Annotated in this window: 58 protein-coding genes and 1 tRNA gene (2 of these 59 running past the window's edge); 19 read left to right on the top strand and 40 right to left on the bottom strand. The window is 71.2% G+C overall.

All coding sequences use genetic code 11. The annotated features are described in order from the left end of the window. From ACH34R_RS04240 to ACH34R_RS04215, 6 genes are all read right to left on the bottom strand, one after another. Nucleotides 1–9, bottom strand: partial view of a MurT ligase domain-containing protein gene (locus ACH34R_RS04240; RefSeq protein WP_397559962.1) — the beginning only. Its footprint begins 1,221 nt before the window's first position; only the first 9 of its 1,230 coding nucleotides appear in the window; the start codon lies at nt 7–9; its stop codon lies off the left edge, out of view. A 50-nt stretch (nt 10–59) separates the two neighbouring features. Then, nucleotides 60–197, bottom strand: a complete 138-nt coding sequence (locus ACH34R_RS04235) for a hypothetical protein (protein ID WP_397559961.1) — start codon at nt 195–197, stop codon at nt 60–62. A gap of 30 nt (nt 198–227) precedes the next feature. Then, a complete protein-coding gene (locus ACH34R_RS04230) occupies nt 228–3,260 on the bottom strand; it encodes an ATP-binding protein (RefSeq protein WP_397559960.1) in 3,033 nt (1,010 codons plus the stop codon). 166 nt (nt 3,261–3,426) lie between these two features. After that, a complete protein-coding gene (locus ACH34R_RS04225) occupies nt 3,427–5,460 on the bottom strand; it encodes a hypothetical protein (RefSeq protein ID WP_397559959.1) in 2,034 nt (677 codons plus the stop codon). Between the two features lie 103 nt (nt 5,461–5,563). After that, nucleotides 5,564–5,848 carry a DUF397 domain-containing protein gene (locus ACH34R_RS04220; protein ID WP_397559958.1) on the bottom strand — a complete coding sequence of 95 codons (285 nt, stop codon included), beginning with the start codon at nt 5,846–5,848 and terminating at the stop codon, nt 5,564–5,566. Then, complete coding sequence (locus ACH34R_RS04215) at nt 5,839–6,666, bottom strand: helix-turn-helix domain-containing protein (protein ID WP_397559957.1); 828 nt, start codon at nt 6,664–6,666, stop codon at nt 5,839–5,841. The genes ACH34R_RS04220 and ACH34R_RS04215 overlap by 10 nt, the downstream gene beginning before the upstream one ends. 464 nt (nt 6,667–7,130) lie before the next feature. On the opposite strand from ACH34R_RS04215, the gene ACH34R_RS04210 reads away from it, so the two are divergent. The 3 genes from ACH34R_RS04210 (at nt 7,131) to ACH34R_RS04200 (ending at nt 9,577) form a co-directional block, all read left to right on the top strand. Next, nucleotides 7,131–7,796: a hypothetical protein gene (locus ACH34R_RS04210; protein WP_397559956.1), complete on the top strand. Its 666-nt coding sequence runs from the start codon at nt 7,131–7,133 to the stop codon at nt 7,794–7,796. A gap of 86 nt (nt 7,797–7,882) precedes the next feature. Continuing rightward, nucleotides 7,883–8,458 carry a hypothetical protein gene (locus tag ACH34R_RS04205; protein WP_397559955.1) on the top strand — a complete coding sequence of 192 codons (576 nt, stop codon included), beginning with the start codon at nt 7,883–7,885 and terminating at the stop codon, nt 8,456–8,458. Between the two features lie 582 nt (nt 8,459–9,040). Next, nucleotides 9,041–9,577, top strand: a complete 537-nt coding sequence (locus tag ACH34R_RS04200; RefSeq protein ID WP_397559954.1) for a hypothetical protein — start codon at nt 9,041–9,043, stop codon at nt 9,575–9,577. Here the strand turns inward: ACH34R_RS04200 and ACH34R_RS04195 are convergent. The 9 genes from ACH34R_RS04195 to ACH34R_RS04155 all read right to left on the bottom strand — a co-directional run bounded on the left by ACH34R_RS04195 (nt 9,550) and on the right by ACH34R_RS04155 (nt 15,672). Further along, on the bottom strand, nt 9,550–10,890 hold the full coding sequence (locus ACH34R_RS04195) for a hypothetical protein (RefSeq protein ID WP_397559953.1): 1,341 nt from the start codon (nt 10,888–10,890) through the stop codon (nt 9,550–9,552). The genes ACH34R_RS04200 and ACH34R_RS04195 overlap by 28 nt on opposite strands. Before the next feature lie 172 nt (nt 10,891–11,062). Then, nucleotides 11,063–11,365, bottom strand: a complete 303-nt coding sequence (locus tag ACH34R_RS04190; RefSeq protein ID WP_111169713.1) for a DUF1416 domain-containing protein — start codon at nt 11,363–11,365, stop codon at nt 11,063–11,065. Beyond that, nucleotides 11,362–12,201, bottom strand: coding sequence for a sulfurtransferase (locus ACH34R_RS04185; RefSeq protein ID WP_397559952.1), 840 nt, complete (start codon nt 12,199–12,201; stop codon nt 11,362–11,364). Before ACH34R_RS04185 ends, ACH34R_RS04190 begins: the two co-directional genes overlap by 4 nt. Nucleotides 12,202–12,214: 13 nt before the next feature. Continuing rightward, a complete protein-coding gene (locus tag ACH34R_RS04180; RefSeq protein ID WP_397559951.1) occupies nt 12,215–12,616 on the bottom strand; it encodes a DUF4395 domain-containing protein in 402 nt (133 codons plus the stop codon). Nucleotides 12,617–12,849: 233 nt separating this feature from the next. Continuing rightward, nucleotides 12,850–13,188 carry a TlpA family protein disulfide reductase gene (locus ACH34R_RS04175; RefSeq protein ID WP_397560452.1) on the bottom strand — a complete coding sequence of 113 codons (339 nt, stop codon included), beginning with the start codon at nt 13,186–13,188 and terminating at the stop codon, nt 12,850–12,852. 142 nt (nt 13,189–13,330) lie between these two features. Next, entirely contained in the window at nt 13,331–14,101 is a 771-nt protein-coding gene (locus ACH34R_RS04170) for an anti-sigma factor family protein (protein WP_397559950.1), read from the bottom strand. Beyond that, nucleotides 14,098–14,697 carry a sigma-70 family RNA polymerase sigma factor gene (locus ACH34R_RS04165; RefSeq protein WP_111169718.1) on the bottom strand — a complete coding sequence of 200 codons (600 nt, stop codon included), beginning with the start codon at nt 14,695–14,697 and terminating at the stop codon, nt 14,098–14,100. The genes ACH34R_RS04170 and ACH34R_RS04165 overlap by 4 nt, the downstream gene beginning before the upstream one ends. Beyond that, nucleotides 14,678–15,361: a DUF2993 domain-containing protein gene (locus tag ACH34R_RS04160; RefSeq protein WP_111169719.1), complete on the bottom strand. Its 684-nt coding sequence runs from the start codon at nt 15,359–15,361 to the stop codon at nt 14,678–14,680. Before ACH34R_RS04160 ends, ACH34R_RS04165 begins: the two co-directional genes overlap by 20 nt. Before the next feature lie 59 nt (nt 15,362–15,420). After that, nucleotides 15,421–15,672 (bottom strand): MoaD/ThiS family protein, encoded by a 252-nt coding sequence (locus ACH34R_RS04155; RefSeq protein WP_397559949.1) that lies wholly within the window; start codon nt 15,670–15,672, stop codon nt 15,421–15,423. A 140-nt stretch (nt 15,673–15,812) separates the two neighbouring features. On the opposite strand from ACH34R_RS04155, the gene ACH34R_RS04150 reads away from it, so the two are divergent. Further along, nucleotides 15,813–16,529, top strand: a complete 717-nt coding sequence (locus tag ACH34R_RS04150) for a winged-helix domain-containing protein (RefSeq protein ID WP_397559948.1) — start codon at nt 15,813–15,815, stop codon at nt 16,527–16,529. A gap of 9 nt (nt 16,530–16,538) precedes the next feature. Here the strand turns inward: ACH34R_RS04150 and ACH34R_RS04145 are convergent, their stop codons facing one another. Beyond that, entirely contained in the window at nt 16,539–18,257 is a 1,719-nt protein-coding gene (locus tag ACH34R_RS04145) for a bifunctional metallophosphatase/5'-nucleotidase (RefSeq protein WP_397559947.1), read from the bottom strand. Between the two features lie 104 nt (nt 18,258–18,361). Here ACH34R_RS04145 and mshD point away from each other — a divergent pair, with 104 nt between their 5' ends. Further along, nucleotides 18,362–19,264, top strand: coding sequence for a mycothiol synthase (gene mshD, locus ACH34R_RS04140; RefSeq protein ID WP_397559946.1), 903 nt, complete (start codon nt 18,362–18,364; stop codon nt 19,262–19,264). Nucleotides 19,265–19,275: 11 nt separating this feature from the next. On the opposite strand, the gene ACH34R_RS04135 is transcribed toward mshD, so the two are convergent. From ACH34R_RS04135 to dcd, 3 genes are all read right to left on the bottom strand, one after another. Continuing rightward, nucleotides 19,276–20,274, bottom strand: coding sequence for an anion permease (locus tag ACH34R_RS04135; protein WP_397559945.1), 999 nt, complete (start codon nt 20,272–20,274; stop codon nt 19,276–19,278). A 9-nt stretch (nt 20,275–20,283) separates the two neighbouring features. Continuing rightward, nucleotides 20,284–20,901: a DUF47 domain-containing protein gene (locus tag ACH34R_RS04130; RefSeq protein WP_113979052.1), complete on the bottom strand. Its 618-nt coding sequence runs from the start codon at nt 20,899–20,901 to the stop codon at nt 20,284–20,286. A gap of 241 nt (nt 20,902–21,142) precedes the next feature. Next, nucleotides 21,143–21,718, bottom strand: coding sequence for a dCTP deaminase (dcd, locus tag ACH34R_RS04125; protein WP_111169726.1), 576 nt, complete (start codon nt 21,716–21,718; stop codon nt 21,143–21,145). Between the two features lie 90 nt (nt 21,719–21,808). On the opposite strand from dcd, the gene ACH34R_RS04120 reads away from it, so the two are divergent. Beyond that, nucleotides 21,809–21,882, top strand: a tRNA-Gly gene (locus ACH34R_RS04120). 535 nt (nt 21,883–22,417) lie between these two features. On the opposite strand, the gene ACH34R_RS04115 is transcribed toward ACH34R_RS04120, so the two are convergent. Both ACH34R_RS04115 and ACH34R_RS04110 read right to left on the bottom strand, forming a co-directional pair. Beyond that, complete coding sequence (locus ACH34R_RS04115) at nt 22,418–22,627, bottom strand: hypothetical protein (RefSeq protein WP_397559944.1); 210 nt, start codon at nt 22,625–22,627, stop codon at nt 22,418–22,420. A 535-nt stretch (nt 22,628–23,162) separates the two neighbouring features. Then, complete coding sequence (locus ACH34R_RS04110) at nt 23,163–23,459, bottom strand: hypothetical protein (RefSeq protein WP_397559943.1); 297 nt, start codon at nt 23,457–23,459, stop codon at nt 23,163–23,165. A gap of 166 nt (nt 23,460–23,625) precedes the next feature. On the opposite strand from ACH34R_RS04110, the gene ACH34R_RS04105 reads away from it, so the two are divergent. Next, a complete protein-coding gene (locus tag ACH34R_RS04105) occupies nt 23,626–24,999 on the top strand; it encodes an XRE family transcriptional regulator (protein WP_397559942.1) in 1,374 nt (457 codons plus the stop codon). Next, a complete protein-coding gene (locus tag ACH34R_RS04100; protein ID WP_397559941.1) occupies nt 24,990–25,523 on the top strand; it encodes a flavoprotein in 534 nt (177 codons plus the stop codon). The genes ACH34R_RS04105 and ACH34R_RS04100 overlap by 10 nt, the downstream gene beginning before the upstream one ends. Here the strand turns inward: ACH34R_RS04100 and ACH34R_RS04095 are convergent. From ACH34R_RS04095 to ACH34R_RS04085, 3 genes are all read right to left on the bottom strand, one after another. Next, the gene (locus tag ACH34R_RS04095; protein ID WP_397559940.1) at nt 25,504–25,929 is read right to left on the bottom strand and encodes a DUF4259 domain-containing protein; all 426 of its coding nucleotides are present in this window, start codon (nt 25,927–25,929) and stop codon (nt 25,504–25,506) included. The two genes, ACH34R_RS04100 and ACH34R_RS04095, sit on opposite strands and share 20 nt — an antisense overlap. Then, a complete protein-coding gene (locus ACH34R_RS04090; RefSeq protein ID WP_397559939.1) occupies nt 25,866–26,180 on the bottom strand; it encodes an SAV_915 family protein in 315 nt (104 codons plus the stop codon). Before ACH34R_RS04090 ends, ACH34R_RS04095 begins: the two co-directional genes overlap by 64 nt. 297 nt (nt 26,181–26,477) lie before the next feature. Continuing rightward, nucleotides 26,478–27,182, bottom strand: a complete 705-nt coding sequence (locus ACH34R_RS04085) for a class I SAM-dependent methyltransferase (protein ID WP_397559938.1) — start codon at nt 27,180–27,182, stop codon at nt 26,478–26,480. A 97-nt stretch (nt 27,183–27,279) separates the two neighbouring features. On the opposite strand from ACH34R_RS04085, the gene ACH34R_RS04080 reads away from it, so the two are divergent. Beyond that, the gene (locus tag ACH34R_RS04080; RefSeq protein WP_397559937.1) at nt 27,280–28,404 is read left to right on the top strand and encodes a sensor histidine kinase; all 1,125 of its coding nucleotides are present in this window, start codon (nt 27,280–27,282) and stop codon (nt 28,402–28,404) included. Further along, nucleotides 28,401–29,066: a response regulator gene (locus ACH34R_RS04075; RefSeq protein ID WP_397559936.1), complete on the top strand. Its 666-nt coding sequence runs from the start codon at nt 28,401–28,403 to the stop codon at nt 29,064–29,066. The genes ACH34R_RS04080 and ACH34R_RS04075 overlap by 4 nt, the downstream gene beginning before the upstream one ends. Here ACH34R_RS04075 and ACH34R_RS04070 read toward each other — a convergent pair whose 3' ends face one another. Both ACH34R_RS04070 and ACH34R_RS04065 read right to left on the bottom strand, forming a co-directional pair. Further along, nucleotides 29,067–29,636, bottom strand: coding sequence for a hypothetical protein (locus ACH34R_RS04070; protein ID WP_397559935.1), 570 nt, complete (start codon nt 29,634–29,636; stop codon nt 29,067–29,069). It abuts the gene before it with no gap. Continuing rightward, nucleotides 29,615–30,208, bottom strand: a complete 594-nt coding sequence (locus tag ACH34R_RS04065; protein ID WP_397559934.1) for a TetR/AcrR family transcriptional regulator — start codon at nt 30,206–30,208, stop codon at nt 29,615–29,617. The genes ACH34R_RS04070 and ACH34R_RS04065 overlap by 22 nt, the downstream gene beginning before the upstream one ends. Before the next feature lie 76 nt (nt 30,209–30,284). Here ACH34R_RS04065 and ACH34R_RS04060 point away from each other — a divergent pair, with 76 nt between their 5' ends. The 3 genes from ACH34R_RS04060 (at nt 30,285) to ACH34R_RS04050 (ending at nt 31,521) form a co-directional block, all read left to right on the top strand. After that, nucleotides 30,285–30,719: a MarR family winged helix-turn-helix transcriptional regulator gene (locus ACH34R_RS04060; protein WP_397559933.1), complete on the top strand. Its 435-nt coding sequence runs from the start codon at nt 30,285–30,287 to the stop codon at nt 30,717–30,719. Nucleotides 30,720–30,811: 92 nt separating this feature from the next. After that, complete coding sequence (locus tag ACH34R_RS04055; protein ID WP_397559932.1) at nt 30,812–31,255, top strand: hypothetical protein; 444 nt, start codon at nt 30,812–30,814, stop codon at nt 31,253–31,255. Then, nucleotides 31,252–31,521: a DUF3817 domain-containing protein gene (locus tag ACH34R_RS04050; RefSeq protein WP_397559931.1), complete on the top strand. Its 270-nt coding sequence runs from the start codon at nt 31,252–31,254 to the stop codon at nt 31,519–31,521. Before ACH34R_RS04055 ends, ACH34R_RS04050 begins: the two co-directional genes overlap by 4 nt. On the opposite strand, the gene ACH34R_RS04045 is transcribed toward ACH34R_RS04050, so the two are convergent. The 3 genes from ACH34R_RS04045 to ACH34R_RS04035 all read right to left on the bottom strand — a co-directional run bounded on the left by ACH34R_RS04045 (nt 31,522) and on the right by ACH34R_RS04035 (nt 34,352). Beyond that, nucleotides 31,522–32,232 (bottom strand): YqjF family protein, encoded by a 711-nt coding sequence (locus ACH34R_RS04045; RefSeq protein WP_397559930.1) that lies wholly within the window; start codon nt 32,230–32,232, stop codon nt 31,522–31,524. A 91-nt stretch (nt 32,233–32,323) separates the two neighbouring features. Continuing rightward, the gene (locus ACH34R_RS04040) at nt 32,324–33,436 is read right to left on the bottom strand and encodes a Kelch repeat-containing protein (protein WP_397559929.1); all 1,113 of its coding nucleotides are present in this window, start codon (nt 33,434–33,436) and stop codon (nt 32,324–32,326) included. Between the two features lie 52 nt (nt 33,437–33,488). Beyond that, a complete protein-coding gene (locus ACH34R_RS04035; protein ID WP_397559928.1) occupies nt 33,489–34,352 on the bottom strand; it encodes an SDR family oxidoreductase in 864 nt (287 codons plus the stop codon). Nucleotides 34,353–34,485: 133 nt separating this feature from the next. Here ACH34R_RS04035 and ACH34R_RS04030 point away from each other — a divergent pair, with 133 nt between their 5' ends. Both ACH34R_RS04030 and ACH34R_RS04025 read left to right on the top strand, forming a co-directional pair. Further along, on the top strand, nt 34,486–38,361 hold the full coding sequence (locus tag ACH34R_RS04030) for a helix-turn-helix domain-containing protein (protein ID WP_397559927.1): 3,876 nt from the start codon (nt 34,486–34,488) through the stop codon (nt 38,359–38,361). Next, nucleotides 38,358–39,308, top strand: a complete 951-nt coding sequence (locus ACH34R_RS04025) for a DNA polymerase domain-containing protein (protein WP_397559926.1) — start codon at nt 38,358–38,360, stop codon at nt 39,306–39,308. Before ACH34R_RS04030 ends, ACH34R_RS04025 begins: the two co-directional genes overlap by 4 nt. A 199-nt stretch (nt 39,309–39,507) precedes the next feature. On the opposite strand, the gene ACH34R_RS04020 is transcribed toward ACH34R_RS04025, so the two are convergent. The 4 genes from ACH34R_RS04020 to ACH34R_RS04005 are packed head-to-tail and all read right to left on the bottom strand — an operon-like array spanning nt 39,508 to nt 43,524. Continuing rightward, entirely contained in the window at nt 39,508–40,092 is a 585-nt protein-coding gene (locus tag ACH34R_RS04020; protein WP_397559925.1) for a hypothetical protein, read from the bottom strand. Then, the gene (locus ACH34R_RS04015; protein ID WP_397559924.1) at nt 40,089–42,248 is read right to left on the bottom strand and encodes a hypothetical protein; all 2,160 of its coding nucleotides are present in this window, start codon (nt 42,246–42,248) and stop codon (nt 40,089–40,091) included. The genes ACH34R_RS04020 and ACH34R_RS04015 overlap by 4 nt, the downstream gene beginning before the upstream one ends. Continuing rightward, nucleotides 42,245–42,478, bottom strand: coding sequence for a hypothetical protein (locus ACH34R_RS04010; RefSeq protein WP_397559923.1), 234 nt, complete (start codon nt 42,476–42,478; stop codon nt 42,245–42,247). Before ACH34R_RS04010 ends, ACH34R_RS04015 begins: the two co-directional genes overlap by 4 nt. 23 nt (nt 42,479–42,501) lie before the next feature. Further along, a complete protein-coding gene (locus tag ACH34R_RS04005; protein ID WP_397559922.1) occupies nt 42,502–43,524 on the bottom strand; it encodes a PHP domain-containing protein in 1,023 nt (340 codons plus the stop codon). A 195-nt stretch (nt 43,525–43,719) separates the two neighbouring features. On the opposite strand from ACH34R_RS04005, the gene ACH34R_RS04000 reads away from it, so the two are divergent. After that, nucleotides 43,720–47,031: a chitinase C-terminal domain-containing protein gene (locus ACH34R_RS04000; RefSeq protein ID WP_397559921.1), complete on the top strand. Its 3,312-nt coding sequence runs from the start codon at nt 43,720–43,722 to the stop codon at nt 47,029–47,031. Nucleotides 47,032–47,091: 60 nt separating this feature from the next. On the opposite strand, the gene ACH34R_RS03995 is transcribed toward ACH34R_RS04000, so the two are convergent. Together ACH34R_RS03995 and ACH34R_RS03990 are read right to left on the bottom strand one after the other, a co-directional pair. Continuing rightward, nucleotides 47,092–47,286, bottom strand: a complete 195-nt coding sequence (locus ACH34R_RS03995; RefSeq protein WP_397559920.1) for a hypothetical protein — start codon at nt 47,284–47,286, stop codon at nt 47,092–47,094. A 37-nt stretch (nt 47,287–47,323) separates the two neighbouring features. Then, entirely contained in the window at nt 47,324–48,037 is a 714-nt protein-coding gene (locus ACH34R_RS03990; protein ID WP_397559919.1) for a MerR family transcriptional regulator, read from the bottom strand. Nucleotides 48,038–48,117: 80 nt separating this feature from the next. Here ACH34R_RS03990 and ACH34R_RS03985 point away from each other — a divergent pair, with 80 nt between their 5' ends. Both ACH34R_RS03985 and ACH34R_RS03980 read left to right on the top strand, forming a co-directional pair. Beyond that, nucleotides 48,118–49,065, top strand: a complete 948-nt coding sequence (locus ACH34R_RS03985; RefSeq protein WP_397559918.1) for an ABC transporter ATP-binding protein — start codon at nt 48,118–48,120, stop codon at nt 49,063–49,065. After that, a complete protein-coding gene (locus tag ACH34R_RS03980; protein ID WP_397559917.1) occupies nt 49,062–49,913 on the top strand; it encodes an ABC transporter permease in 852 nt (283 codons plus the stop codon). The genes ACH34R_RS03985 and ACH34R_RS03980 overlap by 4 nt, the downstream gene beginning before the upstream one ends. A 50-nt stretch (nt 49,914–49,963) precedes the next feature. Here ACH34R_RS03980 and ACH34R_RS03975 read toward each other — a convergent pair whose 3' ends face one another. The 5 genes from ACH34R_RS03975 to ACH34R_RS03955 all read right to left on the bottom strand — a co-directional run bounded on the left by ACH34R_RS03975 (nt 49,964) and on the right by ACH34R_RS03955 (nt 53,719). After that, on the bottom strand, nt 49,964–50,692 hold the full coding sequence (locus tag ACH34R_RS03975) for an SIS domain-containing protein (protein ID WP_397559916.1): 729 nt from the start codon (nt 50,690–50,692) through the stop codon (nt 49,964–49,966). Then, nucleotides 50,693–51,142: a PTS sugar transporter subunit IIA gene (locus tag ACH34R_RS03970; protein WP_397559915.1), complete on the bottom strand. Its 450-nt coding sequence runs from the start codon at nt 51,140–51,142 to the stop codon at nt 50,693–50,695. Further along, complete coding sequence (locus tag ACH34R_RS03965) at nt 51,139–51,441, bottom strand: PTS sugar transporter subunit IIB (RefSeq protein ID WP_397559914.1); 303 nt, start codon at nt 51,439–51,441, stop codon at nt 51,139–51,141. Before ACH34R_RS03965 ends, ACH34R_RS03970 begins: the two co-directional genes overlap by 4 nt. Before the next feature lie 22 nt (nt 51,442–51,463). Beyond that, a complete protein-coding gene (locus ACH34R_RS03960) occupies nt 51,464–52,879 on the bottom strand; it encodes a PTS ascorbate transporter subunit IIC (RefSeq protein WP_397559913.1) in 1,416 nt (471 codons plus the stop codon). A 96-nt stretch (nt 52,880–52,975) separates the two neighbouring features. After that, a complete protein-coding gene (locus ACH34R_RS03955) occupies nt 52,976–53,719 on the bottom strand; it encodes a GntR family transcriptional regulator (protein WP_397560451.1) in 744 nt (247 codons plus the stop codon). 129 nt (nt 53,720–53,848) lie between these two features. Between ACH34R_RS03955 and ACH34R_RS03950 the strand changes: the two genes are divergently transcribed. Beyond that, nucleotides 53,849–55,023, top strand: the 5' portion of a protein-coding gene (locus tag ACH34R_RS03950) for an ABC transporter substrate-binding protein (RefSeq protein WP_397559912.1). The gene runs 85 nt beyond the window's last position; only the first 1,175 of its 1,260 coding nucleotides appear in the window; its start codon is at nt 53,849–53,851; its stop codon lies beyond the right edge, outside the window.

The following is a 55,023-nucleotide window of genomic DNA, read 5'->3' as shown; positions in this document are numbered from 1 at the left end:
CTGACTCATGACGTCCGATCCTAGCCCTGGATCGGGCTCGTCGCCCCTCGCCGTGTAGATCATGGCGACACCCGCACGATCGGCGTGTACGGCGGAACGGACCTCGGCATGCACGCGGCCAGCACGACCGTCAGTGTGATGGCGCCCATCACGAACAGCGCTCCGGCGACCAGCACGACCCCGAGAAAGAATGTCACTTTTCGTGGCATATCAACCACTCTACGCTACTAGCCGGTAAACGAAATCTCCGCCTCCGCGTCGGAGTCGCCGTCGAACGGCATGACGAACCGGCGCGGCCACGACAGCACCGTCTCCAGCCAGCTCGCCGCCATCGTCTGGGCCACGTGGCCGACCCGCTGCGCGGGGTCCACGCCGATGGCGACCGTCATGATGTCGCGTCCCACCACCGCGTGCTCGTCGTCGCCCAGGATCGCCCGCCAGGCCAGCGCCCGGTTGCGGTCCACCTCCATGGACATCGGGTGGTGCCGCAGCGCCTTGGCCCGGTGGCCGAGCAGTTCGCCGCCCGCGGGCGTCTCGGGAGCGTGGATGTACGGCCTGCCGTGCGGGCCCGCGCCGAACAGCGCGTACTCCATCGGCGGCGCGGGGCTGCGCAGATCGGGCGCGGGATGCCCGTGGGGGAACAGCCGGTCCACCTCGTGCAGCCAGCGGACCTGCGGGATCACCCACTCCGGCCCCTGGCGCTCGGTGAGCCGCCGCGGACCGCTCCCGGCGGCGGGCCGCGGAGCGAGCAGTTCGAGCGCGACCTCCGCGGCCTTCTGGGTCAGCAGGTCGGGGTCGTACAGTGTGCGCAGCGACCAGGCCCGCCGGGCCACGCCGCGCTCCACCAGCGTGGCCAGCAGGCACTCGCGGCGGCGTTCGGGCAGCTCGGACCAGATGTCGGCGAGCACCCGCGGCACTCCGGGCAGCGGCCGGTTGGTGCAGAACGCCAGCACCAGCGTGTCGGTCCAGATCCGCAGCCAGGCCCACTCCGGCGCGTCGGCCAGCAGGTCGGCCTCGCGCAGCTCGAACAGCGTGCACGCCTTCCCGCTGCGGCAGGCCGCCCCGCAGGCGACCGAGCGCCGCCCGTCGATCGGCGGCGTCGGTCCGGGCATGGCCCGCTCCCGCCCCTCCCCCAGCGGCACCTGCACCCGCAGCGGCCGGTCCATCCCGTCGGCGAACACCGCCGCCACGCCCGGCGACAGCGACACGACCTGCCTGGACTGCTCCTCGCTGAGGTTCATCGCCGCGCCGACCAGCAGCCGGTCGTCCTCGGCGGGCAGCCGGTGGACCACCTTCAGCGCGGTGTTCTTCACCACGTCGGCGACCAGCTTGGTGGGGATCTGCTCGGCCACCACGATGCCCTCGCCGTACGCGCGGATCTCGGCCAGCATCCCGGCCAGCAGTTCCACCGCGTGCGTGCTGGCCCGGCCCTCGCCGCGGTGCCGCAGCAGCCGGTGGGCCTCCTCGATCACGATCACGTGCCGCAGCCCGGTCGAGCGCTCCTGGCGGGCCCGCATCCGCAGGTGCTCCACGATGCGGATGATCAGCGTGCCCATCAGGAACGCCTTGTCCTCGTCGTTGGCGACGTCCTCGATGGCCAGCACCACGTTGCGGCGCAGCAGCCCGCCGATGTCGGCGGGGTGCCCGCCCTCGAAGAACCGGCCCGCCGACCCGACCCGCAGGCTGCGCAGCCGCAGCCGGATGAACCCCTCCACGTCGGCCTGCACCTCGCGGCCGTAGCCGATCTCGTGGATCACGTCCATGGCGTGCGCCTGGAGCTGTTCGAGGGTCGGTACGGCCGGCCGTACCGCCGCCCCGGGGATGCCGCCGCCGGTCACCACGTCCCACCCGTTGGCCTCATAGACCCGCTGCAACGCCAGCGACATGATCTGCGGGAACGGCTCCTCGGCGTCGAACGCCGCCATGAACAGCGCCCTGACCATGTCGATGTGCGCCTGCACCGGATAGCCGGGCTCGGGCGCGAGCGGGTTGACGCTCAGCGGCACCGTGTCGGGGGCGGACGGGTTGATCACGGTCACCTGCCCCAGGTGCTCGACCCGCCCGGCCATCGCCGCGTACTCCGACTTGGCCGGCTCGATCGCCAGCCACGGGATGCCCGCCGAGGTGAGCTGTTCGAGCAGGTGCCGTACGGTCTGCGACTTGCCCGAGCCGGTCGCCCCGGTGACGAACGCGTGCCGGTTGAGCGTGGCCAGCGGCACCCGGAACGCGCCGACCGCGCGGTCCTGGCCGTCCACGATCGCGCCCAGGTCGATCAGGTCGCCGGCCGGGGCGCGGGCGTCGGCCTCGCTGGTCACGTCGAAGTATCCGGCGTCCAGCACCCGCACGCCGGGCACCTCGCGCCGGGGCAGCCCGGCCAGCGCCGCGAGCGCGCCCGCCGTCGCGGCGAACGGCGCCGCCGCCTCGTCGGCCGGGTCCTCCACCCCGATGGTCAGCGCCTCGGCCAGCCCGTACACCGACTCCCCGCCGCCGGAGGGCGCGCTGCGCAGCCGGTACGGGTGCTGGCTCATCTCCACCGAGCCGACCAGCACGGGCGCGATCTGGCGCAGCTCCTCGGGGCTCGCCGCCCCAGCGAGCACGCGAACGTTCCACAATCCGGCCTCGCGGAAGGCGTCCAGCTCCTGCATCCGCCGCTCGGCCCGCTCGGCGTCGTAGCGGCTGCGCTCGGAGGCGTCGCCGTACTGCCGCAGCACGTTGAGCTGGGTGCGCAGGTGGGCCACCTCGGAGTCGAGCAGGTCGGTCGGCTCGGCCACCACCAGCCAGCCGAACGGCCGGGACATCAGCGTGACCAGCGTGGACTCGAACAGCGTGGGCAGCTTGATCTCGTCGGGCGCGGGCTCGCGGCGTCCGCCCAGCGGCGGGGCCTGCCGTCCCGGGCACGGCGTCCAGACCAGGTCGGCGAAGTCGTCGAGCCATTCCGGCCCGATCGGCACCCCGCGCGCCCCACCGGGGAAGAGCAGCGGCTGCGGCCCCGCGGGCGTCGGATCGGCGGGCGTGTCCGAGGCCCGGCGCGGCGGTCGCGGCGGGGTGAGCGGACCGGCGTTGGTGATCAGTTCGAGCGGGCTGCCCGACCCGCGCGACAGCCATCCGATGACGAACGGCCGGCCGCGCTGCGCGGCCGAGAGCACGGCGGGCAGCACGGTGACGAAATCCCACTCCGCCGACGAGCTGCGCGTCGGCGCGGCGATGGCCTGGACCTGGTACCACGGCCCGCAGAGCGGATGGCCCACGTTTGAAGGCACGCTCGGCTGCATGTGACTCCCGCGCTCGGCGACTTTGCCTGTCCCGCCGCCGCCGATCCCCCGGTGAGCGGCGGCGAGGCGTCTTACCATGACATCGATTCAGGTCCGTAGTCCATCGACCACCTTGCCACCTGCGGCACCGGTGGCGGGAGCGGACCGGCGCGGTTCAGCGGCGGCGACGCCAGTCCAGCCGGGCGGGGGGCGGCCCGAGGTTGGGCGGCACCAGGTGTGGCGGTACGGGCGTCTCGACCCGCACCTCGCCGTTGCCCGCGCCGTCGGGGCCCGGCCACGGCGGGTCGTCATCGCCCTCCGGCGGCAGGGGCGGCTGCTGCTGTTGCTCGGGCACCCGCTGGAGGGCGTCCTTGACGTCTTCCAGCTCGCCCAGGGTGGTGCGGGGGAAGGTCAGGATCGCCGGGTTGGCGTCGGCCAGGCGCACCCGCCTGCCGGTGGCGGTGGCATCGGTGACGATCACCGACGTGGTCGGGAGCTGCTGGAGCTGGTGCGGCTCGACCAGGAACTCCCGGGAACGCTGGAGCACCCGCTCGGTCTCGCCGCCGATGGCCTTGCTCGCCGCCCTGCCCCACTCGGTGGACTCGGTGATGTCCTCGCGCAGGTCGGGCTCGGCGGGGTCGCGGCCGGCCTCGCCGTCGTCGTCGAGGGCGACCACGGTGGAGGTGTAGCCGCCGTCCAGGCCGTCCACGGGGGCGCTGATCGTCTCGGTGAGGGTGGCCAGCTCCAGCCGGTGCTCGGTACCGACGTGCTCGCTGGCCACCCGGGCGTCCTCGGCGTTGCCGAGCCGCATGAACGCCACGGCGGCGTGGCCCCGGCCCAGGCGCTCCTTCACGGTGGGGGTCAGGCTGCGGTAGGTCAGCACCAGGCCGGTGCGGGAGGTCTCGCAGGCGTCCATCAGCCGGTCGAGGACGTCGCCGCGCAGCTTGTCCGCGCCCGCGACGATGATGGTGTGGTACCACGGCCGGTCGGAGGCGGGCGACTGGCGCAGGATGTGGGTCAGCGCGGTGGCCACGTAGGTGCCGAGCACCCGGTTGCCGAGCACGCCCGCCTGGCGGTCCATGCTGATCACCCGCAGCCGCGCGGGCGGCAGCCGTACGGCCTCGCTGCCCAGCGTCTCCAGCTTGCGAAGCTGCGACTCCAGCGCCCAGGCCCGCTCGATGACCACCCGGTCGCTGACCCCGCGCCCGAACAGCGTGCCGATCTTCTCCAGTTGGGCCGCGGTGATCAGGCCGAGCCGAAGGTCCTCGCGGGGGTCGCCGACCTGGGCCAGCGCCCGCAGGGCCGCGGTGACCTGGTTGATCGTGGCGTTCTCGCCCAGCACCTCAAGGACCCGCTCCAAGATCGCGTTGTCGAAGGACAGGTCACGGGTGGTGTGGTGCTCCTCGCTGACGCTCACCACGTGCGCGAGCACGTCGGCGAACGCCTCGGGCGGCAGCGTCGCGCCGAGGTCCAGCCGGGGGAGGTCGACCGGCAGCACCCAGACCAGCGGGTCGTCACCGCCGCGGGTGGCCAGCTCGATGAGGTCCTTGGCGATGGCCCCCTCGGACAGGTCGAGCACGGTCAGGTGGCCGCCGCTGTAGAGCCGGGTCGCGCCGATCAGCGTGATCAGCGCGGACCACCCCGGCAGCGTGCCGCCCGCCACGTCGATGCGGTCGATCTCGTCGGGGACCGCCACCGCGTACCAGGACACCTGCTGCTCGAAGCGGCGTTTCTTCTCCTCCCAGTCCCGGTAGCGCCGGGCGTGCTCCTCCTGGGCCTGGAACAGCTCGTGCTCACGCTCGCGCCGCAGGCGGTCCTGTTCGGCCTGCTTCTCGGCCACGCGGTGCCGTACCGCGCGGTTGCCCTGGTAGATCGCGTAACTGGTGAAGATCGCGACGCCGCCGGTGGCCGCCAGGCCGATCAGCGCGAACGACCAGCTCAGCATCTCGGTGACGCCCAGCGCGAAGATCATCAACGCGACGATCACCATGAAGGCGCGGAAGATCCGCACCGGGCGGTTCAGCAGGTCTTCCTGAAGCTTCTCCCTGCGGACCCACTCGGGATCGACGGCCGGGAGCGGACCGGGGACATCGCCCGGCGAGGGACGCTTCGGCGGCGGCCCCGGGTCGGGGTACAGCAGCACGTACTGCCAGCCCAGGTAGATTCGGTCCGCCTGGAGCTGTGCGTGCTCGGGATGCACGTCCGCCACGGGGACCTCCGGCCGCCAATCGTCGCCTTCGAGACAGCGTATAAAGGCCCCGTCGGCTTTGGGGCCGGGTTCTGCCCAATCAGCCGGATTTCCCCGCGATCTTCTAGCCCAGCGGTCCCATGCGTCTCACCGGCACGCCGGGTGCCGCCGCGCCCCAGCGCCGTACCGGCCGGGCCCCGTTGGCCATGCTCCGCCTGGGGAGGGCCCTGGACGATGGGGCGCCCTTCACCCCGGCGAGGAAGGAGTGCCACTCGCCGGGGGTGAAGACCAGGTGCTCGCCGTCCCGGACGGCGACGACGCCGTGGAGGTTGCGCGCGACCTCCACGCACTGCCCGCCGTTGCCCGCGGAATGGGAGGATTTCCGCCACTCCGCGACACTCAGGTCCATTCCTCCCTGACCTCCCGGATCATGCGCAGGGACACGTGCTCAGGGTAAGCCCAGCGCCTGATCGCCTCGTATCGGTTGGAGAGAGAGGCAAGGATGTCGCGATTGGTGGAGATCCTGCCCTCTGCGGCGGAATCGGTGTAGGACGCGTCCGGCTCGCCCTCCGGCATCTCCGCGATCATGAACGTGCCCGGCATGCCGGCCAGGCAGCCCGGATCGACGACCTGGATGCAGACGTTGGGCAGCTTCGCCGCGGCCAGCAGCCGGTCGAGCTGGTCGCGCATGACCTCGGGACCGCCCACCCGGCGGCGCAGCACCCCTTCGTCTATGAGCACCAGCAGATAAGGCGGATCGCTCCGGTCGAAGATGCGCTGCCGCCGCAATCGCGCCCGGACCCGGGCCTCCACCTCCTCTTCGGTGATCCGCGGACTCTGCGCGAAGACGCATCGGGCATACTCCTCGGTCTGGAGCAGCCCGGGGATCAGCAGCGGATCCCAGGAACGAATTACCTTGGCGGCCGGCTCGATCTCGTCGACCCAGCCCAGAAACCAGCTAGGGCCCCCGGTATGGGAGAAGATGCGCTTATACAGCAGCGTAAAGTGCTGTTTCTTGGTTAAGCCGAACATTTGGTCTAACCGCTCGGCGTCGGACTGCGACGGTGTGCGCGAGGCCAGTTCGAGACGGCTCACCTGGGTCTGCGTACAACCCAGGCGTGCGCCGACCGCGGCCTGCGACCACCGCGCTTCCCGCCGCAAGCGTCGCATTTCCGCACCGAAGCGGACACGTGGAGACTCCGGGTCGGGGGTTGACTCGGCACCCACTTACAGCCTCCCAACAGTATTGGCAATCTGCTGTGGACCGCAGGGTCAAACCAATTCTAGGCCATGGGAATCGGTGTGCAGTCATCTTGGCGGCACGGCGGGCATGAGAAATGAGAAAGCCCACACCCGGACGCCATAGGCAATCTGGGAAGCGCTGTACCCATTCAACAGCGGAGACACCGCTCGACCAGTCCCTAAACACCATAAAAGCATGAGTCGCTCCCATAGCCCGGCAACCCGCCCACACTGGCCACATGGACCGACGCCCATCGGCCCCTCGCGCCGGAACCGGCCACGCGGGATGCGGTGACCCAGGTCACCGCGTGGACGGTCAGAATCCCCGTCAACGGCCAGGCCATACCGGGCGGTGTCCGGGGACGTCCAGGCGTACGCCAAGGCCGCCGGTGGAGCACAACGGGCGTTCGCCGCAAATCTGGACACTAGCCCCACTAACATGCTCTGTTATGACGTCACCTCCCGGCGGCGGCAGCCGTAAGAAGCGACCGGTGCTCGTGCCGGTGATCGCGGTCCTCCTGGCCACGGGCATGGGGGCCACGGCGGTGCTGGGAGGGCTCGACCAGGTGCCCGACCCGCCGCCGGCCGCGCTCGGCCCGGGCGACACGCTCGACCAGGGCCAGTTCGCCACGCAGTTCGTGGAGTCGAAGTTCGTCGCGGTGCCGCCCCCGAACCGGTTCACCAAGGAGAAGCGGTTGATCGACCTGGTGTTCAAGGTCACCAACCTGGGTGAGAAGACCGTGCAGGTGGGCAGCCCGCCCGCCCCGGGCCGCCGTCCTTCCTTCTTCACCTTCTTCGGCGGTTCCGTCCTCAGGACCGAGCCGGAGATCGAGTCCAGGTCGGGCGGCACCGCCATGGTGCTGACCCGGGGCGGTACCGAGTCCAGGCAGCTCCATCCGGGGGTCCCGGCCACCGTCGTACTCCGCTACGAGCTGGACCAGAAGGCGCGGGTCCCGGACAAGCTGGTGCTGCACATGGGCTCCTTCGAGATGCAGGAACGGTTCCCGTCCAAGGTCGCGGAGTGGACCTCCCTGATGGAGGAGGCGGACCAGAAGAGCTACGCCCCGGTGGTGGTCGCGAAGGTCACCCTGCCGGTCGAGCGCGGGGAGGCGTGATGACGGAGGCGCCCTCCTCTGAAGGGCCCCGGTCGCGGCGGCACGCGGGCGGGCGGCGGCGGGCCGTGACCCGAGGGAACGGCAGGGTGACGAGTACGGTCGCGGGGGTCGCGCTGGCCGCCGTCGCGGTGACCCTCCAGTTCCTCACGCTGACGCCCGAGGAGAAGGCGGCCCCGCTGGCCTCGACCGGTGCGCTCCGGGAGGAGATCGCGACCGGGCGGTACTCCGCCAAGGTCGAGTCGGTGACGGCGGCCACGTCCATCGAGGTCCCGGACCGGGGCAAGGGCAGGCTCGTGGAGGGCGACGGGGTGTTCCTGATCGTCCAGGCGTCCGCCACGGTCCCGGCCGAACCCATGCACCTCGACGCCGAGTTCGCCGCCGCCGACGGCCGCCGCTTCCTGACCACGGACAAGGTGGAGATCGATGACACCCTTGCCCAGCCCTGGATCCAGCCCGGGTGGTGGGCCAAGGGCGTCTTCGTCTTCGAGGTGCCACGGGAGGCGATCGCGGGCGGCAGCGTCGTGGTGACCCCGGATCGGGAGAACGTGCTGATCGAGCCCTATCCTCCGGCGGCGGTGATCGATCTGGGGCTGGACGAGGCGGCGGCCGGCGAACTGGTCGCCAAGGCGCAGAACCCCTACAAGCTCACGCGCGGGAACTGACTCATGGACGGCAACCGGCAACATCCGCAAGACCCCCGGCGCCCGCAGCGGCCGTCCGGCCCCGACGACTGGTTCGGCACCCGGCCCCCCACCCCACCAGGCCCCAATCCCCCCACCGGCCAGGCCCCGGGGCACCCCCGGCCGCCCACGGACCACACCCGACCGCCCGGCGGTCACCCCCGGCCGCCCACCGGCCAGGCCGCGGGACACCCCCAAGCGCCTGCGGGGCCCCGGCGACCGCCCACGGACCACGTCCGGCCACCTGGGGGACACCAGCGCCCGGCCACGGATCATGCCTGGCCGCCCGCCGGGCGTCCGCAGGGCCCCCCTGGCCCGCCGTCCGGCGGTCCCCCGCAGGCCGCGCGGCCTGAGCCCGAGCCTGAGCCTGAGCCGCCTGCCGAGCAGGGCGGGCGGCGGGGGCGGCGACGGCGGACGGGGCCACCGCCGGAGCCGGCGCAGGCGCGGCGGCATGAGCAGGTGTGGCCGCCCGCCGTACCGCCGGGGCCCGAGCAGGACGACCCTTTCCAAGCCTCCCGCGATGACACGACCCCGCCGCGAACCCCCCGCTCGAAGCGGGCCGGGTTGCGCGTAGCCGCGCTGGGCGCGCTCGCCGTGCTCGCGTTCGGGGCGCCGACCGTGGACCGCTACCTGGTCCATGTGGAGAACTTCGACCGGGACGTCGTCCACACCGTGCCCGCGGGCAAGCCGCTGACCTTCCTGAACGTCTCCTGGCAGGTCGCCGTGCAACGGACTCCCCCGCCGAAGGGCACCAAACCCCTCCCGCCCGAGCGGACCTGGATGAAGGTCAGCGCCACGAGGGTCGCGCTGAACCAGGACGGGGCGCTGCGCGACACCAAGCCCGAGGTGGAGCTGACCGACGACGACGGCAGAAGCTGGCAGGTCGTGGACCTTGAGAACAACGTCCCGACCGACGTGGCCGAGCACAAGCTGCGCACGCCGTACGGCTACACCTGGCTCGGCATCGTGCCGACGGCGGTGGCCGACCGGGTGCGCGTACGGCTGAAGCCCAACGCCTACCGCCACACTTCCGAGACCGACATCAGGAAGGCCGCCCAGGGGCAGCAGGAGACCTACGACGTGTTCGAGTTCGGCCGCTGATCGTCGGCCGCCTCGCCGCGGTCCAGGCCGAGGGCCCGCGCCCGGGTCGAGGCGATGTCGAAGGTCGCGGCGAGCAGGCACATGGTGAGCACGGTGATGAGCAGCTCGGCGAGCAGGAACACCGGCCAGGCGAGGACCTGCCAGAAGTACGGCTCGGTGGAGCCGATCAGGTGCTGCACGCCGCGTACGCCGTGGTCCACCAGGAACCGAAGCCCGACGTAGCACAGGCAGAACAGGCCGAACAGCGGCGCGCCGCCGCGGACGGTGAGCCGCAGGGCGTGCGCGATCGGGATCCAGCGGTCCTGGAGCCCACCGGTGATCTTGGTGATGGCCTGCCTGGTGAGGTTGTGCGTCTGGTCGTAGCGGCCCGCGACGCCTTCCACGCGGGTGCCCCTGATCGCCGCCCTGGTGTCGTTGATGTCCGCGCCGAAGACGAGGATGCCGACGGCCAGCCAGGTGAGCGGGAGGACCATGGCGTCCACGATGTACGGCCAGACCTCGCCCACGAACCCCCAGAACGCCTGCCAGCCGGGGATCTTCTCCTCCGCCTGCGTGATCATGTCCCGGGTGCCCGCCACCGCCGAACGGTGGTACATCCAGTCCGAGCGTTCGTTGGCGATGGTCAGCGTCGCGTTCAGCCCGAAGAAGGCGAAGGCCAGCTCGGCGAACGCGGCCACGGACCCGGAGAAGGACCCTTCCCCGTTGTCGTAGCGGCGGCTGAAGATCAGCCGGACCACCCAGGCGACGATCATGACGCCCAGCGAGACCCGTACGTCCAGGTCCAGCAGGCCCCGGCCGGCCGTACTCTCCCGGCCCTCGAAGTAGGCGTTGAACGGCTCGCCGATGCGGTGCATCTCGTCCAGCGCCACGAAGTCGCGCGCGTCGTCGGAGAAGAAGCCCCAGGTCAGGTAGATGACCGCGAACGCGGGTGCGACACGGTCCAAGGCCACCAGGAAGCGCTCGTCACCGCCGCCCTCGGCGCGCCTGGCGCGGATCTCGGCCAGCGCGCCGCGCAGCGTGTGCAGCATGCCCACCGTGACCACCATCTGCAACGCCACGATGATGGTGAAGATCAGCATGGTGAGCACCAGGCGGACCTCGCGGTGGTCGCCGTGCGAGATCTCGGTGCCGATGTAGAGCAGGGCGTATCTGGCCACCTGGCCGCCGAGGTACCACAGCAGCAGCCCCACCCCGCAGGTCGCGGCGAGGCGCGCGGTGTGGGCGGGGAGGGAGTAGGGCGAGGGGACGGCCCGCGTTCTCGCTCGTTGCGGGGCGGGGCGCGGCGGAGCAGCCAATCCAGACGTACCAGACATCCAGGGCATCGTATCGATCCCGTCACGGCCATGCGGGCAGGTCCATGAAGACCGGACCGCAAACCCACACAAACCGCCACAAAGCCAGAGCACCGGCCCCCCTGCCCGGAGGACCGGCGCTCGCACCCCGATGAACGGTCGTGCTCAGATGGCGTGCTTCAGATGGCCGGGCTCAGACGGCGACCTGGAGCTTGGCCACCTCGCCGCGCCTGGCCTGCACGGCGACGTCCTTGGTGACCCCGCCGCCCGCGATGATGCGGACGGTCCAGTCACCCGGCGCGGCGAAGAAGCGGAACACTCCCTCGTCGGACACCACGACCTCGCCGGTGAACTCACCGGAGGAGTCGAGGAGGCGGGCGTAGGCGGTCGAGGCGCCGGACACCACGCCCTGGATCACGGCCTGGGTCGACAGGTCGACCCCGGCGGGCAGTTCTGCGGTCTGTTCGGGTGCGGCGCACCCGTCGGCGAAGGTCATCGCGCTTCTCCAAGCTCGATCGGCACGCCCACGAGCGAGCCGTATTCGGTCCAGGATCCGTCGTAGTTCTTGACGTTGGGCTGCTCCAGCAGCTCGTGCAGCACGAACCAGGTGTGCGCCGAGCGCTCCCCGATGCGGCAGTAGGCGATGGTGTCCTTGGCGAAGTCGACCCCCGCCTCGCCGTACAGCTTGCGCAGCTCGTCGTCGGAGCGGAAGGTGCCGTCGTCGTTGGCGGCCTTCGACCACGGGATGTTCCGGGCGGTCGGCACGTGCCCGCCCCGCTGCGCCTGCTCCTGCGGCAGGTGGGCGGGGGCCAGCAGCTTGCCGGAGAACTCGTCGGGCGAGCGGACGTCCACCAGGTTGAGCTTGCCGATCGCGTTGACGGTGTCGTCGCGGAAGGCACGGATGGCGGTGTCCTGCTCATGGGCGGTGTAGCTGGTCGCCGGCCGCTCGACCACGTCGGTGACCAGCTCGCGGGAGTCGAGCTCCCACTTCTTGCGCCCGCCGTCGAGCAGCTTCACGTCGCCGTGGCCGTACAGCTTGAAGTACCAGTAGGCGTAGGCGGCGAACCAGTTGTTGTTACCGCCGTACAGGACGACGGTGTCGTCGTTGGCGATGCCGCGCGCCGAAAGCAGGGCCTCGAACCCGGCCTTGTCGACGAAGTCGCGGCGGACCGGGTCCTGGAGGTCGTTCCTCCAGTCGATCTTGACAGCGCCACGGATGTGGCCCTTGTCATAGGCGCTGGTGTCCTCGTCGACCTCGACGAGTACGACACCAGGGGTGTCGAGGTTGGCCTCGACCCACTCGGCATCCACCAGGGACGCGGCGCGGCTCATGAATTCCTCCGGTTCATCGGGTTGCGGCAGGGGTCAGACGGCGAATGATCAGATACATCTCGCAGCCGAGGCAGAAGCCGAAAGCGGCATTGAGAAATGCGGCGAAAAGGGCGACGGCGGTCGCGCCGACGGCCAGCGGCGTGACCTGCACGACATACCCGACGATTCCCACGACGGCGAAGACCAACCCCACGGCTTGCGCGAATCTCGGCGGCGCGGCGTCCTCCAGCTCCTTCGGCGGGCTCTTGACGAGCCGTTGGAAGACCGGCCGGAAGGGTGATACCCCGGCCACGCCCAGCGCGAACAACAGCGCCTGCGCGCCGAGCAGCCAGACGTTGCCCGTCACGAGGACGAGCGCGAGAACCGAAGTAGTGATCGCCGCTGAGAATCGAAGGGCTCGGGGATCAACCTGCATCGCGGGGTGCTCCTGATGGTGTCGAACAAGTGCGGCATAGGCCGCCAGATCGCCCGTTCAGGAAGCGGGACAGAGCTCAGTAGTGACGCGGCAGAAATCGACCGCCCGTCGCTTGGTAAGCAGCTCTGTCCTCGGAAGCACGGTGACGACACTACCCGCCGTGACGCCGTCTGTCACATCCCCCGTCCGGTTTTTGAGACGCCGATGTAGGAAAGCCGCTAAGGTACGGCATTTCACGATCTTCCGTTGTCCACCGCGAGACCCAGCGCCGCGATCACGTCGGCCTTTCTGGGCAGGCCGGCGGCCCGCCGTACGATCGTCCCCGCGGCGTCCAGGACGAGCACGGTCGGCGTGCGCAGCACGCCCAGCTCCCGCACCAGCTCCAGCCGCGACTCCGCGTCGATCTCGACATGCCGCACGCCCGGCACCATGGCCGTCACCTCGGCGAGGACGCGCCTGGTGGCCCGGCACGGCTGGCAGAACGCGGTGGAGAACTGCACGAGCGTCGCACGCTCGCCCAGCTCGGCACCGATGTCATCGGCGGTCAGCACGGGCCCTCCCCGATCGGCCATCCGGCCCTGGCGCAGCCTCCAGGCGAAGCCGAAGACGGTCGCCGCGGCGAGGGTCGCCAATGCCACGAGCAACCCTTCCATCGCACGAGTGCAACCCGGCGATGCCCGGAAATCTTCCCCTATACCGGGTCGAAAAACCGGGTCACGGCCCTTCCAGGGTCAGCAGCAGCCGCCCGGCCGCGTCCACGACCTCGAACCGCTCGATCTCGCTGGGAGTGAGGCTGGTGTTGCCGGTGAAGGAGTAGTCGGCCTCGCTGGTGTACCGTGCCTCGGCCGCGATGGCGCCGCCGGCGACCTTCTTGGTGTCGTCCGCGCCGACCGCGATCAGGTCGCAGCGCGCGCCCGGCGGCATACCGTCCAGGCTGACCTCGACCCGGCTGCCGTTCTCCTCGGCGAAGACCCGCACCTGGCCGCTGATCTTGCCGTCCTTGCCGCGCATCGTCAGGGCGGGCACCTGCTGTGCCAGCGCGGCCGAGTCGTCGGGCGCGGCCTTCGGCACGACGGCATCGCTGGCGGCCTCCCCTGGCACCTCCTCGGCCCCGCTGTCCCGTGCGCTCAGGGAGGTGGCCTCCTGTGTGGTCGCCGTGTTGGTGATGGTGGTCACCACGACCCCGCCGCCGGCCACCACCACGGCCGCTGCCGCCGCCGCGAGCAGCACGCGCGACCTGCGCCGCCGCCGGACCCCCGCGTCGAGCATGCGGTCCAGCACGGCCCGCGGCGGACGCACCGCCTGGGCGACGTCGCCTGCGGAGACCCGCCCCAGGAAGGCGGTGACCCCCACCAGCTCGTCGTACTCGGCGCGGCACTCGCCGCATTCGGCAAGGTGCGCCTCGACGACCACCGCCTCGTCGGCGTCCAGTGCCCGCAGCGCGTGCGCGCCGAGCGACAGGCGTACCTCCTCACACCGCATCATGGCGCGAGCCCCCGCTCTTCGAGCGCCAGCTTCAGCGCCCGCAGGGCGTAGTAGGAGCGCGACTTCACGGTGCCGGCCGGAATGCCCAGCTCCTGCGCCGCCTCCTTCACCGAACGCCCCCGGTAGTAGACCTCCATCAGTACCTCGCGATGCTCCGGCCGCAGCGCCCCCAGCGCCTCGGCCACGGCCCACGACTCCACCGCGCGCTCCAGCTCGTCCTCGGCGGGGAGCACGGCCAGCGCCTCGTCCCCCGTCTCCTGCGGGCGCGACTTGCGCGCCCGGTGCTGGTCGACGACGAGGTTGCGGGCCACCGTGAACAGCCACGCGCGCACCGGCCGGCCGGAAAGCGCGTCGGGATGCCGCCACGCCCGCAGCAGCGTCTCCTGCACGACATCCTCCGCACGTCCTGGATCACCGGTCAGCCGCAGGGCGTAGCCGTACAACGGCCCGCCATGCTCGTCGAAGAGGGCCCTGATCAGCTCCTCGTCGGCGGTACCCGCGACTGGACTCACACCCTCATCACGTACGGCGCGCAGGCGCGGTTCACCGGACGGCCGCCGCTCCCGCCCCCGGCGGTCATGCCCGAAGCGGAACATCGTTCGCCTCACCGGTCACTCGCAGTCCTTCCGGGACTATTTCCACGGCCGTCACCTTCAGGCCGAGCGGAAGGCCCTGTACCGGGATCGTGTACGTCATCGATCGCGTCGCCTCCGGCGGAACCGGAATGCCGCCCGCCACGACCACCTTGACCGGCGCCAGCCGTACGCCGCCCTTGACCACGTCCACCTTCAGGTCGGCCGAGACCGGAACCGGCACCCCGCGCAGGTTGATCTCGCCCGCGATCTTGAGGGTACCGCCGTCGCCGGACAGCTTGACGCCCTTGGGGGCGCGCTGCTCGATCACCGCCAGCGGCACGGTCACCGTCCCGGTGACCCGCTCCGCGGTGATCTCCGCGCCGGACGGGCTCTGGATGAGGTCGAGCAGCGGGGCGGACACGCCGTAAAGAGTGGCGGTCACGCCGGAAAGCCGTACGCCCTTGCGGGTCAGCGAGCCGATCTGGAGGTTGATCTCGTCGTAGCGCCCGGCGACCGCCTGGGTCAGGAACGGGATGCCGTTGATCGTCACGGTGGGCTGGGTGCTCAACTTGTACTGTGCGGCCACCTGCTTGGCGATCTCGCGCTCCACCCCCGCCACGGACACGCGGTCCACCACACCCAGCACGACGGCCAGCACGATCAAGAAGACGACCAGCTTGCGCATCGCTCTCCTTCGATGGGCGCGACTCCTGCGGCTGACCCGAACACTACGGAAGCCAAGGATCAACCGCCAGCAAAGGGCGGAAGTACCTCTACCGTCGATCCTCGCCGCAATTCCACCGTGGCGTGGTCGCGCCTGCCGACCGGGTCTCCGTCCACCAGGAACGACGACCTACGGATCACCTTCGCCAGCTCGCCGCGGCTGCGGGTGACCTCGGCGAGCAGTTCGCCGAGCGTGGCCGCCTCGAACGGCTCCTCGGCGATTCCCGCCGCCTCCTTCGCCGCGGCCCAGTAGCGGATCGTTCCCGTCGCCATCGGCCTTTCGTCCCTTCTCGCCCCACTGGTTATGACCATAGCGCGGGCACCCGATACCGGTCCGTTATCCTCACTACATGGGACGGGCCGCCCGCGTGGCGGGCCGTCCGGCCGTCCAGGCCGGAAGGAGGCGGAGCCTGTTGAGCAATCTGCTCCTGCTCACCAACGCCCTGGAGCCGTCCGCCGAGGTGCTGCCCGCGCTCGGCCTGCTGCTCCACTCCGTGCGCGTCGCGCCCGCCGAGGCGTCGGCGCTGCTCGACGCGCCGCCGTCCGACGCCGTGCTGGTCGACGCGCGGCGCGAGCTGGTCCAGGCCAAGAGCCTGTGCCGGGTGCTGCGGACCACCGGGATCGACTGCCCGCTGCTGGTGATCGTCACCGAGGGCGGCCTCGCCGCGATGAGCGCCGAGTGGGGCGCCGACGACGTGCTGCTGGACACCGCCGGCCCGGCCGAGGTCGAGGCCCGGCTGCGGATGGCCATCGGCCGGCGGTCGGTCGCCGCCGCCGAAGAGGTGCCCGACGAGATCCGCAGCGGCGACCTGAGCATCGACGAGGCCACCTACACCGCCCGGTTGCGCGGCCGGGCGCTCGACCTCACGTTCAAGGAGTTCGAGCTGCTGAAGTACCTGGCCCAGCACCCCGGCAGGGTCTTCACCCGCGCACAGTTGCTGCAGGAGGTCTGGGGTTACGACTACTTCGGCGGCACCCGCACGGTCGACGTCCATGTCCGGCGGCTGCGCGCCAAGCTGGGCGCCGAGCACGAGTCGCTGATCGGCACCGTCCGCAACGTGGGCTACCGGTTCGTGCCCGATCGTGGGGGCGAGCAGCACGCCGAGGAGCGCGAGCCCGCCCACCACTGAGCCTTCGGGCTACGGGACCACGGTGATCCGGTCGGTCGCCGGGGGCGAGACCGGGGAGTTCGCGGTGAAGTGGCTCACCAGCGCGTCGATGTCCAGCGGGCCGCTCCACACGTCGGTCCCCTCGGTGAAGACCGAGAAACCGTCGCCGCCGCCCACGAGGAAGTTGTTGGCGGCCACCCTGATCTGCTGGGTCTCGGTGACCGGCGTCCCGTTGACCTTGATGCCGGAGACCTTCGAGCCGACCGGCGCCGAGGCGCTGACGGTGTAGGTCAGCGACGCGGACGGCTGGAGCACCCGGTTGACCTGGTACTGCTGTTCGAGCAGCGCGTCGAGCCGGGCCCCGGTCAGCGTGACGACCTGCATCAGGTTGTTGAACGGCTGGACGGTGAACACCTCGCCGTACGTCACCACGCCGTCGGGGGCGTGGGTGAGGTCGGCGCGGATGCCGCCCGGGTTCATCAGCGCGATCTCGGCGTTGCCGCCGGACTTGGTCGCGGCGAGCTGGGCGTCGGCGATCAGGTCGCCCAGCGGGGACTCCCCTGACGGGCCCGGCGTGCGGGTCAGGTCGGCGGTGATGGTCCCGACCTGCCGGTTGGCGACCTCCGAGACCCGATCCTTCCAGGTACGCACGAACCGCTCGATCTCCGGGTCGGCCGGTACGTCACGGGTGACGACGTGGTTGTCCACCGCGACGGTGGAACGCACGACGTCCTTGGTGCGGGTGTCCACCTTGAAGTCCAGCGTGGTGAGCACCCGGCCGAACGACGAGCCCTGGCTGACGTGGCGGTCGGCGCCAGCCGGGTCCTTGATCTTGCAGACGTACGCCTGGTGGGAGTGCCCCATGACCACCATGTCCACCTCGGGGCTCACCCCCGAGGCGATCCGGCTGCCCGCGCCGACGATCACCGGGCAGGCGTCCGGGCTCTGGTTGGGGGTGACCTGGTCGCCCTCGTGGACGAGTAGGACCTGCGCGCGTACGCCGAGCAGCCGCAGCGCCCGCGACGTGCGGTTGGCCGACTCCACCTCGTCGGCGAAGGTCAGGTCCTTGATCCCCTCGGCCGTCACGATGGAGGGAGTGGTCTTGGTGACCAGCCCGATGAAGCCGACCTTGACTCCGTTGATCTTCTCGATCGAGAACGGGGCCAGCGCCGGGAGGGCAGGGGCCTTCTTGAAGCGCACGTTCGCGCCCAGGTAGTCGTAGCGGGCCCCGCGCCACTTGCCCGCGGGCGAGCAGCCGTCGGTGGGGTGGCAGCCGCCGTGCGAGATCCGCAGCAGTTCGCGGTAGCCCTCGTCGAACTCGTGGTTGCCCACCGACGACACCGAAAGGCCCAGCTTGCCGAGCAGTTCGACGGTCGGCTCGTCGTGGTAGGCGGCGGAGATGAGCGGGGTCGCGCCGATCAGGTCGCCCGCGGCCACCACGGTGCTGTCCCGGTTGGCCAGCGCCTTGATGTGGGTGGCCAGGTAGGCGGCGCCGCCGGCGTCCACCGTCTGGCCGGCCTCGTTGACGATCCGGCCGCCGGAGCCGGTGGGCGGCTCCAGGTTGCCGTGGAAGTCGTTGACGGCGATCAGCCGTACCGGGACGGTCCTCGCCTTGCCGGCCGCCTGGCCGGCCTGGGCCGCCTTGCCCGCCGCGGCGGCGGGGACCGGGCCGCCCAGCGCGAGCGCCATGCAGACCGCGGCCGAGAACCCGGCCGCCGCGGCCCACCGCACTTTGGAACGTGACGTCATGGCCCCTGACAGTAAGCCGACGATCTATGCGGCGAATGTCCTAGAGGTAACGAATCAACCCCCCGGAAGATGGCGTCTTTTGCCGCTGGATCTAGGCTTCAGCCATGGATGCGCAGGTCGAAACGCGGGGCGGGCTCGACGAAGAGGACACCGCCGGAGTGCTGGCCCTCGTGGACGCGGCCACCGCGGCCGACGGTGTACGGCCGCTGAACGAGCACGTCATGCTGCATCTGCTGCACGGCGGCGAAGAGCGGGCCAGGGCCGTGCTGCTGCGCGCGCCGGACGGCTCGGTGGCCGGGTTCGCCCATCTCGACCCGGCGGACGACGCCGAGGGCTCCAGCGGCGAACTGGTGGTGCACCCGGCGTGGCGCGGCCGGGGGTATGGCGGGGCGCTGCTGGCCGCCGTGCTCGCCGAGGCGGGCGGCCGGCTGCGGCTGTGGGCGCACGGCGACCTGCCCGCGGCCGGGCGGCTGGCCGCGTCGGCGGGCCTCACCCGGGCCCGCTCGCTGTGGCGGATGCGGCGGTCGCTGACCGAACCGCTGCCGGACTTCCGGCCGCCGGCGGGCGTACGGCTGCGCACGTTCGTCCCTGGACAGGACGAACAGGAGTGGATCGGGCTGAACGCCCGCGCCTTCGCCGACCACCCCGAGCAGGGCGCCTGGACGCTGGACGACCTCAAGCTGCGCGAGCAGGAGGAGTGGTTCGACCCGGCGGGGTTCTTCCTGGCCGAGCGGGACGGCGCACTGGTGGGCTTCCACTGGACCAAGGTCCACGCCGGGGAGGAGCACGGGCCGCTTGGGGAAGTGTACGTGGTCGGGGTGGACCCGTCCCGGCAGGGCGGCGGGCTCGGCCGCACGCTCACCCTGGCCGGGCTGCACCACCTGCGCGACCGCGGCCTCGCCCAGGTGATGCTGTACGTGGACGAGGCCAACCAGGCGGCGATCAGGGTGTACGAGCGGCTGGGGTTCGCCCGCTGGGACACCGACGTGATGTACCAGAAGGGCTGAGCCCGGTTCCGTTACTCCAGGAGCCAGTGGAAGGCCAGATAGCTCAGCGCGGCGACCAGCCCGGCGGCCGGGATCGTGAGGACCCACGCGGTGATGATGTTGCCCGCCACCCCCCAGCGCACCGCCGACAGGCGCTTGGTCGCGCCCACGCCCATGATCGCGCTGGTGATGGTGTGCGTGGTGGAGATGGGCGCGCCGAAGGCCATCGCCGCGCTGTAGAGCACGCCGGCCGCGGCCGACTCGGCGGCGAAGCCCTGTGGCGGGTCCAGGGCGATGATGCGGCGGCCCAGCGTACGCATGATCCGCCAGCCGCCCGCGTACGTCCCGAGCGAGATCGCCCCCGCCGCGGCCAGGATGACCCACTGCGGGATCGGGTCCTCGGTGGTCGCGTGGCCGCCGACCACCAGCGCCAGGAAGATCACGCCCATCGTCTTCTGGGCGTCCTGGAGGCCGTGGCCGAGCGCCATCGCGGCGGCCGACACGGTCTGCGCGTAGCGGAAACCGCGGTTGGCCTTTCCCGGCTGTGTGCGACGGAAGATCCAGAAGATCGCTATCATGATGATCGCGCCGAGCGAGAAGCCGATGAGCGGAGACAGGATCATAGGCACCACCACCTTCGCGAGCACACCGTCCCAGTGCACGACCGCGGATGCGGCGAGCGCCGAGCCCATCAGCCCGCCGATCAGGGCATGGCTGCTGGACGATGGGAGTCCGAAGTACCAGGTGATGAGGTTCCAGGTGATCGCGCCGACCAGTCCGGATCCGACGACCACCAGCCCGTGCGCCCCCGCGGGCGGATCGATGATCCCTTTGCCCACGGTGTCGGCGACGGCCGTGCCGAGATGCGCCCCGAGGAAGTTCATCGCCGCGGCCATGAACAGCGCGGCCCTGGGGGTCAGGGCGCGCGTTGACACCGACGTCGCGATCGCGTTCGCCGCGTCGTGGAAGCCGTTGGTGTAGTCGAAGACCAACGCCACGACGATGACGCCGATGACGAGTGCTAGCTCCACTGTGCCTTACTAGCTTTCCTTGACGGCGATCGACTCGATGGTGTTGGCGACGTGCTCGAACGCGTCGGCGGCCATCTCCAGTTGGTCGATGACCTCCTTCATCTTGAGCACCGTGAGCGCGTCGTACTCCCCGCCGAACAGCTTGGCGAGCAACCTGCGGTAGATCTGGTCGGCCTGGTTCTCCAGCCGGTTGATCTCGATCCAGTACTCGTTGAGGTTCTTCATCGAACGCAGCCGGGGCATCGCCTCGGCGGTCAGCTCGGCGCCGCGCTCCAGCACCTCGACCTGCCGGATGACCTCCTTGGGCAGATGGTCGATCTTGTACAGCACGATCAGATCGGCGGCGGCCTCCATGTAGTCCATCACGTCGTCGAGGTTCGAGGCGAGGCGGTAGATGTCCTCGCGGTCGAAGGGCGTGATGAAGCTCTCATTGAGCCGCTTCATGATCGCGTGGGTGCGATCGTCGCCCGCATGTTCGCAGGCACGCATCTTCTCGGCGAGGGCCTGCCGATCCGACCCGTCGCCGATGATCTCGACCAACAGGCGGGACGCGGTGACCAGGTTGTTCGCCGAGTCCGCGAACAGGTCGTAGTAACTGTCCTCACGGGGCGTGAGACGCAGGCGCACGTCGTTCTCCAGATGTGCGGGGATGGTCCGCAGAGAAGAGTACGGGTAACCAGCGGATATGCGAACTTCACCCGCTTGTCACCCGGTCTTCTAGCTCTGGCTACCCCCGTTGTGATCCCTGACACCAACATTGGGAGGCTCTTGGCCTTCGCCCGTTTTGCTGGACTTTGATGGCTTTTTGCCGACCCGTAGGCATCCTATGGCCTGGTGACCGCGTCTGGTCGGTAGCGGGTGCCCGTGTCTAGATCCGCGTCCTGTGGAAGTTCAGGTACGAGCGCGACGGAGTCGGGCCGCGCTGGCCCTGGTACCGGGAGCCGTACTTCGCCGAGCCGTACGGATGCTCGGCCGGCGAGCTGAGCCGGAACATGCACAACTGCCCGATCTTCATCCCCGGCCACAGTTTGATCGGCAGCGTCGCCAGGTTGGACAACTCCAGCGTCACGTGCCCCTCGAACCCCGGATCGATGAACCCGGCCGTGGAGTGCGTCACCAGCCCCAGCCGCCCCAGACTGGACTTCCCCTCCAGCCGCGACGCGATGTCGTCCGGCAGGCGGATCACCTCATAGCTGCTCGCCAGCACGAACTCCCCTGGATGCAGAATGAACGGCTCGTCCCCCTCCGGCTCCACCATCCGCGTCAGATCGGGCTGTTCGACAGCGGGATCGATGTGCGGATAACGGTGGTTCTCGAACACCCGGAAGTAACGATCGAGCCGCACATCGATGCTGGACGGCTGGATCATCGCCGGCTCGAACGGATCCAGCCCGACCCGCCCGGTTTCGATCTCCGCGAGAATGTCACGATCGGAAAGCAGCACGTGAGGCAACCTACCGGCTCCACCCCCCAGCCGGACAATGGCTCGAACCACCCACGCTTTCCGCTAGAGTGGTCTCGCGCCTCAACGCACGCGGGTGTAGTTCAATGGTAGAACTTCAGCTTCCCAAGCTGACAGCGCGGGTTCGATTCCCGTCACCCGCTCCAAACCCCTCTCAACAGGGACAGCACCTTCCCCACAGCCCATGCCGCTGTGCCCCCAACGGCCCTCGCTCCGCTCGGACTGTTCCTATTTGTGTCGGGCTCCGCCCGACGCCTGCGCCACCGCCTCCCTCTGCCACACGCCGACGGCCCCCACATGAACCAGCACCGCCATCAGGTCCCCGAGCCCGACTCCTGACGCGGCGACCAGCACGCCGCCCAGTAACGTAGATCACGAACCACGTACGACCAACCGGTCACCTTGTCGGAGCCGCTCCAGCGCAGCGGGCCGCCCTTGAGCCCCCGAGAGGATCAATGCGTCTCCCTCCGGCTTGACATAGGTCTCCAGGCGTTCGGCGAGAACCGGGATGATCGCTTGGGGAATGCCGCAACGCGCCGACCAGCTCGCGACTTCGGCGGCCGAGCACCATCTCCCCCGTTGACCGTTCGACGAAAGCCAAGCGGACGCGAACGGTCCCGGCTTCCCGGTCAAGGGCGGCACAAGCGCCGCCACGCGGGCCGCGCTCGACTCAGCACTGCCCTATTCCTCAAGCACTCGCCAGCTTTGTGCCCACCAACCTTCACCGCTGGTGTCCTGCACTACTGACACGATCACGTCATCGACAATCTCAATGACGACCATCTCCCACAGGCTGTCGCCGAAGTCGTACGTGCCGCAATGCCTACATCCCTCCAGGACGCCCTGAGCAAGCACACGGTGATGGCCGCGTTCACCCTCCACAGCCCGCATGTACTCCTAGATCAGATGCTGACCCACCTCATAGTCAATGAGGTCTGTCGCCCCGAACCAGAACTGCGCAGTCCAGGTACCAGCTACACCGCAGCTCGGGCAAGTGAGCGGCTCGGGCAACCTCACCGTGTTGAACAACCCCATAGCTCATGCTCCATGCAAGCCCTCTGACCGGCCAACCTCTTTACGCCTCCGGCGGGGCCACTCCGGCTCCGAGATGATCGCCGCGCGATCCACAGGGCCGCAGGTGGCCTGAGGTGGCCTGAGGTGGAAATTTGATCAACTCGTGGGCGGGGGTACGCGGGTGGGCGCAGCTCGAAGGTGAAGCGCATCCGTATGTTCCCAACGCAAGATTGTTCCCGTAGTAGGGCCGAAGTCCAGCGGTCGCTACGCCGTTGCAGGAACATACTGAGTCCGGCGAAAACGCTCCGCCCTCATCTGACCGAGCCGACGATCATCGCCGAAATCGACCAATGGCTCGCCCTGTGGGAAGAGCTCCCATGACCACCCCGCCGAACCGCAGGCCGGTGAGCGGTCATCCCTCGACGTAACGGGCGAGGGCCGCGGCGGCTCCCTCCACATCATCGGCGGGATGCCGCCGTTCGGCCGACTGCCAGGAGTAGTATGCGCCGCCGTACCCGACGATGACCCACACCGGCATGCCCGGCATCCGCCGCCGGATGAGCAATGCGGGGCCGTCGGTCCGCAACTCGCCCTGTATCGCGCGGCGAAGCAGCGCGTCCCGCAGCAGGGTCAGCTTGTCCGCTTCATCCTCGACGTGCCGGGCTCCCAGTGCGACGGCGGTCAGCCGCGCGGACATTTCTGAGTTCATGGCTCATCGCGCTTTCTTGATTCGCCGGCGCTCTCTGCGTCGAGCGCCCAGGTGACGTAACGTGGTCGGTCGATGACAACTTCATCGGCAATGCACGGCCACGAACCCCCCTGAGAAGACCCCCTCTTAACCCTTTTCGATCCTCCAGGCGGAAAGAAGGGCGCTGATGGCAGCAGAACAGCAGAATGCCCGGTTTTGGGAGTGGCGCATCAAGGCAGACTTGTCACGGGGCGAAATGGCAAAGATGGTCAACCTCACCCACAGCGGCATCAAGTACGGCCTTGTCTGCGATGAGGAACGTATCCGTCGGTGGGAGACAGGGGAAGTGTCCTGGCCTCGGGAGCCGTACCGGCTGGCTCTGACCGAACTGACTCGACTCGCTCCCGAGGATCTGGGGTTCACCCCGACAAGGCGGGGCATCAAGGCATGTCCTGAGCTTCCCCCGATTTCCATTGATACCCTCGTGAACAAGACATCAGCGACTGATCCCCCGAGCCGGGGAGAGGACGACGTGCGACGCCGTGAGTTCGTCGGGCTAACCGGGGGCGTCCTGTTCTCGGCGGCTCTTGATGAGCCGGGCGACGACGCCACCGACGATCTGGCCATGGCCCTGGTCGGCCGTTTTTCACATACTGATCGTCCGGTCCGGCTCGGCCTGCTCACCCAGGCCGTCGCTACCGCCAAAAGGGATTACCAAGCCTGCCGCTACGGCGCGGTGGTCGCGGTACTGCCGGGCCTGTTGCGCGATCTTCAGGCGGCGTGCGTGACATCGGAGGGCGATGCGCGGCTACGAGTCCACGCGTTGTCCGCCGAGGCGCACCATGTCACCGCGTCCATTCTGTTCAAACAGGAAGACAAGGGAATGGCCTGGCTGGCCGCCGATCGCAGTGTGCGGGCCGCCGAGGCGAGTCAGAGCCCGCTCGTGATCGGTTCCAGCTCGCGTATCGTCGTACACGCCCTGATGGACGGCGGGCGGCATCGTGCCGCCACTGATTTCGTCCGTGCAGCCGCTCACCGTATGGGTACCGAACTGCGTACCGACGCGTCCGCGGACGAGTTGTCGATCTATGGGTCGCTGCTCCTGCGCGGGGCCGTCGCCGCCGCCAAGGGGGGTGATCGGCATACCGCCGTGGAGTTCCTTGACGAGGCGGCCGACGCGGGCCGCAGGCTCGGGCACGAGGGGAACCACATGTGGACCGCCTTTGGTCCGGGCAATGTGCTCTGCCATCGGGTGAGCGTCGCCCTGCGGCTGGGCGACGCGGGTACCGCGATCGGGTACGCCCGGGAAGTGGACATCCGGGCTCTCCCGATCAACGAACGCAAGGGCGTGCTGTTCCTTGATACATCTCGTGCGTTGCTGATGTGCGGGAAGCACGATCGAGCGCTGCATGTACTGCGGGCCGCCGCCGACATCGCGCCCGAGGAGGTCACCGGCCGGCCCGGCGGGCGGCGCTTGCTGCATGACATCGGTACGACGGCCCCGGCCGGTGTCGGGCGCGAAGCCCGGGAGTATGCCGCTGCGATGGGAGTGTGGGTGTGAATCGGGCGGTTCTGTACATCGTTGTGTGCGGGGCCGGGCCTGCTGGGGAGGTCGGGCGGCTGGTGGGTATGGCGCAGGAGGACGGGTGGGCGGTTCAGGTCATCGCCACGCCTTCCGCGCTCGGGTTCATCGACGCCGAGGCTTTGGAGAGGCAGACCGGCCGGGCGGTTCGCAGTCGGTATCGGGGGGCCGGGGAGCCGAGGAGTCCTCGGGCGGACGCCGTCATCGTGGCTCCGGCCACGTTCAATACCATCAACAAGTTCGCCCGGGGAATAGCCGACAACTATGCCCTGGGGGTGCTTTCCGAGGCGCCGGGTTTGGGTATTCCCGTGGTCGTCCTGCCCTTTGTCAATGCAGCGCTTGCCTCCCGTGCTCCGTTTCGCCGTAGTGTGGCTGATTTACGTGGCGAGGGTGTCCGGGTGCTGCTTGGGGCGGGTGGGTTCGAGCCGCATCCGGTGGGGGCGGGTAATCAGCGGTTCGAGGGTTATCCGTGGGGGCTGGCGCTCAAGGGGCTGGATGGGTGAGGAGGGCCGCGCGTATTGGGGCGAGGGCGGCTTGGGCCTTGGGGAGGGCGCCGCTGTCTTCCCAGAGGTCGCGCCATTCGGAGTCGTCGCCGAGGATGCGGTCGATGGCGCGGACGGCGAGCGGGGCGAGGTCGGTGGGAAGGTCGATGGGGGCGCCGCCGGTCAGGAAGTCGGGGCCGTACACGTCGTCGATCTCAGGGCCGCCGGGGCGTTGGGCGGCGACGATGGCGGCGGCGGCTATCGCCGCGCAGGCTTCCCTGCTGTCCAGGTAGCCGTCCGCGTTCGCGGCGTCGGCCAGGGCTCGGCGGATCATGTCGAGCCGTTCGGCCGGTGCGGCGTCGTTCAGGTCGCCGCACCAATCGGCGGCAGTGTCATTGTCGAACGGTCCCACGTCCCAGGTACCCATCCAGATCCCACCATTCTTTCGCAGCCCGCGGGGTCGATGACGATGCCGGCGATGTCGAGTCCGTCGAGCATACGGCGTAGGGCGGGCTCGCTGAGCCGGATCCAGCTCTGCTCGCCGCCGAGTACCTTCGCCAGCAGGGCGGGCGAGGAGAAGGCCACCGCGGTCCGCTCGCCCGCCGCGGTACGGAACAGCCGGAGCGCCGCGGCGACCCGCCCGGCGCGTATGGGCACGTAAAACGGTTGGGCAGGCATCGGATTTCCTCCTTGGACAAGGCGTGCAACCGTGACGTTAGGCCCGTTGGAACGACGTCGGCCCCGTTCCTACGCGATCTGGACGGGGAGCCCGGGAGTACTTACGCGATGTTGACATGCCGCCAATGGAGGCGGCGAGGGAACAGCGACGGTGGGTCTGCCTGCCAGGGCGGCCGTATTCGCCGCCTCCGGGGCTCACGATAGGCATTTACTTCTTCGCCCGGACGGTAAATCGCAAAGTCCGGGATAATCGATGGCTATGGCGTAAATGATGAGGTTTTTCGCTGTGGTGGGGCTTTAGGCTCGGCGCCAGGCGAGGAGGCCGTCGGGGGCGTCGGACCGGGTGAAGCCGGCGGCGGTGAGTTCGGGCTCCAGGACGTTCCAGCTCGGGCGGTAGGCGTTGCCGACGATGTCCTCCTCGTCGATGACCTTGCCGTCCGCGATGACCCGATAGACCGTGCGGTACCTGATCCACCCCTCCCCCGACTCGATGACCTCCGCGAAGGACGCGTAGGTGTGCCGGCCCACCTGACGGGAGTCGATCTCCTTGAGGGGGTGCGGGGCCGGGAGGTCACCGTCGCGCCAGGTGAAGACGAGCAGGCCGCCCGGTTCCAGCGCGCCCGCGAGCACCGGCCAGAGCCGCCTGCGGTACTCCGGCTTCATCGCGTACATGACGTTGATCATGACGATGGCCTCGACCGGCTCGGCCAGGTCCAGGCTCATGGCGTCGTACGGCAGCACGGTCACCCGCTTCAGAAGTTCGGGGCGGCCGGTCAGGCGGGAGAGCAGGATGCCGCGCATGCCGGCCGAGGGCTCCAGGGCGAAGATCTCGGCGGGGGTGCGGTCGGCCAGGGTGGTGGTGATCAGACCGGACCCCGCCCCGATCTCCAGGATGCTCCGCCGCACGCCGGTGAGCAGCGGTGGCAGCTTCTCGCGGACCGCCGGGACGTGCGCGTTCTCATGGAGCAGGTCATAGAAGGGAAGGGAGATGAAGTCGGTCATGGCGCGCCACACTACTGCGCATCCACCCAATTCGACGCCCGAGAACCCGACTTTCGGAGGGGGCCGTACGGGGGTCCACCGGCCTACTCTGATGCCTGTGATCCGCGACAGGGCCTTTGACGCGCTGGTGGTGGTCGCCTGCCTGATGCTGAGCGCCGAGCATCTCGACAAAGGCACAGCGGTGGTGGTGGTCGCCGTCGCGCTGCTGCCCGCGCTGCGCAGGCGCGCGCCGCTGGCGGTGGCCTGGCTCACCGCCGCCGCCACGGCGGTGCTGACCCTCTCCGGCACGCTCCCCGCCGACCAGGACGCGCTGTGGTGGCCGCCCGCCGCGCCCTTCGCCGCGTACGCCCTGATGGCGTTCACCACCGCCCGTGGACCGTCCGTCATCGCCGCCGCGGTGGCGCTCGTCGCGCTGCCGCTCGCGTCGTCCACCGAGCCGGGCCTGCGTACCGCGCTGTTCACCGCGGGCGCGGTGCTGCTCGGCCTGTACGTCACCGCGCGCCGCCAGCTCATCGCGACGCTGCGCGAGCGGGCGGAACGCGCCGAGCGCGAGCGGCACCTGCTCGCCGAGCAGGCCCGCGGCGAGGAGCGGGTACGGCTGGCCGCCGAGATCCACGACCTCGTCACGCATCGGGTGACCCTGATGGTGCTCCAGGCGGGCGCGCTGAACGTGTCCTCGGCCGACGCGGCGACCCGGGAGTCCGCCGAGTCGCTGCGCGCGACCGGCTGTCAGGCCCTTGACGAGCTGCGCGAACTGGTCGGCGTACTGCGCGGGGGCGACCCCGGCGACCGTCCCGCGAGCCGCAGGAACGAGGCCGCGCCACTGCCCGCCCTGGACGACATGGTCGCCGAGTCGGCGTCCGTCGGGGTGGCCGTCGAGCTGGTGGAGTCCGGGGAGCGCTCGCCGGTCTCCCCGGCCGTCGGCCGTACGGCGCGGCGGGTGGTCCAGGAGGCGCTGACCAACGTGCGCAAGCACGCCCCCGGGGCCGGCGCCAAGGTCAGTGTCGAGTACGCGGGCGACGCCGTACGGCTGAGCGTGCGCAACACCGCGCCCGCAGAGGCCGCCGACCCCGCCCTTGTCGGCACCGGCCCGGGCACCGGGCTGCTCGGCCTGCGGCAACGGGTCGCGCTGGTCAACGGCACGCTGCGGGCGGGCCCGGACGGCGAGGGCGGGTTCGAGGTCGAGGTGACGCTGCCGAAGGAGGTGCCCGCGGGCACATGAACGGACCCGAGGAGCCGGTCCGGGTCGTCGTGGTGGACGACGAGCCGATGGTGTGCGCCCACCTGCGGACGATTCTGGACTCTTCCGGCGACATCACCGTGGTCGGCGAGGCGCACGACGGCGCGGCGGGCGTGGAGGCGGTGGTCCGGCACCGGCCCGACGTGGTGCTGATGGACCTGCGGATGCCGGAGGTGGACGGGATCACCGCGATCGGGCGCATCGCGCAGTTGGCCGCCCCGCCGTACGTCGTGGTGCTGACCACCTTCGACGCCGACCACTACGTGCTGCGCGCGCTGGACGCGGGCGCGTCGGGGTTCCTGCTGAAGTCCACGCCGCCGCGCGAGCTGATCGGGCTGGTACGGGTGGCGGCGGGCGGGCACACGGTGATGTCCCGGACGGCCACGAGCAGCCTGCTCACGGCCGGTGGGCGGCGCCGCGAGGAGCGGGACCGGCGTACGGCGCTGCTCGCGGAGCTGACCGAACGGGAGCGGGAAGTGCTGGCGTGCGTGGCCCGGGGCATGTCGAACGCCGAGATCGCCGCGGCGCTGTTCGTCGGCGAGGCCACGGTGAAGGGGCACGTCTCACGGGTGCTGGCCAAGACCCAGTGCGCCAACCGGACCCAGGCGGGCCTGCTCGCCTACGAAGCGGGCCTCACCGGCTGATCACTCGGGCAGGATGTGCCCCAGCAGCAGCTTGCCGGACAGCACCGGCGCGAACCACGCCACCTCGACCGGGACCGCGAGCAGCGTCACGCTCACCGTGGACGCCAGCGCCGCCACCGCGAACGCCACCGGACGCCGGAGTGCGGCCGGCGTCGCGAGCACGCCCAGCGCCCCCGTCACCACCAGGCCGTACACGGCCACGGCCGCCCCCCACCCGAACCCGGGCACGAGCAGCGCCAACAGGAAGGGGTGGACGTGGCCCGCGACGAAGAGGAAGTGGTGCCGGGCGGTACGCCCCGGCCGATGGAAACGGCGTTTGGCGGACGCGGTGGCGTTGACGACCGTCCCGCCGAACAGGTCGAAGCCGACCAGGGCCAGGAACGCGACCACCGGCCAGGCGTGCCCGGCCCGCGAGCCGATGACGGCCACCAGCGTGGCCCCGGCGACCGCCGTGGCGTAGGCGGTCACCGTCTCGCCCCGGGTGGCGTCGGGGGCGACGAGCATGTCGCCGACGGCACGCGGCAGGCGGGCGGCGAAGGTGACCCGGTTCATCGCACCCCGCTCACGCACACTGCGGCGATGGGCCCGGCAAGTTCGTTGATCGGGAGAGCCGGATCGATGATCCATTGCAGCAGGCAGCCCTCGATCGCCCCGACGATCACGGTGGCCTCCGCCACGCCCACACCCTGCCGGGCCGAGCCTTCGGCCACGGCCTCCGCCAGCAGGGCGGCGATGACCGTGCGGTATTCGCGGTAGATCTCGGCCATGTGCAGTGGCAGGCCCTCCTCGCGCGCGCCCGAGCCGTACAGGTCGAGCAGCAGACGGGCAAGCTCGGGGCTGACGGTGACCGAGGTGATCACGTCGCGGATCAGGCCGGCGAGCCGGTCCAGGGGCGGGGCCTGGGTGGTACGGGCCCGGCCGACGATCTCCCGCGAACCGGCGGCCAGCGCCTCGAACGCGGCGTGCAGGATCTCCTCGCGGCTGTCGAAGTAGAGGTAGACGCTGCCCTTGGCGATCCCGGCCTCGGCCGCGACGTCTTCGATCCGGCTGGCGGCGAACCCGCGGCGGGCGAAGACCCGCACCGCCGCCTCCAGGATCTCCTGCCGCCGCGCGGGCTTGTCCACGCGTTTGGGACTCATCATGCCAGCATTATGACTGACCGGTCAGTCATAGTCCATCCGCGGCCGGGAGGGCAGCAGGGTGCGCAAGACTGGGCGGGTGACCGACGACGACCGGCCCGACCCCCTGGCCAGCCCTTCCCTCATCGTGCTCACCCTGGCCCGGCAGGCCGAGGCCCGGCTCAACGCCGCCCTCGCGCCGCTCGACCTCACGGTGAGCAGGTTCGGCATGCTCGGTCACATCGCCGCGGTGCCGGGCATCTCGTTCAGCGACCTGGCCAGGATGGCGGGGATCACGGTGCAGAGCGCGCACGCGGCCGTGCGGGCACTTGTGGGCGCGGGACTGGTACGCGACAACACGGCCCGCGCCGGCTCGGCCTCGGCGATCGAGATCACTCCCGAGGGCGCGCGGCTGCTGGAGGCGGCGAAGGTCGCGCTGCGGGAGGTGGACGAGGAGCTGTTCGGCCCGGACGCCGACCCGATCAGGCGGCGGGTGGCCGAGACCATCCGCGCGGTGTTCGCCCTGGAACCCTGACGTGCCCTCCACGAGCCCGCGACGACCCCTTCAGGGACCCTGAAGGTTGCGTGCTAGGCTTCAGGCCCCCTGAAGGTTATGGAGGAGAAGCCGTGCAAGCCCTCCTGCTCGTAGTGCACATCGCCGGCAGCATCCTGTTCGTCGGCGGTTCGGCCATCGCCACGAGCCTGTTCCCCCGCTACGCGCCGCTCGCCGTCACCACCGCGGAACGCAGCCACGCGGTGGCCGCCGCGCTGCACCGCATCACCCGCGGTTACAGCATCGCCGGCCTCATCGTGCCGGCCGCCGGGCTCGTCCTGGCCGTCATGCAGGGCCGTACCATGCAGCTCTGGGTCGTCCTCGCGATGATCCTCACCGCCGTCGCGGGCGGCCTGCTGGCCCTGCAGATCTACCCGCGGCAGCGCGACGCGCTCGCCACCCCCGGCGACCAGGCCGGGCTTCGCACCCTGTCCATCCTCGCCGGCGTCTACAACCTGTTGTGGACCGCCATCGTGGTGCTGATGGTCGTCCAGCCCGGCTCGGGAGCGGCCGGATGAGCGGGCTGCCGGTGCTGCGGTTCGCGTCCGCCGTGGAGGCGATCTCGCTGCTCGTCCTGCTGGGCAACCTGGTCACCCTGCACGCCAGGCCGGTCAGCGCCGTCGTCGGCCCGCTGCACGGCGCGGCCTACCTCGTGGTCATCATGATCACCCTGCTGGCCCGCGCGCCCATCGTGCCCGGGGTCCGGCTGCGCGCGCTCATCCCCGGCATCGGCGGGCTGCTCGCGGTACGACGGCTGAAGCGCGGCGACGCCCGCGAGCGCTAGTCACCGGTGCAACATGCCGATCCGTACCGGGACGCCCGCCGACGCGTGCAGCAGCGGCGAGCCGTACGGCTCGGGGAGGCCGCCCGCCTGGAGCAGGCTCTGGCCCAGGCCGCGCAGGCGGGCGTGCCGCAGCGGCCAGCGCGGGTGCTCGACCGTGGCCGTGGCGAGCCGTCCGGCCATGCGGGTGAAGAGCCGGTAGCGTTCGATCAGGAAGTGCGATGTTTCGTCGTACTCGTCTTCGGTGTACGCCTCGCCCATCTCGATCTCGGCGTCACCGCGCGCCCCGCCCGGTCCCGGCCGGTAACGGCGGCACCGGTAGCGCACCCGCGGCCCGGCCGTACCGACCGACATGCGCGACCAGTAGTAGGGCAGCCCGAAACCCGCCCGCCCGCCGAGCACGGCGGGCAGCCGCGCCGCGTCCAGCGACAGGAACCAGATCCCGCTGCGTCCCTGCCGGTCACGGACGTAGGTCCGCACGTTCGTCTCAGGGAACCTCGACAACCACGGTACGGCGGGCAATCCGGGCGGGCGTACCCCCTCCATCATGAACATGGCCAGCCCCACCCAGGCGTCATCGAGGTACGTCTCCACCGTGAGCCCATCGGGCAGCAGCCTCTGAACGACCGGGGCCGGATAGCGCCAGTGCGCGAACGTCATCCACGACCAGCGCTGGTACATGACCGGCAACGGCCTGGCCGGCTCGCTCACCATCGGCGCGCCGGTGGGCCGTCGCCGGGGTGACTCCGCAGGTCCACCCACATCCTCTCGATCATGGTCAGGGCCGCACGATAGCACGCGCCCATCACCGATCGGGGGTGAGGGCGACGCCGTCCGCGTAGCCGGGGATCAGTTCCTCGCCCGCCTTCTTGCCGCCCCACACGATGATCTCCTTGCCGGTCCACACCGAGGCGTACGCCTCCCGCGCCACCCCCCGATGCGCCGGCAGCGCGATCCAGCGGCGCTCGGCCGGCAGGTAGGCCCGCCCGCCGCGCGGGCCGCCCGTCCAGAACGCGACGGCGTCGCCCGTCCACACGGCAGGCCCCCAGCCGGCCGGCGTGCGCGGGGCGAGCGGCAGCCGCTCCCAGCGGCCGGTGGCCGGTACGAACGCGCCGGTGGGAGCGAGCGGCCTGCGGTAGGGGCGCACCCGGCCGCCGTCGATCCGTTCCGGGTACGGCGAGATGAGCAGCACCCGGTCGCGCCACCAGATGGCCCGGTCGGCCCAGCCCTTGGCGAGCGGCGAACGCGGCAGCGCGCGCCAGGCCGAGCCGTCGTAGGCGGCCCCTGCCAGCGCGTGCCCGCGCGGGCCTCCCGTGAAGACCTGGAACTCCTTGCCGGTCCACACGGCGGTGTGCTCGTAGAACGGTGGCAGCGGCGCGCGCGGCAGGGTGCGCCAGGTGCGGGTGGCCGGGTCGTAGGCGGCGCCGTCGGCGCGCTGCCGTCCGGGGCCGGTGGCCACGTCGTACCCGCCGTAGACGACCACCTCGGTACCGGTCCAGGTGGCCGACGCGCGCACCCGGCCGATGGGGGCGGGGGGCAGCGGGGTCCATCGGTCGGTCCTGGGGTCGTAGAGCGCGCCGTCCGGCGACGGGTGGCGTCCGTCGATGTCGTCCGCGCCGCCCCAGGCGAACAGGTGGCGGCCGGTCCACACGGTGGCCATGCCGTACCGGACACCGAACGGGATCGTGGCCAGCCGGCGCCAGCGGTTTCGGGCGGGGTCGTAGGCGGCGCCGTCGTTGAACTCGCGCATGGCCCCGGTGGGCCTGGTGTAGGTGCCGCCGCCGTACACGATCATCTCGGTCCCGGTCCAGAACGCGAGCGCCCCCATCCGCCCGGCGATCGGCGCGGCCGGGACCACCCGGACCGGCCCGGGAGCGGCCACCGCGGACACCGTGGTGATCAGGCACACGCCTGCCATGAGAAGTAATCGGAGCCGCACACTCCCAAGACGGCCGGGCCGCGGCCGGGGTTCAGCCCGGCAGGGTCTCCCCGCCGATCGGGGCCAGGACCTCGCCCGTGTAGTAGGACGACAGCTTCTCCGACGCGAAGAACACGTACGACGGGGCGATCTCGTCCGGGTCGGCCGCCCGCCGCATCGGCACGTGCTGCCCGAACATCGCGACCTTCTCCGGCGGCAGGGTGGCCGGGATCAGCGGCGTCCAGACCGGGCCGGGGGCCACCGCGTTGATCCGGATGCCGCGCTCGACCAGGTTCTGCGCCATCGAGTAGGTGAACGCGTTGATCGCGCCCTTGGTGGCCGCGTAGTCGATCAGCGACTTGTTGCCGCGCAGCCCGTTGATGGACGAGGTGTTGATGATCGCGCTGCCCGCCTTCAGGTACGGCAGCGCCGCCTTGGTCACCCGGAAGTAGCTGTGGATGTTGACCGCGAACGTGTGCTCCCACTGCTGGTCGGACAGTTCCTCCAGCGACTCGACCCCGGCCTGGTAGGCGACGTTGTTCACCAGGATGTCCAGCCCGCCCAGTTCGCTGACCGCCTGCTGGACGGCCGCCTGGCAGTGGCTCGCGTCGGCGAGGTCGCCGGGGATGAGCACGCACTGCCGTCCGGCGGCCTCGACCAGTTTCTTGGTGTGCGCCGCGTCCCCGTGCTCACTCAGGTAGGCGATCGCGATGTCCGCGCCCTCCTTGGCGAACGCGACGGCGACCGCGCGCCCGATCCCCGAGTCGCCGCCGGTGATCAGCGCCCGTTTGCCGGCCAGCAGGTCCCGGCCCGCGTAGTCGCGCATCTCGTCGTTGGGCCCCGGTGCCATCTCGCCGGTCCGCCCCGGGTACGGCTGGCTCTGCTCCGGCCGCTCGCTGTTGGATTGCTCTGCCATGCCCTCCGGGTGCCCGCGCTCGCGTACGGCTAACGCCACCCCGGGGACAAGGCGTCTTCCCATTCCGCATCGGGCTGTAACCATGTGTTCCCCTCCGGCGACAATCAGGTACCAGTCGTCGTCAGGAGGCCGGATGCCCACGTCGTCGCCAGTGCCCGGCGGCCCGCCCGACCCGGACCGGGTGCAGCACAGGGAGGACTTCGCCAGGGAGCTGTCGCTGCTGCGCGAGCAGGCCGAGCTGACCGTCCGGCAGGTGGCCGCCAAGATCGGCGTCCAGGGGGCGCACACGACCGTGGGCGACTGGTTCGCCGGTCGCGGGCTGCCCGCCGGCGCCTCCCGCGACCTGCTGCTTCGGGTGCTCGACGTGTGCGGGGTGCGCGACCCGGAGCAGGCCGAACGCTGGCTGGCGGCCTGGCGGCGGGTACGCCGGGCCCCCGGGCCCCGGCCCGCCGGCCCTGAGCCGTACCGGGGGCTGGCCGGGTTCCAGCCGGAGGACGCCGAGTGGTTCTTCGGCCGCCGGACCCTGACCGGCCTGCTCGTCGACCGGCTCGCGACCGGGGCGGGGGTGCGGGTCGTGGTCGGCGCGTCCGGCTCTGGGAAGTCCTCGCTGCTGCGCGCCGGGCTGATCGCCGCGCTGCGCGGCGGGGCGCTGCCCGGTTCCGCGGACTGGCCGATCGAACTGTTCACCCCTGGCCCCCGGCCGGTGGAGGAGCTGGCGGCCAGGCTGGCCGCCCTGGCCGGGGCACCCGCCGCCGAGGTGGCCGATGCGGTACGCGCCGACCCGGGCCGCTGCGCGGACTACGCGGGGAAGGCGGGCGGCGGGCGGCCGGTGCTGGTGGTCGACCAGTTCGAGGAGCTGTTCACCGCGTGCGACGACGAGGGCGAGCGCCGCCTGTTCGTGGCCGGGGTGTCGGCGGCGGCCACGGGCGGGGCGCTGGTGGTGATCGCGCTGCGCGCCGACTTCTACGCGCCCGCGCTTCGCCACCCGCAGTTCGTGGACGCCGTACGGGCCGGTCAGATCACCGTCGGGCCGATGAGCGCGGCCGAACTTCGCGAGGCGATCGTCGAACCCGCCCGCCGGGCGAAGACCCCGATCGAGGACGGCCTGGTCGAACTCCTCCTCCGCGACGTCGCCCCAGCCGGCAGGCATACGGTAGGTGCGCACGAGCCGGGGGTGTTGCCGTTGCTGTCGCACGCCCTGTACGCGAGCTGGCGGCACGGACGCGGCAAGAAACTGACCGTCGCCGACTACCGGGCGGTCGGCGGCATCGACGGCGCGGTCGCCGCCACCGCCGGCGCGGTCTACGACGCGCTGTCCGCCGAGCGGCAGGAGGTCGCCAGGCGGCTGTTCCTGCACCTGGTCCACCTGGGCACCGACACCGCCGACACCCGCCGCCGGGCCACCACCACCGAACTCCTCGCCGCCCGCGGCGACGCCTCCCGGGCCGAGACCGAGGACGTACTGGACCGGTTCATCGCGCAGCGCCTGATCACCGCCGACACCGGCACGGTGGAAATCAGCCACGAGGCGCTGCTGACCGCCTGGCCCCGGCTGCGGTCCTGGCTGGACGCCGACCGGGCGGGCCTGATCGCCGGACGCCGGCTGGTGGCCGCCGCGGAGTCCTGGCAGCGCGACGGGCGCGACCCGGGGGCGCTCTACCGGGGCGCGCGGCTGGCCGCCGCCCAGGAGTGGATCGGCGACCACCGGGCCGAGCTGCCGCCGCTGGCCCTCACGTTCTTCGACGCGAGCGTGCGCCACGCGCGCCGCCGTACCCGCAGGCTGTACCAGACCATCGGCGCGCTGCTGCTGTCGCTGGTGCTCGCGCTCGGCGCGTCGTTCGCGGCGATCCGCGCGGAGGGCACGGCGACCCGGCAGCGCGACGAGGCGCTGTCGCGGAAGGTCGCCGCGGAGACCACCGCGCTGCGCGCCACCAACCCGGCGCTGGCCGCGCAGCTCGCCCTGGCCGCGTACCGGCTGGCCCCCACCGCCGAGGCCCGGGGCGGCCTGCTCAGCAGCCTGTCCGCGCCCTTCGCCACCCGGGTGACCGGCCACCGCGCCACGGTGTTCGGCGTGGCGTTCCACCCCGGCGGGCGGGTGCTGGCCACCGCGAGCGCCGACGCCACCGCCCGGCTGTGGAACGTTACCGACCTGGGCCGCCCGCTGCCGCTCGCGGAGCTGACCGTGCACACCGACGACGTCACCGACGTGACGTTCAGCCGGGACGGCGAGCTGCTGGCGACGTCCAGCAGTGACGCCACCGGCAAGGTGTGGGACGTCTCAGACCCCCGGCGTCCGAGGCTCCTGGCCACGCTCACCGGCCACGGGGGCCGGATCTCGGAGATAACCTTCGCCCCGGACGGCCGCACGGTGGCCACCGTGAGCGAGGACGAGACCGCGCGGCTGTGGGACATCACCGACCGCACCCGCCCGAGGACCCTCGCCACGCTGCCCGGCGTCTTCAACGAGACGGCGTTCAGCCCCGACGGGCGCACCCTGGTCGCGGCGGGGAACGACGCCCGGGTCTGGCGCTGGGACGTCGCCGACCCCGCCCATCCGGTGGCGCTGCCCGCGCTCACCGGGCACGCCGACCGGGTGCTGGCGGCGGCGTTCAGCCCCGACGGCCGTACCCTGGCCACCGGCGGCTTCGACAACGCGCTGCGGCTGTGGGACGTGGCCGACCCGCGCCGGCCCGCGTTCCTGGCCGAGCTGCCCGGCCATGAGAGCGGCATCGTGTCGATCGCGTTCGCCGCCGACGGGCACACGATCGCCACTGGCAGCTATGACCTGACCGCGCGGCTGTGGGACATCTCCGACCCGAAGTTCGCGGGCGCGCCGGTCACGCTGGGCGGCCATGGCGACGTCGTCTACGGGGTCGCGTTCGACCCGTCCGGCGGCATGCTGGCCACCGCCTCCAAGGACACCACGGTACGGCTGTGGAACGTACGGTCGCCGGTCATCGGCGGGCACACCGGGACGGTCAACGCGGTGGCCTACCGCCCGGACGGCAAGGCGCTGCTGGCCGGGAGCTACAAGACCTCGCAGTTGCTGGACCTCGGCGAGCGGGGGCGGCCCGCCGTACGGGCCAGGCCGGGCGGGCACACCGACAACGTCTCCGGCGCGGCGTTCGCCCCGGACGGCCGTACGCTGGTCACCGCCAGCCTGGACCGCACGCTGCGGCTGTGGAACGCCGAGCGCCCGGAAGAACCACCGGCCAGGCTCATCGGGCACACACTGAACGTCACGGGCGTCGCCTACCACCCGCGCGGGCACATCGTGGCCAGCTCCAGCCAGGACACCACCGCCCGGCTGTGGGACGTCGCGGACCGCCGCCGCCCGGTCCCGCTCGCGGTCCTGCCCGGCCACACCGACGCGGTGGACGACGTCGCCATCGCCCCGGACGGCACACTGCTCGCCACCGCGAGCGCGGACGGCACGGCACGGCTGTGGGACATCGCCGTCCCCGGCCGGCCCCGCCCCCTCGCCACGATCACCGGGCACGGCAACGCGGTCATGAACGTCGACTTCCATCCCGGCGGGCGGCTGCTCGCCACCGCGGGCGCCGACGGCACCGCCCGGCTGTGGGACATCACCGCTCCCGCCGCCCCGCGCCCGGTCGCCACGCTGACCGGCCACGCGAACGCTGTCTCCGACGTCGTCTTCCACCCCGGCGGGCGGCTGCTGGCCACCGCCAGCTTCGACGGCACAGCCCGGCTGTGGGACATCACCGACCCCAGCGGGCCCGGCGACCCCGCCGCGCCCGGCCCGCCGGCCGTACTGGCCGGTCACACCGCCCGGGTGCTGTCCGCCGCGTTCAGCCCCGACGGCTCCACCCTGGTCACCGGCGGCGCGGACTTCACCGCCCGGCTGTGGGACACCGACCTCGGCCGGGTCGCCGGGCAGGTCTGCGCCCTGGCCCATCCCCCGGTCACCCGCGCGGAATGGAACCGCTACCTGCCCGGCACGGCCTTCCGGCCGCCCTGCCCGCGCCCGCTATCGTGGGGCGGATGACCGGCGACGAGACGCGCGAGGGAGTGCCGCTGACCAACCTCGGCGGGCCGCTCTTCGACGGCGCGAACGCCACCAAACGCGACCTGGTCGACTACCTCGACCAGATCAGCGACCGTCTTCTGCCCGCCCTGCGCGACCGGCCGCTGTCCGTGCTGCGGGTGCGTCCGGGCCAGGCCCCCTTCATGCAGAAGAACGTGCCGAAGTACGCCCCCGACTGGATCCGGACGGTCTCGCTGTGGGCGGCGGCCTCCCAGCGGCAGGTGTCCTATGCGCTGTGCGACGACCGGCGGACGCTGCTGTGGTTCGCCAACCAGCGGGCGGTCGAGTACCACCCGGCGCTGGTGCGCGGCGAGCACGCCACCCACATGGTGCTCGACCTGGACCCGCCCGAGGGCGAGCCCTTCCGGGCGGTCGTGGCCGCGGCGCTGCTGGTCAGGCAGGCCCTGGCGGACGCGGGCCTGTCCGGCGCGGTGAAGACCAGCGGGGCCAAGGGCGTCCACATCTTCGTACCGGTGGTCCCGGGGATCGCCATGGAGGACCTGGCGGCGGCCACCCGGGCGCTCGCCGTACGCGCCGAACGCCTGGACCCGGCCCTCGCCACCACGGCCTTCATCAGGGAGGACCGCCAGGGCAAGGTCTTCCTCGACTCCACCAGGGCGGGCGGCGCGACGATCGTCGCCGCCTACAGCCCGCGGATCCGCCCCGGCACCCCGGTCTCCTTCCCCGTCGCCTGGGACGACCTCGACCGCGTCTCCCCCGCCGACTTCACCGTCCACACCGCCGTCGGCCTCCTCGCGGGCACCGACCCCTGGTCCACCCTGATGCCCGCCCCCCAACCCCTCCCCGCCGACCTGATCGAACAGGGCCACACCATCCCCGTCGCCCGCGTCCAGGCCATGCACGAGGGCAAACGCCGCGCCCGCGCCCGCCGCACAGGAGACGGCTGAACGGCCTTCTGTCCAGGATCTGTCCTCGCTTTGTCCGGGCCCCCGCCCACCATGGAACCCGAACCGTCCGGCACATACCGCGCCCGCAGGGAGGGGAACGGCATGGTGGTCCGCCTTGCGCCGCCGGACGGCAGACCGGCGGAGCGGTGCCCCACCCACATCCGCGCACCGCTCCGCCGTCCCACCCCCACCCAGCCGATCAGCCAGGACGCGGCACACAACCATGCAACTCCCCATACCGCCGCTGCGCGATCCGCATCAACTCCGTCAAATCCCTAACCGCATCCCGCCCCTCGGCCACCCGCGCCAGCGAGATGTCGATCCATGGGGTGACACCACCGCACCGGAAGATCGAAAAGACGTCATAGGGATCCATCGACCCGGGCGGATCCGCCACGACCAGGACCGATCCCCTTCCCAGATCGGGCGGCAGCGGCGTAGGACGATACTTGGCGAACTCCCCTCCGTGAAGTCGCTCCCATACTTTGTCCCCATCCTCCTGCGCCCAGCCGATCGACACGGGATCTGGGTAGATATCCGGCGTCCTGCAATGCCCGAATGTCTTCCACTCACCACTCATACGGCTGGTCAGCGGACCCGAGTAACCACTGATCAACCGGACCGCACTCGCTGGGACGAACTCGCAGATGTAAGGTGCCGAGTCGAGCACTGGACGGGTGTCTGCCCTCGGCGCGGCCACACCGGTCTGTACGGAGGCCGAGCAACCGAGCGACAGGCCTGCGACCATGCCCAGCATGACCCCGAAGCGGGCCACATCGCTCATGGCTCGTCCTTGGAGACCCTGTAAGCGGCCAAATCGAGGTTGCGCCGCGCGTCGCTCCTGTTGTTCAGGGTGTCCCTGCCCCTTTCGAGTAGGTCGTTGATGTCGCTGATCTGACGCGCCCACTTCAGGAAGTCTCCGTACTGAGCCGACGTCATTGACGCGATGGGCTTGATCCGAGGTGGATTGTGATCGGTGATGAAGGTCTCATCCGTCAATCGGACGTGCTCGAAAAGGCCGTGGGTGAGCATGGTGGAGGCGACCATTTGTTCGGTCAGGCGTTCTACCGCTGCCTCGTTGTCGGCGAGGTCGTGGTAGGCGAGGTCGAGGGGGAGGCCGGAGGTGCCGGCCATGTGTTTGGCGATTTGGTCGTAGCCGGTGGTGGTGAGTTTTTCGTGGGACTTTGTGAGGATGTCGCCGAAGGCGCCCTTGGCGAGGGTGCCGGCGAGGGGGGCGCCGGGGAGGGGGAGGAGGCCGAGGGAGTCGCGGACCATGGTGCGGAGGGATTCGTCGGTGCGTTTGGCTTCTTGGCCGTCGGCCACGAGGGCCTGGGCGCGGGTTTCGAGGAGGTGGCCGAAGAGGCGGGCCTCCTCGACGATGCGGTTGGCGAAGTGGCGGTTGAGGAGGTGGTCGCGTTCGGCGCCGGTGAGGGTGCCGTCGCCGTCGAAGTCGCCCTTTTGGAGGGCGGGGCCGCCGGTGAGGTCGGGGATGGTGTTGAGGGCGGCGCGCATGTGTTCGGCGTGGGCGCGGACCAGCAGGTCGAAGGCGGCTTCGTCGCGGTTGACGAAGGCGAGCAGGCGGTCCAGGCGTTCGGCGGAGAGGGTGCCGAGGCGGCCGTGGTTGACGAAGACGTCGGTGAGGGCGCCGATGCGGGCCGCGAGGGCGGCGGCGAGGGGGTGGCGCAGTGGGGCGATGCGGGCCAGGCGGGCCGGGTCGGCGATGGTGAGTCGGCCGTCGTCGCCGACGCCGAAGACGCCGTCGAGGTGGGCCGAGAGGGTGGCGGCCAGTTCGGTGGCGAGGTTCGCCGAGACGGTGTCCTGGCCGGTCGTGGCGGACTGGAGCAAGCGGCCGAAGGAGGCGTGGCCGCCGGTGAGGTCGAAGGCGTCCAGGCGGGTGGTGAGCAGGTAGGAGAGGGTGGAGCGGTCCCAGCCGGCGGGGGTGTGATCGAGCAGGGCCTGGGCCGCGGCCGGGTCGGGCGCGGCGGCGGTGAAGAGGGCGTCGAGTACGGCCCGGCCGGACCCGAGGCCCTCGGGGCCCTCGGGGTCCGCGCTCGGCAGGTCGGTGCCGAGCATCGCGGCGAGGTCGAGCAGGGCCACCTGCGGGGCGCCGAGGCCGAGCAGGCCGGCGCGGGCTTGCCAGCGGCCGGCGTACAGCTCGCGCTCGAAGGCGATGGCGTCGCGGCCGACGATCTCCATGAAGCGGCGCGACCAGGCATGGCCGCCGAACCTCCAGAGCAAAGCCTGGGCCTGGTAGCCGTAGTAGGTCACGCCGAAGACGGTGTGCCGGGCTCTGCCCTGCCGGGCCAGCTCGGTCAGCAGGTCGTCACCGGCGAAGGCGGCGTCGCCGGGGTCGGTGGCCCTGGCCACGGCCGCCGACAGCAGGGTCAGCACCCGCCGGGCCTGGGCCGCGAACCGTTCGGCCCGCGCGGTGTCGCCGTTCCGGAGTGCGTCGCCGATCCGCCAGACCAGTACGCCCGGCACGCCGGCGACCCCCGCGCCGCCCAGCGTGCCCACGAAGGCCCGCACGAAGTCGGGATCGTCCGGACTCGTGGCATAGGACTCCAGCCGCCCGACCGCCCCCGCCTCCCCCCGTATGGCCCGCCGCGCCGCGTCGCCCGCCAGCAGCCCCTCGGCCGCCGCCTCCCGATCCGGGACGGCGAAGAAGGCGCCACCGGCCGTGCAGGCGCCGAAGGCGACCTGTTGCCGTTCCAGCTCCCGGATCAGCCGCTGCCTGCGGCGGATGTCGGCGCCCTGCGCGCTCACCCGCCGGGCGATCTCCCGGATGCGCAGCGCGGGCGTGGTGTCCAGACCCGCCGCCCGCAGCTCGCCGTACAACCGGGCGGCCAGCGCCTCCAGTTGCTCACCCGCCCGCCCGTGCCCGGCGACCAGCAGGTCGAACTCGGGCTGCCGGACGCCGGTGAAGCCGGGCCCGGGGCTCACCGGGCCACCGCCAGGCCGGCCCGGGCGTCGGCCAGCGCGCGGGCCAGCATCGAGCGCAGGTCGTGCCGCAGGCCGTGGACCTCCTGCCCGAAGCGGACGGCCGCGGGGCCGAGCCAGGCGTCGTCGGCCAGCAGGCGGCAGGAGTCGTCGAGCGCCCGCCCGTGCTCGTCGGACATCCGCTGGATGCGGGCCACCACCGCCTCCATCGCCGCGCGATCCAGCCCACCCATAGACTACTCAGTGTAGCCGTCACTCAACGATCTGTCAGACCCAGCAGATCCGCGAGCGGCCAGGTGTTGATCACCCGGTCGGGGCCGATGCCACAGCGGGCGGCGCGTTCGCAGCCGAAGCGCTGCCAGTCGAGCTGGCCGGGCGCGTGGGCGTCGGAGTCCAGGGCGAACAGGCAGTCCATCTCCCAGGCCAGGCGCATCAGGCGTTTGGGCGGGTCCTGCCGGTCGGGGCGGGAGTTGATCTCGACGGCCACGCCGTACCTGCGGCACGCCTCGAAGACCAGCTCGGCGTCGAACTCCGACTCCGGACGCAGCCCGCCCCGGCGGCCCCCGGCGCGGACGATCCTGCCGGTGCAGTGGCCGAGCACGTCCACCCGGGGGTCGGTGATGGCGGTGACCATGCGCCTGGTCATCGCATGCCGATTCATCCGGAGCTGGGAGTGGACGCTGGCGACCACGATGTCGAGCCGGTCGAGCAGGTCGGGGTCCTGGTCAAGGGTGCCGTCGGGGTTGATGTCCACCTCGATGCCGGTGAGGATCCGAAACGGCGCGAGGCGGGAGTTCAGTTCGGCCACGGCGTCGAGCTGGCGGCGCAGCCGGGCGGGGGAAAGGCCGTTGGCGACGGTCAGCCGGGGCGAGTGGTCGGTCAGGGCCAGGTATTCGTGGCCGAGCGCGATGGCCGCCTCGGCCATCTCCTCGATCGGGGAGCCGCCGTCGGACCAGTCGGAGTGGCTGTGCAGGTCGCCGCGCAGGGCCGCGCGCAGCTCGGCGGCCTCGGCTTCGAGGTCGTCGCCCGCGGTGGCCTGGAGGCGGCGCAGGTACGTCGGCACATCGCCCGCCAGCGCCTCGGTGACGGCCAGCGCGGTGACCTTGCCGATGCCGGGCAGCGTGGCGAGGCCGCCCGCGCCGGCCAGCCGTTCCAGCTCGTCGCGGGGCAGGTCGGCGACGACCGCGGCGGCGCGCCGGAAGGCACGCACGCGGTACGTCGGCTCACCCGCCCGCTCCAGCAGAAAGGCGATGTCACGCAGGGCTTGGACCGGGTCCATGTGGCCAACGTACCGCCGCCGCCATAAGACCGGCCCCCACCGCAAAAGTGCCCCTGCGGGGCGGGAGGGGTCTTGCCGGGCACAGCGCGGGGAGCTACCTTTCCACTAACAATTAGGAAACTTTCCTAAATGTGCTCTCTATGTCCTGGGCTTTCACCGGTGAAAGACCCATACCCCCCGCGATGTGGAGCAACGATGGCGATCAGGCCGACAAGAGCGAGAAGCAGACCGGGAAGCAGGGCGGCGGCGCTGTTAGGCGCCCTTGCCCTGTTCCTCGGCATGGGGGTGGCGGCGACCGCCGTCCCCGCGGGCGCGGCGGCGGGACCGACCGCCGCCTGTAAGACCGCGCAGGACTGGGGCACCGGCGCCCAGTACACCTGCACGATCACCAACGGCGGCAGCGCGCAGTTGCCGAGCTGGAAGGTGGAGTTCGACCTCGCCTCGAACGTGCGCATGGGATCGTACTGGGACGCCCTGCTCACCAGCTCCGGAAGCCACCACACGTTCGCGAACCGGTCCTGGAACGGCGCGATCAACCCCGGCGCGTCGGTGTCCTTCGGCTTCCTGGTGACCTACAGCGGCACCCTCGGCGCGCCGGAGAACTGCAAGCTCAACGGCGAGTCGTGCGACGGCGTGCCCACCGACACCCCGCCCACCGCGCCGGGCAACCTGCGCACCACCGAGGTCACCCCGACCAGCGCCGCGCTCGCCTGGAACGCCTCGACCGACGACAAGGGCGTCAAGAACTACGACGTCCTGCGTGACGGCACCGTCGTCACCACCGTCACCGGCACCACCGCCAACGTCACCGGCCTCACCCCCGAGACCACCTACAGCTTCACCGTCCGCGCCCGCGACACCGCCGACCAGCTCTCCCCGGCCAGCGCGGCACTCTCGGTGAAGACCCCCGACGACGGCGTGGACGACCCGCCCACCCGGCCGGCCAACCTGCGCGGCAGTGAGATCAAGCCGACCAGCGCCAAGCTGACCTGGGACGCCTCCACCGACGACAAGGGCATCAAGAACTACGACGTCCTGCGTGACGGCACCGTCGTGGCCACCGTCACCGGCACCACCACCACGGTCACCGGCCTCACGCCCAAGACCACCTACAGCTTCACCGTCCGCGCCCGCGACACCGCCGACCAGCTCTCGCCGATCAGCGCCGCGGTCTCGGTGACCACCCCGGACGAGGGCCAGGACGACCCGCCCACCCGGCCGGGCAACCTGCGCAGCACCAACACCACGTCCGACTCGGTCTCGCTGGCCTGGGACGCCTCCACCGACGACCACGGGGTGGCGGGCTACGACGTGCTCCAGGACGGCACCGCCGTCCAGGCCGTGACCGGCACCACGACCACGATCAGCGGGCTTCCCGCGGGCACCTACAAGTACACGGTCCGCGCCAAGGACACCGCGGGCCAGGTGTCCCCGCTCAGCAACGAGATCTCCGTCACCATCGGCCAGAGCGGCGGCAACTGCCGTCCCGACGGCCTGTACCAGACCCCCGGCGTGAAGCCGCCGTACTGCCAGGTCTACGACAGCGACGGCCGGGAGAAGCTGGGCTCGGACCACAAGCGCCGGATCATCGGCTACTTCACGAGCTGGCGGGACGGCGCCAACGGCGCGCCGCGCTACCTGGCCAGCGACATCCCGTGGAACAAGATCACCCACATCAACTACGCGTTCGCGCACATCGACTCGCAGAACAAGGTGTCGGTTGGCGGCAACATCCCGACCAACCCGGCGATCGGCCGTGAGTGGCCGGGCGTGCCGGGCGCCGAGATGGACCCCGCGTACTCCTACAAGGGCCACTTCAACCTGCTCAACAAGTTCAAGAAGCAGCACCCGCACGTCAAGACGCTGGTCTCGATCGGCGGCTGGGCGGAGACCGGCGGCTACATCGACGACAACGGCAAGCGGGTCGCGTCCGGCGGCTTCTACACGATGGCCAGCACCGACGCGGGCATCAACACCTTCGCCGACTCGGTGGTGGACTTCGTCCGCAAGTACGGCTTCAACGGCGCCGACATCGACTACGAGTACGCCACCTCGATGAACTACGCGGGCAACCCGGACGACTTCTCCTTCTCCAACCCGCGCAGGGCCACCCTGATGGGCCAGTACGTCAAGCTGATGAAGACGCTGCGGGAGAAGCTCGACGCCGCCAGCGCCGCCGACGGTAAGTACTACATGCTGACCGTCGCCGCCCCGGCCTCCGGCTGGCTGCTGCGCGGCCAGGAGAGCCACCAGATCACCCAGTACCTCGACTACATCAACATGATGACCTACGACCTGCACGGCGCCTGGAACCACTTCGTGGGCCCGAACGCCGCGCTGTTCGACGACGGGAAGGACATCGAGCAGGTCGACGGCGCCGTCTACAGCACCTACGGCATGGGCTACCTGAACACCGACTGGGCGGCGCACTACTTCCGCGGCGCGGTGCCGGCGGGCCGGATCAACATCGGCGTGCCGTACTACACGCGCGGCTGGCAGGGCGTCACCGGCGGCACGAACGGCCTGTGGGGCAAGGCGGCACTGCCCGACCAGACCAAGTGCCCGCCGGGCACCGGCGGCACGGTCGGCTCGACCACACCGTGCGGCCACGGCGCGGTCGGCATCGACAACGTCTGGCACGACCTGGACAAGGACGGCAAGGAGGTGCTCGGCGGCGGTAACCCGATGTGGCACGCCAAGAACCTCCAGCAGGGCATCCAGGGCAGCTACATCCGTGACTACGGCCTGGACCCCGACACCGACCCCGCCGACAAGCTGACCGGCACCTACACCCGCCACTACGACAACACCATGGGCGCGCCCTGGCTGTGGAACGCGGGCAAGAAGGTGTTCCTCTCCACCGAGGACGACCAGTCGATCACCAAGAAGGCCGACTACGTGGTGGACAAGGGCCTCGGCGGCGTCATGATCTGGGAGCTGGCGGGCGACTACGCCTGGGACGCCTCCCGGAACAACGGGCAGGGCGAGTGGTTCATGGGCACCACGCTCACCTCGATCCTGTACGACAAGTTCAAGAACGCCACGCCGTACAAGCACCTGAAGACCGACCGGACCATGCCGTCCGAGACGGTGAACGTCAAGGCCGATCTGGTGAACTACCCGACGGGTGACTCCAACTACCCGATCACTCCCAAGCTCCGCATCACCAACAACTCCGGGCAGGCCATCCCGGGCGGGGCGACGTTCACGTTCGACTACGGCACCTCCGCCCCCGGCGACATGAGCCAGCAGTCCGGCTGGACGATGTCGGTGCAGCCGGGCCACACCGGCAACAACGTCGGCGGGCTGAAGGGCGACTTCCACCGCGTGACCCTCACCCTGCCGAGCTGGCAGACCATCGCCAACGGCGCGAGCGCCGAGGTGAACCTCAGTTACCGGCTGCCGATCGCGAGCCCGTCCAACTGGGTGCTCACGTTCGGCGGCAAGAGTTACGCCCTGACACAGGACTACCCGCGGTCCCTGCCCGCGAGCAGCGCCCGCAAATGACCCATAAGTGATTCAGACCGGGCCACCACCCCCACCGTGGGGGTGGTGGCCCGGCCCTGTTCAGCGCAGGGTGCGGAAGAAGTCGCGGATGTCGGCGACCAGCAGGTCGGGGGCCTGCAAGGAGGCGAAGTGGCCGCCGCGGTCGAACTCCGACCAGTGCGTGACGGTGTTGGACAGTTCGGCCAGGCCGCGGATCGCGGCATCGCCGGCGAAGTTGGCCACGCCCGTCGGCACCGGTGAGGGCTCCGGCCGCATGCGAGCAGTCTGGCGGCAGTGCCGGACAGCTCCGGTCCTACAGTGCGCCGAGGTAGTCGTGCAGCCGCCCCGAGCCCTCCAGCATCGCGGCGGTCCGCCGCAGCAGCGCCGTGCGGCGCTCGTCGATGGCCGCGCGCAGCGCCTCGCCGCTACCAGTACGGCGCAGCCCGTCCAGCACCGCCCGGATCTGCGGAAATCCGTAGCGCCCCTGGCGCAGCATGCGGATCATCCGGGCGTCCCGCAGGTCGGTCTCGCCGTACGTGCGATAGCGCGTGCCGCGCTCGCGGCGCGGCGTGAGCAGTCCCGCCGCCTCCCACACCCGCAGCGCGGACGTGCGCACCCCCAGCCTGGCGGCGACCTCGCCGATGCGCAGGCCGCCCCGGGGCACGCCGGTCGCGTCCGGGGGCTGCTCGGCGACCGCCGCCAGGGCCGCGCCCGCCGCCTCCAGCGACAGCCGCTGCTCGTGCAGCGCGGCGTGCTCGGCGTTCACCACCGTGAGCGCCAGCGGCACGTCACCCGCGTGGACGGCCAGCATGATCCGCTGCGCGGCGTCCGGCCCGTACCCGCGCAGCAGCGCCCGGTAGGTCAGCAGGGCCGCCCGGTGCCGGGCCTCGAACCTGCGGTAACCGGACGGCGTGCGTGAGGCGGGCGGCAGGATGCCGTCGTCGGCGTAGTTGCGCACCTGCTGGGCGGAGATGCCCGCCTCGCGTGCCAGATCGATCGGGCGCAGCGCCCGCCCCGTTTCGCCCACGATTTTAAGGTTATCCGCACCTATGGCCAGAGATCTCCGCCAAAGTCTCAACATAGCGCTTCAATGGAACACTTGAAGGCATGCCAGCCCAGCGATCCCCCTCTCATCCCAGCACCGGACCCGCCTTCGAGACACATGGCCTGCGCATGCGCTACGGCTCGGCCGACGTGCTGCGCGGGATCGACATCCACGCCGAACGCGGCGAGGTGGTGGCCCTGCTCGGCCCCAACGGAGCAGGCAAGACCACCACGATCGAGATCCTGGAAGGCTTCAGGAAACGCTCGGCCGGGGAGGTGCGCGTGCTCGGCACCGACCCCGGCGAGGGCGACGAGGCGTGGCGGGCCCGGCTGGGCATCGTGCTCCAGTCCTGGCGCGACCACGGCAAGTGGCGGGTCGGCGAACTCCTCGCCCACCTGGGCCGCTACTACACCCCCTACGGCACGCCGGAGCGCCGCCGGCCGTACGACGCCGCCGAGCTGATGGCGCTCGTCGGCCTGACCGAGCGGGCCGACGCCAGGGTCGGGCGGCTGTCCGGCGGGCAGCGCCGCAGGCTGGACGTGGCGATCGGCATCATCGGCAACCCCGACCTGCTGTTCCTGGACGAGCCGACGGTCGGCTTCGACCCGCAGGCCCGCCAGGCGTTCCACGAGCTGATGCTGCGCCTGTCCGGCATGGACACCACGATCCTGCTCACCACCCACGACCTGGACGAGGCGGAGAAGCTGTCGGACCGCATCCTGCTGCTGGCCGGCGGCGAGATCGTGGCCGGCGGCACCGCCGCCGAGCTGGCCCGCCGGTTCGAGACCAAGGCCGAGGTCAGGTACACGATCGACGGCGAGCCGCACGCCATCACCGTGGAGGACGCCACCGGTCATGTGCGCGGGCTGTTCGCCGAGCACGGCGAGGCGGTCGGCGACCTGGAGGTACGCCGGGCGAGCCTGGCGGACGTCTACCTGACCATGGTCAGGGAGTTCGAGTCGGGACGGCGTACCGAGGCCGCCGCGCACCTGGCGGAGGTGTCCCGATGAGCGGCGCACGGACGGCGGCGTACCGGGCCGGGTTCCAGCGCGGCGGGATCGAGCTGCGCCAGAGCCTCACCAGTTTCTGGGACATCTGGGGCGCGGCCGGCCCGGCGCTGCTCGCGGTGGTCGTGATGTTCGCGCTGCGCGGCACCACTGTGCCGGGCACCGCCTTCTCGCTCGGCTCGCAGGCGGTCCCCGGCATCCTCGCCATGAACGTCGCGTTCGTCTGCCTGAACCTGGCCGCCGGGCTGACCATGGACCGCGAGGACGGCACGCTGCTGCGGGCCAAGGCGATCCCGGACGGCATGGTCGGCTACCTGGTCGGCAAGGTGCTCACCTCGTCCGGGATGGCCGCGGTGAGCGTGCTCATCGTGCTGATCCCGTCGGCGTTCGCCTTCGACGGGCTGGACCTGGGCCGCGTGTCGTCCTGGCCGTCCCTGGCCGGGGTGCTCGCGCTCGGGCTGGTGGCGATGATTCCGGTCAGCGCGGTCCTCGGGTCCATGTTCACCAGTGCGCAGAGCCTGGGGTTCGTGATGCTGCCGGTCATGGGGCTGGTGGCGGTGTCGGGCGTGTTCTACCCGATCACCGGCTTCCCGGTCTGGCTCCAGTGGCTCGCCCAGGTCTTCCCGATCTACTGGGTGGGGCTCGGGATGCGGGCGGCGCTGCTGCCGGACGGCCTGGCCGCTGCGGAGATCGGGGCCTCGTTCCGGCCGCTGGAGACCGTCGTCGTGCTCGGCGTGTGGGCCGTCGCGGGGCTGCTGGTCGCGCCCGGCGTACTGCGCCGGATGGCCCGGCGCGAGTCGGGGTCGGCCGTGGCCGCGCGCCGGGAGAAGGCGATGCGCCGCCCCATGTGAGCCGGCCGCCGGGGTCGCCGGGAAGGCGTCCCCGGCGGCGGCCCGCCGCGTCAGCGGTTCATGGTCAGTTCCGGGATGCGGTCGCCGTAGCGGGCCAGCAACCGGGCGTTGGTCTCGTCGCCGCCCGGTACGTTGGCGCTGACCCAGCGGGGCAGCTCGACGCCGCGCGCGGCGGCGAGGTCGTCCAGCTCGGCCAGCAGCCGGGCCCACGCGTAGGACGCCAGGATCGTGGACACCGCCGCCGTGCGCGGGGCGTCCGGCGGGTGGACGGCGTCGCCCGGCGGCACGCAGGTGTCCAGTACGACGGTGGCGTGCCCGGCCAGCGTGCCCCCGGCCCGGTCGGCGGCGCCGCGGGAGGCGGCGGCCGAGGTCACCGCGATGACCGGCACGCCGCGCGCCAGGCACTCCTGCGCCATCTCCACCGGGTACGGGTTGCGCCCGCTGGTGGAGAACACCACGGCCACGTCGGGCGGCCGGGGCTCGTACGCCGCCACCACCGACCGCCCGAGGTGCGGGCGGCGCTCGGCGTCGGTACTGCGCAGCGCGCCCGCCAGCGGCTGCACCCGCTCGTCCCACATGGGCCGCACCGGCGCGAGGCCGCCCGCCCGGTAGAAGGTCTCGAAGACCATCGCCAGCGAGTGGCCCGCGCCCCCGGCGTGCACGATGCCCCCGGCCCCGATCGAGCCGAGCAGCAGCGCGGCGGCCTCGCCGATCGCCGCGCCGGACGTCGCGTCGAGGTCGTCGAGCAGGCCGCGCACCCGATCGCCCAGCCCGGCCATCTATGCCCTCCCCTGGTCGCCGGTCACCGCCCCGCGCAGCACGGCGGCCAGCGCGTCCTGGTCCGGCGCGGCGCGCAGCCGGTCGGCCAGGCCCGCGAGCAGTTGCCTGGCCAGCGTGGACAGCGCCGCGACGTGCGAGTCCGCGTCGGGGGTGCAGAACGCGAGCAGCAGGTCCACCGGGTCGTTGTCCGGGTGCCCGAAGTCCACCGGCGCGGCCAGCCGGGTCACGCCCACGCCGACCGCGAGCCCGCCCTCCTCGGGCCTGGCATGGACCAGCGCCAGGCCCTTGGCCATCACGATGTACGGCCCGCTGGACTCGACCACGCCCACGCACGCGTCCGGATAGCCGGGATCGGCCGCGCCCACCCCGACCAGCACTCCGGCCGCGGCGCGTACCGCCTCCCGCCAGTCGGCGGCGTGTACTCCGTCGCTCGCCCCGACCACCGTCATGCCAGCCACCCCTGCGCGGACAGGCGCTCGCGCAACTGCTCCACCAGCCCGTCCTTGTCCAGGAAGTCGCTGACCGTGATCACCACGGGTGCGAGGTCCTCCAGCTCGGAGGTGTGCATGCCCTGCCCGATCACCACGTCGGGGCTCATCCCCCGGGCGCTTCCGATGTCGGTGTTCTCCACCCGGGCGTCCACGCCGAGCGAGTTCAGCGCGTCCTCCGCGGTCATCTTGAGCATCAGGCTCGTGCCCATGCCCACCCCGCACACGGCGAGGACGTCGAGCCTCCGGTCGAGCGCCATCAGATACCCCCTCCTGTGTCGTTCACTTCTCCGCCGCGGCCACCGTGGCCCGCTCGGTCTGCTTGGCCTGCCGGCGGCCGAGGATCACCAGGCTCACCACGGTGGCGGCCAGTGCCACGATCGGCACCGCCCACACCGAGGCCCCGCCGACCAGCGGGTCCACCGCCTTCAGCAGCCAGGCGATGGCGTACCAGTCCGGGTCGGCCAGCGCGGCCAGCTCCGGCGCGGTGTTCTGGAACAGTCCCCAGGTCAGCGCCTGCCCGACGGCCAGGATGAGCCCGGTCAGCACCCCGCCGATCAGCGCGCCGCGCCAGCCCGCCACCACGTTGCCGAACAGCCCGGTCGCGCCGCCGACGAAGAAGAGCATGATCATCGGCGGGGCCAGCGTGAACCAGCCCGCCGCGGCGAAGATCCCGAGGCAGATCAGGAACGTCGCGGTGGAGGCCACGAAGCCGAACATCACCGCGGTCGGGGCCACCGGGAAGACGGTGGGCGCGTCCAGCGCGGGCCGGGTGCCGGGGATCACCTTGTCGCTGACGCCCTTGAAGGCGGGCACGATCTCGGCGAGGAACATCCGCACGCCGAACAGCAGGATCGCGATGCCGCCCGCGAAACGCAGCGCGACCAGCAGTGCCCACACCCATGGCGACAGGCTCTCGTTCATCGCGGCGGCCTGCTCGCCGACCACCTTGGCGTCGGCCAGCGCCACCGCGATCAGCATGATCACCGCGATGATCAGGGCGGTGCTGACGTTCACGTCCTTGAAGAAGGAGAGCTGGCGGGGCAGCTTCAGCTTCTCGGTGTCGTGCTTCTCACGGCTGCCGAACGGCCGGGCGACGAAGCCGGTGAGCAGCGCGGTCAGCGAGCTGGTGTGTGCGTACCCGAACTTGTCGTCGGGCATCACCCGCAGCATGAGCGGGCGCATCCACAGGGGTTGCAGCGTGAAGTACGCGGCCACGAACCCCGCCCCGCACAGCACCAGGGTGAGCTGGTCGGCGTCCGGCGCGATCGTCACCAGCGAGGCCACGGTCACCGCGCTGACCCAGAACATCAGGTGCCCGGTGAGGTAGAGGTACCGGGCGGCCGGGAACAGCCGCACGATCAGCACATGGGCGGCGAACGCCACGGTGATCACCAGCGCGACCGTGCCGCCGTGCGTGCCCAGGAAGTCGGCGAGGGTCCGGTCGGCCTTGGGCGGGGTGGTGCCCATGGCGCTGGCCAGCACGGTCTGGAAGCTGCTGAGGCCGCCGGTGAAGACCTCGATGCCGATGAACAGGATGACCACGCCGATCGTGGCCCGCAGCGCGCCCGCCACCGTGTCCTCGAACCGTTTGCGCTGCAACAGCAGCCCGGCCAGAGTGATCAGTCCGATGAGGATGGGGACCTGGCCGAACACGTTGTCGGCCAGGAAGGTGAGAATGTTCTTGACGATGTCCACGGTGGGTCCACCTCAGTCCTTGGTGACCTGAAGACGGATGTTGCTGATCATCGCTGATCGGGAGTGGCGGGCCACGTCCGGATCGCCGATGGGGGTTCAGTGCGGCGGGCGGAGTTCCAGCTCGATGCGGTATCTGTCGCCGCGGTAGATGGATCTGACGTATTCCAGGGCCTTGCCGTCGTCGCCGAGGGTCAGCCGTTTGAACAGGAAGGCGGGGGCGTGCACGGGCACGTCCAGTTCCTCCGACTCCTCCCGGGTGGTGACGGTCGGCTCGATCGTCTCGGTACCGGAGGCGATCACGATGCCGTGCTCGCGCAGCAGCTCGTAGAACGAGCGGCCTTCGAGCGCGTCGCGGGTGAGGTGCGGGAGCAGGTCGCCGGGAACGTACAGGGTCTCGATCGCCATGGGCGCGCCGTCGGCGAGCCGCAGGCGCCTAATGGTAAATACCTCTTCTCTCGGGGAGACGGCCAGCCTGCGGCCGACCTTGGGGCCCGCGGGGCCGCGCCGGAAGGACAGCAGCCGGCCGCTCGGGCGCATGCCTCTGCGGATCATGTCCTCGGTGAACGAGCTGATGGTGAGCGGTACCGCGATCTTGGGCTCGGCCACGAAGGTGCCGCTGCCCTGCTTGCGGTGCAGCCGTCCGTCCGCCACGAGCTGGTCGATCACGCCGCGCAGCGTGGGCCGGGAGACGCCGAGTTCCTGGGCCAGGCCGCGCTCGGGGGGCAGCGCGTCGCCCGGCCGCATGGCGTCGAGCATCGCCAGCAGCGCGATGCGCACCGCGCCGCGTTTCGTCCGCACCTGCGGCTCGTCGGCGGACCGCACTCCGGCCACCTCCATCATGTTCACCACCGCCCACAGTAGGAACTATCCGGCATATTGGTCAATACCACTTGGACATTCCTTGAATCAGCGCTTCGCTACCGGGGAACAGCTCTCCGTGACAACGGGTGCCAGGTGGAGGAGCCGTCGATGGGCCAGCCGATGATCACTCGCCGCGGGGCGCTGCTCGGCGCGGCGGCCTTCGGCGTCCCCGCCGCGCTGGCCGGCTGCGGCGGGCCGCCGGGCGGCTCGGGCGCGGGCACGGTCACCGTCGGGTCCAACGCCTCCGACGCGGTCCCCAAGAAGGCGTTGCAGCAGGTGGTCGACGGCTTCGGCGGGGCGACCGTGCGGATCAACACGGTCGACCACAACACCTTCCAAGAGAACATCAACCGCTACCTGCGCGGCACGCCCGACGACGTGTTCACCTGGTTCTCCGGCTACCGGATGCGGTTCTTCGCCGAACAGGGCCTGGCCACCGACGTCTCCGACGTGTGGCAGCGGATCGGCGGCGACTACACCCCCGCGCTCAAGGCCGCCTCCTCCGCCGCCGACGGCAGACAGTACTTCGTGCCGTTCACCTACTACCCGTGGGCGGTCTTCTACCGCAAGAGCGTGTGGGCGGACCGGGACTACCGGCCGCCGAAGACGCTCGACGAGCTGACCGCGCTGGCCGGACGGATGAAACGCGACGGGCTGATCCCGATCGGGTTCGCCGACAAGGACGGCTGGCCCGCGATGGGCACCTTCGACATCCTGAACATGCGCCTGAACGGCTACGACTTCCACATCGCGCTGATGTCGGGCAAGGAGTCCTGGACCGACCGCAGGGTCAAGGCCGTCTTCGACACCTGGCGCGGGCTGCTGACCCACCACCAGCCGGCCGCGCTCGGCCGCACCTGGCAGGAGGCCGCGCAGTCGCTGGTGCGCGGCCAGACCGGAATGTACCTGCTGGGGATGTTCGTCGCCCAGCAGTTCCCCCCGCGCGAGCTGGACGACCTCGACCTTTTCACCTTCCCGGAGATCAACCCGAAGTACGGCACCGACGCCATCGACGCCCCGATCGACGGCTACATGATCTCCGCCAAGGCGCGCAACGTCGAGGGGGCCAAGGCGCTGCTCGAACACCTCGCCGCCGCCTCCTCCCAGAACATCGCCACCGAACTCGACCCCGGCACGCTCGCGTGCAGCGCCAAGGCCGACACCCGCGGCTACACCCCCTTCCAGCAGCGCGGGGCGGAGCTGGTGTCCGGCGCCCGCCACATCGCGCAGTTCCTGGACCGCGACACCCGGCCCGACTTCGCCTCCACGGTGATGATCCCGGC

Source organism: Spongiactinospora sp. 9N601 (assembly GCF_044326295.1).
Classification (GTDB): domain Bacteria; phylum Actinomycetota; class Actinomycetes; order Streptosporangiales; family Streptosporangiaceae; genus Spongiactinospora; species Spongiactinospora gelatinilytica.
This window is presented reverse-complemented; position numbering and strand designations above follow the sequence as displayed.

Excerpts from the sequence above, each read along its gene's own strand:
- ACH34R_RS03970 (WP_397559915.1), bottom strand. The coding sequence starts at position 51,142 with ATGACGGTGGTCGGGGCGAGCGACGGAGTACACGCCGCCGACTGGCGG.
- ACH34R_RS03985 (WP_397559918.1), top strand. The coding sequence starts at position 48,118 with ATGCCAGCCCAGCGATCCCCCTCTCATCCCAGCACCGGACCCGCCTTC.
- ACH34R_RS04095 (WP_397559940.1), bottom strand. The coding sequence starts at position 25,929 with ATGGGTACCTGGGACGTGGGACCGTTCGACAATGACACTGCCGCCGAT.
- mshD (WP_397559946.1), top strand. The coding sequence starts at position 18,362 with ATGGATGCGCAGGTCGAAACGCGGGGCGGGCTCGACGAAGAGGACACC.
- ACH34R_RS04075 (WP_397559936.1), top strand. The coding sequence starts at position 28,401 with ATGAACGGACCCGAGGAGCCGGTCCGGGTCGTCGTGGTGGACGACGAG.
- ACH34R_RS03975 (WP_397559916.1), bottom strand. The coding sequence starts at position 50,692 with ATGGCCGGGCTGGGCGATCGGGTGCGCGGCCTGCTCGACGACCTCGAC.
- ACH34R_RS03965 (WP_397559914.1), bottom strand. The coding sequence starts at position 51,441 with ATGGCGCTCGACCGGAGGCTCGACGTCCTCGCCGTGTGCGGGGTGGGC.
- ACH34R_RS04210 (WP_397559956.1), top strand. The coding sequence starts at position 7,131 with ATGACGTCACCTCCCGGCGGCGGCAGCCGTAAGAAGCGACCGGTGCTC.
- ACH34R_RS04165 (WP_111169718.1), bottom strand. The coding sequence starts at position 14,697 with ATGTTCCGCTTCGGGCATGACCGCCGGGGGCGGGAGCGGCGGCCGTCC.
- ACH34R_RS04110 (WP_397559943.1), bottom strand. The coding sequence starts at position 23,459 with ATGAACTCAGAAATGTCCGCGCGGCTGACCGCCGTCGCACTGGGAGCC.
- ACH34R_RS04220 (WP_397559958.1), bottom strand. The coding sequence starts at position 5,848 with ATGGACCTGAGTGTCGCGGAGTGGCGGAAATCCTCCCATTCCGCGGGC.
- ACH34R_RS04155 (WP_397559949.1), bottom strand. The coding sequence starts at position 15,672 with ATGGCGACGGGAACGATCCGCTACTGGGCCGCGGCGAAGGAGGCGGCG.
- ACH34R_RS04090 (WP_397559939.1), bottom strand. The coding sequence starts at position 26,180 with ATGCCTGCCCAACCGTTTTACGTGCCCATACGCGCCGGGCGGGTCGCC.
- ACH34R_RS04025 (WP_397559926.1), top strand. The coding sequence starts at position 38,358 with ATGACCGGCGACGAGACGCGCGAGGGAGTGCCGCTGACCAACCTCGGC.
- ACH34R_RS04040 (WP_397559929.1), bottom strand. The coding sequence starts at position 33,436 with ATGGCAGGCGTGTGCCTGATCACCACGGTGTCCGCGGTGGCCGCTCCC.
- ACH34R_RS04020 (WP_397559925.1), bottom strand. The coding sequence starts at position 40,092 with ATGAGCGATGTGGCCCGCTTCGGGGTCATGCTGGGCATGGTCGCAGGC.
- ACH34R_RS04005 (WP_397559922.1), bottom strand. The coding sequence starts at position 43,524 with ATGGACCCGGTCCAAGCCCTGCGTGACATCGCCTTTCTGCTGGAGCGG.
- ACH34R_RS04170 (WP_397559950.1), bottom strand. The coding sequence starts at position 14,101 with ATGATGCGGTGTGAGGAGGTACGCCTGTCGCTCGGCGCGCACGCGCTG.
- ACH34R_RS04065 (WP_397559934.1), bottom strand. The coding sequence starts at position 30,208 with ATGATGAGTCCCAAACGCGTGGACAAGCCCGCGCGGCGGCAGGAGATC.
- ACH34R_RS04145 (WP_397559947.1), bottom strand. The coding sequence starts at position 18,257 with ATGACGTCACGTTCCAAAGTGCGGTGGGCCGCGGCGGCCGGGTTCTCG.
- ACH34R_RS04115 (WP_397559944.1), bottom strand. The coding sequence starts at position 22,627 with ATGCGGGCTGTGGAGGGTGAACGCGGCCATCACCGTGTGCTTGCTCAG.
- ACH34R_RS04000 (WP_397559921.1), top strand. The coding sequence starts at position 43,720 with ATGGCGATCAGGCCGACAAGAGCGAGAAGCAGACCGGGAAGCAGGGCG.
- ACH34R_RS04045 (WP_397559930.1), bottom strand. The coding sequence starts at position 32,232 with ATGGTGAGCGAGCCGGCCAGGCCGTTGCCGGTCATGTACCAGCGCTGG.
- ACH34R_RS04175 (WP_397560452.1), bottom strand. The coding sequence starts at position 13,188 with ATGGCCGATCGGGGAGGGCCCGTGCTGACCGCCGATGACATCGGTGCC.
- ACH34R_RS04195 (WP_397559953.1), bottom strand. The coding sequence starts at position 10,890 with ATGTCTGGTACGTCTGGATTGGCTGCTCCGCCGCGCCCCGCCCCGCAA.
- ACH34R_RS04010 (WP_397559923.1), bottom strand. The coding sequence starts at position 42,478 with ATGGGTGGGCTGGATCGCGCGGCGATGGAGGCGGTGGTGGCCCGCATC.
- ACH34R_RS04085 (WP_397559938.1), bottom strand. The coding sequence starts at position 27,182 with ATGACCGACTTCATCTCCCTTCCCTTCTATGACCTGCTCCATGAGAAC.
- ACH34R_RS04185 (WP_397559952.1), bottom strand. The coding sequence starts at position 12,201 with ATGAGCCGCGCCGCGTCCCTGGTGGATGCCGAGTGGGTCGAGGCCAAC.
- ACH34R_RS04160 (WP_111169719.1), bottom strand. The coding sequence starts at position 15,361 with ATGCGCAAGCTGGTCGTCTTCTTGATCGTGCTGGCCGTCGTGCTGGGT.
- ACH34R_RS04190 (WP_111169713.1), bottom strand. The coding sequence starts at position 11,365 with ATGACCTTCGCCGACGGGTGCGCCGCACCCGAACAGACCGCAGAACTG.
- ACH34R_RS04180 (WP_397559951.1), bottom strand. The coding sequence starts at position 12,616 with ATGCAGGTTGATCCCCGAGCCCTTCGATTCTCAGCGGCGATCACTACT.
- ACH34R_RS04105 (WP_397559942.1), top strand. The coding sequence starts at position 23,626 with ATGGCAGCAGAACAGCAGAATGCCCGGTTTTGGGAGTGGCGCATCAAG.
- ACH34R_RS04030 (WP_397559927.1), top strand. The coding sequence starts at position 34,486 with ATGCCCACGTCGTCGCCAGTGCCCGGCGGCCCGCCCGACCCGGACCGG.
- ACH34R_RS03980 (WP_397559917.1), top strand. The coding sequence starts at position 49,062 with ATGAGCGGCGCACGGACGGCGGCGTACCGGGCCGGGTTCCAGCGCGGC.
- ACH34R_RS04050 (WP_397559931.1), top strand. The coding sequence starts at position 31,252 with ATGAGCGGGCTGCCGGTGCTGCGGTTCGCGTCCGCCGTGGAGGCGATC.
- ACH34R_RS03955 (WP_397560451.1), bottom strand. The coding sequence starts at position 53,719 with ATGATGGAGGTGGCCGGAGTGCGGTCCGCCGACGAGCCGCAGGTGCGG.
- ACH34R_RS04035 (WP_397559928.1), bottom strand. The coding sequence starts at position 34,352 with ATGGCAGAGCAATCCAACAGCGAGCGGCCGGAGCAGAGCCAGCCGTAC.
- ACH34R_RS03995 (WP_397559920.1), bottom strand. The coding sequence starts at position 47,286 with ATGCGGCCGGAGCCCTCACCGGTGCCGACGGGCGTGGCCAACTTCGCC.